Origin of the sequence: Anaerofustis sp. NSJ-163 (assembly GCF_024135845.1) — a bacterium.
GTDB classification, from domain to species: domain Bacteria; phylum Bacillota; class Clostridia; order Eubacteriales; family Anaerofustaceae; genus Anaerofustis; species Anaerofustis butyriciformans.
The window spans coordinates 402,515-460,185 of the sequence record NZ_JAMYJV010000001.1; the positions used below are offsets into that span (position 1 = coordinate 402,515).

Sequence of the window (57,671 nt, forward strand, 5' to 3'; positions counted from 1 at the left end):
TTATATTTATTTACAAAAATATCTAAATTATCGTTTATTTGTTTAGTAATTGATTCTTTGCAGTCACCATTTTCATATCCTGCACCTTTTTCACCACAAAATATACATCCGCCTTTAGATATACTCCCGTCTCTTACCGGACAGGTTGTGTCAATACTTATAGGAATTTTATAAACTTTTCCCGAGTACTTTTCTTTTAACTTAGTAGAAAATTTAGTATACAATGTTACGCTTCTTGATATTCATATTTTTTTAGTAAATTTAATTCATCTTCATCTCTTGCACCAAGAGTAAGAGTTATATCGCATTCATACTCTTTTGTAAGAGCTTCCAATTGATCTAAAAATGCAATTGCAGTTTCAAGATGTTTAGCATTTAAAATTTCTAAAATATCATCAATGTATATTTGGTTAATATCATAGTTTCCGGCTATTAAACCACATAAAAATCCGAAAAACATTTCAGGAGATGCTACATGAAATTCAGATGTGTTAATAAATCTGATTTGTGTCATTACTTCTCTTGAATGGTTAAGTGAAGAATCAATATAAACTTGAAGTCCTTTTGCTTCTTTGTTTTCACTGTTAGCTAATTCAATAAGTTTTTGTGTTTTTCCAGTGCCTTCAGCACCACCGATAATTCTAACCATTTTAATCACCTCGTACGTCATTTTTTATTTTAATTTATTATACAACATTTTAATCAAAATGTGAAGAGCATTTGTAACACAAATTAATTTACTGCCTTATATAAATAAGCAAATAAAAAGACTATTTATATTTATATTTTTCATAATTTTATTTTTAATTCACAAAAAAGAAACAATAAAAAAAGTGCATACGCACTTTTTTTATTTTAGTTTATTTAAACTTTCTCTTACTTCGTTAAGTAATGCTTCATATTTTTTATATTTTTCTTTTTCACCTTCAACTACTTTTGCAGGAGCTTTATCTACAAAGTTTTTATTTGAAAGTTTCTTATCAAGTCTTTCTATTTCACCAATAAGTTTCTTTTCTTCCTTTTGAAGTCTTTCAATTTCTTTGTCTTTATCTACAAGTTCTCCCATAGGTATATAGATTTTACCGCCGCTTGACACAACACTTAAGCTTTCTTCTTTGTCATATTCGCTGTCAACAAAACTTATATCTTTAAAGCCTGCAAGTTTACATAATATATCTTTACTTGATGCAAAAACATTTTCCATGTCTTTATCATTTGCAAAAATATAACCGTCAGCTTTCTTTGAAGGTGGTATGTTCATATTAGCTCTCGCATTTCTTACAGCTCTTAAAGCTTCAACAATAATGCTTATATCATTTTCTTCTTTTGAGAAATTATATTCTTCTCTATATTCAGGATATTTTTCTCCAATAAGCATTCCGTTCTTTCCTGGCATGAAAGAGTAAATATGTTCTGTAATGAAAGGCATATACGGATGTAACATTTTGATTATATCCATAAATACATGGTTTAGAGTATACTGTGTATTAAATCTGTCATTTTCGTTTTCAGAATTTAATCTTGGTTTTGCAAATTCGATGTATAAATCACAGAATTCATTCCAAATAAATGTATATAGTTTTTCTGCCGCAATACCAAATTCATATTTTTCAATATTTGCAGTAACTTCTTTAACAATTTGATTCTTTCTTGAAATTATCCATTTGTCTGTATCATGAAGTGTATCAAAATCAACTTCTTTTTCTACGTTAAAATCTTCAAGGTTCATAAGAATAAATCTTGCAGCATTGTTAATTTTATTTGCAAAGTTTCTGTTTGCTTCAACTTTACTTTCTTGCCATCTTGTATCATTTCCGGCTTTATTTCCTGTTACAAGAGAGAAACGAAGTACATCTGCACCATATTTATCTATTACTTCAAGTGGGTCAATACCGTTTCCAAGAGATTTACTCATTTTTCTGCCTTGTGAATCTCTAACCAAACCATGAATATATACATGATGGAAAGGTGGTTTACCCATTTGTTCTATTCCGGAAAATACCATTCTTGCTACCCAGAAGAAAATAATATCAAAACCTGTTACCAAAACATCATTTGGATAGAATTTTTCAAGGTCTTTGGTATTTTCAGGCCAGCCTAAAGTAGAAAATGGCCATAAAGCAGAAGAGAACCATGTATCAAGCGCATCTTCATCTTGTTTTAATTTAGAGCATCCACATTTTGGACATTTTTCAGGTGCATTTTTGCTTACTACCATTTCACCACATTCTTCACAGTAATATGCAGGAATTCTATGTCCCCACCATAACTGTCTTGAAATACACCAGTCTTTAATATTTTCCATCCAATTAAAGTATATCTTTTTAAATCTGTCAGGAACAAATTGTACTTCGGCATTTTTAACAACGTCAATAGCAGGTTTAGCAAGTGGTTCCATTTTTACAAACCATTGAAGTGAAGTTAAAGGCTCAACTGTTGTTCCACATCTGTAACATGTTCCAACATTATGCATATGATCTTCTATTTTTTCTAATAAACCGGCTTCTTTTAAATCTTCTACAATTTGTTTTCTTGCTTCCTTAGTTGTTAAACCTTGATATTTTCCCCCAAGTTCATTTATTGTTCCGTCATCATTAAATACTCTTATTTGTTCAAGATTATGTCTTAAGCCTACTTCAAAGTCGTTAGGGTCGTGACAAGGTGTAATTTTTACACAACCTGTACCAAATTCTTTATCTACATAATCATCAAATACAATAGGAATTTCTTTGTTTACAAGAGGTAAAATCAAAGTTTTACCTTTAAGGTGAGTATATCTTTCATCATCGGGATTAATCGCAACAGCACTATCCCCTAACATTGTTTCAGGTCTTGTTGTTGCAATTACAACATACTCATCACTATCTTTAATAGGATATTTTATATGCCATAAATGACCTTTTTGTTCTTCATATTCAACTTCTGCATCACTTAAAGCAGTTCTACAGCTTGGACACCAGTTTATTATTCTGTTTCCTCTATATATTAAGCCTTTTTCATAAAGTCTTACGAAAGTTTCTTTTACGGCTTCGCTTACACCTTCATCCATAGTAAATCTTTCTCTTGACCAATCACATGAAGCACCAAGTTTTCTTACTTGATTTGCTATTTCTTTTCTGTAAGTTTTAGCCCAATCCCAAGCTTCTTCTAGGAATGCTTCCCTGCCTAAATCTTGTTTTGTTTTTCCTGTCTCTTCCTTAATTTTATCAACAACCTTTACTTCTGTTGCAATACTTGCATGATCTTCACCAGGTAGCCATAACGCAGCAAAACCCTTCATTCTTTTATATCTTATAAGAATGTCTTGTAAAGTATCATCAAAAGCATGACCTATATGAAGCTTTCCGGTAATATTAGGAGGAGGCATAATAATGGTAAAAGGTTTTCCGTCTTTGTTTATTTCCGGTTTAAAATATCCGCCTTTTTCCCATTTTTCATATATTTCCCCTTCTATTTTTGAAGGGTTATATTGTTTTTCCAATGTTTTATCACTCATTTTACAACCTCGTTTTTTTATTTATTAAGCTCCAAAAACTTTTATAAATGTAGCCATTATTACCATTAGTCCCATAGGAATGGCAAATAAAGCCAATATTTTAAAATATCTTTCATCAGGGTCTACATGATCAAGACGTCTTACGAAAAAGGCGCCTAGACAAATCATCAAAACACCGACTAATCTAACTATCCATATTTTCATTTTGACACCTCTAAAAATTTACAAATTATAAAATTTATGATAACAAATATAGCTTTTTTTGTCAATGAATTAGCCCTATAGACCTTATAAACATTACACATTAAACAAAAATAAAATATAGAAAATAAATATGTAAAATATAATTAAATTTTATAAAAAAAAGACTTCAAACTTATGAAGTCTTCTCATTAATCGTCAAACTCTTTTGAATAATTGTAATCAACTTTTATTAATTTTCCACCAAGTCTTTTCTTGTTAAGTTTATCCTTAACATACAAATACGTTCCAAAGGCTCCAATAATCATTACAGAACCAACTACAGATGCTAAAATAATTTTTCCAGTATTGTTCTTTTCCATTGTTCGATCCTCTCTTAAATTTTATATTATAATTATACATCACGACAGATAAAAATTCAAATATTTAATCTAATTCTAATACTAATTTAAGAGTAGTTATCCCCAAAAAAGTAGCTATATCATCTATATTTTTAATTCTTTTCACTTTAATTTCCATTGGTTCATATTCTTTTAAAAATACAGATGAAAAACTTCTTTGTACACATACAATAGGCTTATCATTTTCCATTTCGTCAATACTGGAAACATTAACTGTAGATTTTTCATCAAGACCATATGATATTGTTTTTATATTAAAATGCCTTATATTTATATTACTGGCAGAATTAACTATTAATATATCAGACAAGTTTAAAGCTTTGCACAAATTTAGTATTTTATCCTTTTTTGATATTTTATCTACCAACGCTATTCTATATTTTACATTCATACCGTCATTACGAAAACATTGATTTTTTAATATATTTTTTAACGATATTTTTTTATCCATAAAAGAATAAATTTTTATTCTTTCCCCATTAAGTTCAATACATAATTCTTCCAAATCAACTCTCCTGATTTTAATAATATTATCTTTTCAATTATGTATATTTATTATTCAAAAAAAATAAAAAAACCATATCAGTTGATATGGTAAATGGACAAAAAAATGGTGACCCATCGGAGATTCGAACTCCGGACACCTTGATTAAAAGTCAAGTGCTCTGCCAACTGAGCTAATGGGTCACTTAATATTTGACAGCTTAATTAGTATACTAAAACATTATAAATTTGTCAATACTAAATTTTAAATTTATTTATATAATTTTCAATCACTTTTGACAAAAAAATGGTGACCCATCGGAGATTCGAACTCCGGACACCTTGATTAAAAGTCAAGTGCTCTGCCAACTGAGCTAATGGGTCACTTAATTAATCTGACAGCTTAATTAGTATACTAAAACATACAAATATTGTCAATACTTTTTTATTTTTTTTATAAAATTTTTATTTATATATATTATTTTACTAAAATGTCGAGTTTTATTCATATATTTATTATCTTTTAAGAATCCCTGTTATTTTGTACATTTAATCATTATATGACTTCTCTCATTAAAACATTTTATTTATTATTAATTTATAAAAAAGTTTATAAACCTATGGAAATCAAAATAAAAATTATTATAATTTATATAAATAAAAGGAGAAAGATATGAATTATTTAAAATATAGAGAACATAAGGGAAAAGAATATTTTGATTTTCCAAATGACTACTGCGTAATCGATATTGAAACCACAGGGCTTGACTCTGAATATAATGAAATAATAGAAATAGGTGCACTTAAAATAAGAGCAACTAAGATAAGTGATGAATTTTCAATTTTGGTAAAACCTCAAAAAGAAACTATTTCTGAACAAATACAAAAACTAACAGGTATTGATAATGAAATGGTTAAAGATGCCACCAATATAAAAGATGCAATACTTAAGTTTAATGATTTCGTTGGAAAAGATATTTTAGTCGGACAAAACGTTAATTTTGATATAAATTTCTTATATGATAATTATGAAAGAAATACAACTTTATATCTCATTAACGATTATGTGGACTTACTTAAAATATCAAGAAAAATAAGTCCTGAATTTGAAAATCATAAACTTGAAACAATACTAAAAAAATTAAATATACAAAGAGACCAAAAGCATAGAGCCTTATCTGACTGTATAGACACATATCACTGTTTTGAAAAATACAGAAATATTATTTTAGAACAATATGGTGATATAAATATGTATAAAATGATTTTTAACTTATAAAAAAGAACATACATATGTATGTTCTTTTATTTATAAATTTACTTTTTAAAAATAATCGTTAATATTATTGTTTACATCATTCATATCGCTCATCGCATCGGAAAATAATTCATCCATAGCAGAATTCATATTATCTATATTCCAAACACCATCTTCTTTACTCATAATAAAAGTAACAGTTTTTTCAACAGAAGTGTCTTTTTGTGCAGCATCGTTTATTTCATTTGTAAAATTATCCATTATTTTATTTGTTATATCACTTGTTGAAGCCGATAAATTATTTTTAAACCATGAAATGGTGTCTTTAACTGCTTGCTCATAGCTGTTTCCAAAATCAACCATATAGAATGTAACTTTTCCTGTAGCCGTATCTCCGTTTTCTTCAACACTTACTACTTCATAATCAAGATTTTTATAAAGAGCCAACATAAATTCATCTAAACCACTTGATTTAAAATATTGGAAATCATCTCCTAAAAATTCTTTATAATCTTCATCAACTTCTTCCCCGTTTATATATTTTTCCAATACCTTATCTTCATCCTTACAGCACATAACATCCAAGTACGATGTTAAAGACTCCTCTGCACTTGGTCCTCCACAACCTGTAAATCCGAACATAATAAAAATCGCCATAATTAGTGCCATTATCTTTTTCATAATTTCCACCTTCTTTCTTATACTTTGATTGTAAATATTATAACACAATAAATTTAAACGTTACCAAATTATATTATTTTTTTACAAATATTTATAATATTTTATATTTTTATAAAGTTTTTTCCTTTTTATGTTACAATTATAAAAACGTCTACAGGGGTATAAAAATGATAAATAATGTAATAAAAGTTATAGAAGATTATTTAAATAAAAAAACAGAAAAAAATATTTTCAAAAATAAAATACACAAACTAATAGACAAAAATCAAGAAACATTATACAAAGAAGATGAAGAAATTGCGGATTTAATGACATACGAACTTATAGAAATATGCGACAAAGACATTGAAGACGATGATAAATTCAAAGAAGAAATAAATGCAATATTCGAAGAAATAAAAATTATAATAGAATTATAAAAAGAGAATGCAATAACATTCTCTTTTTTACTCATACAAACTTCCACCGATAAATTCTTTTAACAATGATACCCCGGGAATAAACTCTTCAGATTGTATCTCTTTAAACAAAGATAAAAAATCAATAAGATGTTTTGCTTCGTAATAATATTTATTATTTTGTTTTATCTGTGATAAAAGAGGAAGAGCATATTTTTTAAGTACAGGAATTTCATAAATTAAAGTTGAATTAATTATATAATCAGCCTCTTCTCTATAAGGAACAATGTTTATCTTTTCTCCTTCCCTTACATCTTCCCACATGCTTATAGTATCACAAGCACTGTTACCTCTAAAATGTGCATCTCTTACAATTCTTCTTAACATTCTTATTTTTGATGTTGTAATCCTATTATATTGGTCTATTCCCATAACTGTTAACGGTGCAATATATATTTTAAATTTTTTGCTTTCTACAATATCTAAGGTAAGACGTTCATTAAGTCCATGAATACCTTCAATAATAATTGGATTATGCTCGTCAACTTTTATTTTTCTTCCAATTTTTCTTCTTTTCCCGCTTTTAAAATCAAATACAGGTATACTAACCTCTTCTCCCCTTATAAGTCTTATTAAATGTTCATTAAATAAAGGGATATCAATTGCTTCTATTGATTCATAAAGAGGTTTACCCTCTTCATCTCTTGGTGTAAGTTCTCTATCTAAAAAATAATCATCAAGTCCTATTGTAACAGGACTTAAGCCTCTTGCCATAAGATGCGTTTTAAGCCTTTTTGAGGTGGTTGTTTTACCTGAAGAAGATGGTCCTGCTATTAATATAATTCTTTTTTCATTTTTTGAAGTAATAATTTTATCGGCAGCTTTAGCAATTAAATATTCGTGTCTTGCCTCACTTGCCAAAATAAGTTCTTCGCATTCTCCGTCTTCTATCTTTTTATTTAAAGATGCAATATTTATTACATTGACATCTTTTAACCATTTATCAAATGCTTCATACTCCTTAAATAATTTAGGATTATCATAAAATTTATGAAGCTTATTAGGATGAAGTTTATCGCATCCAAGCAAAACTGCCCCATGATTGTATTTTATTATATCAAAAACCTTCAAATATCCCGTAGATGGTAATAAATCACCATAGAAATACCCATAACAATCACCTAACTCATACAAGGTCAAAAGACTTTTATCATCCAAATAGTCAACGACTTCTTTATTTGTTAAAAAAATATTTTTATTTATTGATTCTTTCATTTCCTCTTTTGTAGTTTTTAATTTCACAATAGGAAGATTTAAATCTATAAATTCTCTCATTTTTTCTTTTAGCTTTAAAATATCATCTTCAGATAAATCACTTTCATCTTTATATTCAAAAAAAATACCGCCTCCAATAGAATATCCTATGGAAACCTCTCTACTTTTAAAAACTTTTTTTGAGCTTACAGCAAGTAAAAACAGTAAAGTTTTTTCATAAATTTTTTTACCTAAAAACGTGTTAAGATAAACAAAACTAAAATCACAATCTTCTTTAAAATGATAATTTAAACTTTCAACTTCATTATTAACAAGACCTCCTACTATTATGTCTTTTTTATCACTTAGACTAGCAAGGTCTTTAATAGTTGTATCTTCTTTTATATTTAATATTTTCTTATTATCAAATTTTATCCTTATCATGTTACTTCTCCTTTAACTGCAAATATTTGCTTACTCCTTCAAGATAATGAATAGGATATTTATGATTCAAATACACCTTCAATTCTTTATTAAAAGCATCATAAGGTATAGATTTTCTTCCACCATTCATTGCATTATTATAATACTTTATTAAGGTTTTTATGTCTAAAATAAAATATTCATCAAAAATTTTAAAATGGACAAGTAAGAATGCAATACCGCCTTGCATATCAAACTTATCCATAAATTTCACTTGATGTTCATGTATATTTGCAATGGGAAGACTTTTCCCAGATATTTCTTTTGCATCGAAGCAAACAGGTATACCTTGAATATTACCTATATAATCAACTGTACTTTTTTCATCAAAATAAGCAAGAGATATTACGCCTCGTTCATTATCAAGCCTAACAGGCTTTATTGCCGTAGGAATCTTTTGAACGACAGCCAAATCATCATCAAAATATATCTTATTGGTTCTGTTTATTAAATCCTCGAATTCGCTTCCTCGAAGACCTCTGCTTTCCCAGTACCCCATTTTCTCTCCTTGTTAATTATAATTTTTCGTTATTTCTTCTTTTTACTCTTATATTCTTTCTTTCTTTTTTTCTCTTCTTATATTTTTTCTGCTTATAAATATATACCCCTAAAGACACAAAAACAGCTAAAATTAGTATCCCGCCAATAAAATATGAAAATACAATTGCAGTATTATTCGTACTATCCTCTTGATTTTGTACTTGTGTATTTTCAGTATTTTGTGTATTTGAAGTTGTAGTTTTTTCTTCTTGTTTAGTTATAGTTGTAAGTTCTGTTTGTGTTGGAATATATACATCAGTTATCTCATAAGACTCAATTATTTTATTTATTGTAGATTTATTTTCTGACATATCAGCCATATATGAATCTATTTGTAGAATATAAAGCCCCCCATTATTAACAGTAAGATAATATTCACCTTCACTTTTTACGCTTTTGCCTTCATAAGAGCATTTCCATGCAGGTATCCCGCTAATGGTAGTTTTACTTATCTTATAATTATAACTGCTTTTAGCATCGTCTAATATATCTTTAAAATAATTATTTATATAATCTTCACTATTCCAAGTATCTTTTACAAAATCACTTTCTATATAAACTTGTTTTCTAAGTAACTCTTTATTAGATAATTTATTACTTTTTAAAACCTCCTCATATACATCACCATATGAAATTCTAACCGTTAAATTAAAATTTACAGGAAATTCTCTTGCATTTTCACTTATTTTTTCCATATCACTTTTTGCAGAAGAAGGAATTTTAAAACTCATATGTAAATCTTCATTTGAATAGGAAACAAATTTTTCTGCACCTAAAATATATGGTGTTACTATACTTAATATCATAAAAAAAACTAACAAGCCTACAATTATTCTTGCAATTAATTGTCTGGTTTTAGATTTCATATTACCCTCCTAATAGATACTATTGATAATGATATCATATTTATTTTTTTTTATCAATAATATCAATATTGATTAATATATAGAATAAATCATATAATAAAAAGCAATAATTTTAAATATAAACAATATATTTTTTTTAAATTTCAGTTTAAATTCAATTTTTGTTTTAGATAATTTTAAATTTAGTTTTCCCTAAACAAATTTCTAACAAATCAATCTTTCCCAATAAAACAAAAAAGCTACAATCCTTTAAATAAAAGGACTGTAGCTATGTAAAAAGAAATTATGGATTTTATTCCCAAGGTTTCAAAACAACTTTAATAGCTTCACCTGTTTTAACTAAGTCGATACCTTTTTTGATATCTCTTAAAGGAATAACGTGTGTGATAAATTTAGTAGCATCAATTTTACCTGTTGTGATAAGTTCGATAGCTTTTCTAAATACTGATGGAGCATAAGCATATCCACCGTATAATACTAATTCTTGGTAGTGAATTAAGTTAGAGTCAAAAGCTACGTGGCAGTTATCTTTTGGTAGACCACCGAATAAAATAACTTTTCCTCTTGGTTTTAATAAATGAGTAGCTTCAACTTGAACAGAACCTACTGGGCAAGCTGTAATAACAACGTCTGCACCGATACCATCTGTTTCTTGCATAACGAAATCATGTAAATCACCTGCAACTGGGTTTACGAAATCATCAGTTGTTGAGAATCTTGTTGCCATATCAAGTCTATGTTCGCTTGGTTCTGAAATAATAACTTTTTTAGCTCCTCTTGCTTTTGCAACTGCACTATGTAAGTTTCCTAAAGGACCGGCACCGATAACAACAACAACATCGCCTTCTTTAACATTAGCAAAATCTTGTGTAGAGTAAACACTTGATAATGTTTCAGCTAAAGGAATTAAGTCTAAGTTAAATCCTTCTGGAACTTCTACGATACCATCATCTGTACAACAATCAGCTGGGATTGGAACGTATTGAGCATATCCACCAGGCATTTCTGAACCTAAAAGTTTTTTGTTGATACAATGGTTTTGTAAACCATTTTTACAGAAATAACATTCACCGCAAAGTTTGATAAGTGGATTTAGAACTACTCTTTCTCCTGCTGGATATTTTTCATTATCACTTTTTTCAATAACACCTGCAACTTCATGACCTAAAATATGAGGAGGTGTAACATCTTTATGACCAGAACCAAATGTTCTAATATCTGATCCACAAAGACCTACTGCTTCAACCTTTACTAAAATACCACCTTCTGGACATTCAGGTGTTTCAACGTTTTCTAAACCAAAATCATTTGGTCCTCTAAATACGACTGCTTCCATTATAATATTCTCCTTAAAATTAATTTTTTTATTTGTTTTATTTTTTTTGTTGAATTGATTATAACACAAAGTCAAGCAGAATAAAATATATAAATTAAAACTTTTGTAACTTGATAAGGTTTACATTTTAATTTTTTAATTTTAGCATGTTACAAATGTCACATTTTGCATTTTTTAAGGAGGTAAATAAAATAAATGTTAAAAAAAATCTGGTATTTCCTTATTCTATTTTCGGTAATATTTGGAATTTTTACAGGTAAAACAGAAAATATCGCAAATGCATTTTCAAGTGCAGGACAAGATTGCGTAAAAATATGTTTTTCTCTAATTGGAACAATGTGTTTTTGGAGTGGAATGATGGAAATAATAACAAAAAGCAAATTAACAGATAAAATAAATACTGTTTTCAATCCACTTATCAATCTATTATTTAATGACATAAAGAAAGATAAAGAAGCTTCAAATGCCGTTATTTTAAACCTTTCCGCAAATTTTTTAGGTCTTGGCAATGCTGCCACACCTCTTGGAATAGATGCAATACACAAAATGAATAAACTTAATACAAAAAAAGATACCCTAAGCGATGATATGATTATGTTCTTGATTTTAAACACAACATGCCTACAACTTCTCCCAACCTCTATATTTGCTTATAGAATTTCATTTGGCTCAAAAAATCCAACCATAGTATTTCTTCCTATTTTGATTTCAACACTATTTACAACTATTATCGGTATTGTTCTTGCGAAATTATTTAAAAGAGGCAGAAAATGTTAAATTTCATATCTTCTTTTGTAATTATTTCAATAATTTTAGGTGTTTTAACCTATGGAATGGTAAAAAATATTGATATTTATGCGACATTTGTAACAGGTGCAAAAAAGGGGCTAAAAACCACTTTAAACATTTTTCCGTTCCTTTTGACATTCATAATAAGCGTAAATATTTTTAAAGAAAGCGGGCTAAGCGATTTTTTAATTTCTATTCTTTCCCCTATTTGCAATATATTCCATTTTAAAAGTGAGTTACTACCTTTGATGATATTTAGACCAATTTCAGGCTCAGGAGCCAGTGCAATTCTTTGCGATATATTTAAAGTATACACTCCCGATTCTTTTATCGGACTTACCGCAAGTATAATGATGGGTTCTACTGAAACAACTTTATATGTTTTAAATGTATATTTGTCAAATGAAAAAATAATAAATCTAAGATATGCACTTAAAGCATGTCTTCTTGCGGATTTTTTTGGATTTTTAATGGCTTATATTATATCTTTATTGTTTTTTACATAAATATTTTTTTAGTTTTTTTAAAGAAAATTAACAACATATTAACAAAAATTAACATTCTCTTAAGTTCCGTTTTTAAGGCTTTTTTTATGATATATTATGCTTAAAGAAATTAAAAAATAAATTACATATCATATAAAAAGAGAGGGAAAAAATGAATACATTAATTTTAACAGCTCGCTTCGGAATGGGACATATATCCGCAGCAAAGGCAATAGAGGAAGAACTTAAATTAAAAAATAATAATTCCAATGTTTACATTGTTGATGTAGTAGATTATCTTTTCCCATCATGGGCAAATTTAATTTACTCAGGATTCAATCATCTTACAAGCAAGTTTTCAACAGTATATAACTTTTTTAATAAAACAGCGGGAAATTATAATGAAACAATACCATTAAAAAAAGCGCTTGTTAAAAAATTAGATAGATTAATAGAAGAATATAATGCAGATGTAATTATCTCAACAATACCAATTGCATCAAAATATATATCTTTATATAAAGAAACAAAAAATATAAATATACCTTTATATACATATATAACAGATATATCAGCACATAACGAATGGTTAGGCAAAGGAACAAATTTATATTTTGTGGGAAGTAAAGAAACTAAAATCGAATTAATTGGAAAAGGTGTTGAAGAAGAAAAAATACTAATTTCCGGTATACCTGTAAAACAATCATTCAAAAACCTAAAAATAATTAAAGGAAAAAAACAAAAAGAATTATTAATTATGGGTGGCGGACTTGGATTAATACCTGGAATAGAAGATATTTTAAAAACTTTTAACGAAAACGACTCTATCAATGTCACATTAATATGCGGAAAAAATAAAGAAATGTTTAATAAGATGAAAGAAAAATTTCCTAATATTAATGTAGTGGGATTTACAAATGATGTTCATAAATATATGAATAAAGCTGACCTAATAATAACAAAATCAGGTGGAATAACAACATTTGAAGCAATTCATGCACTTTGTCCTTTATATATAATACATCCTTTCTTAATGCAAGAAGTTGGAAATGCTTTATATATAGAAAAAAATAATATTGGAATGATCAAATGGAAGAAAAAAGAAAACATATCAAAAGATGTAATAGAGTTAATCAATGATGAAAAAAGATTAAATCAAATGAAAGAAAACATGAGAAGAATAAAAAATGAAACTCAAAACGATTATTTAGAAACTATTATATCTGCTTAAAGGTGAAAGACATATGAAAATTTTATTTTATATTATATTAATATTTATATCATTAATTATTTTATACGGAATAATTCCAACTTATGTTTATAAGATAAAACATAAAATAGAAAAAAAGAATATAACAAATAATGGTAAAAACATATACCTTACATTCGATGACGGCCCAGATCCAAAATATACTTTGGAACTTCTTGATATATTAAAAGAAAATGACATCAAAGCATCCTTTTTTGTGGTAGGTGAATTTGCAAAAAATAATCCTGACATAATAAAAAGAATGCAAGAAGAAGGGCATAAAATAGGACTTCATTGGTATGAACATAAAAGCGCACTCATACAACATCCTCTAAAAACCAAAACGAACTTTCAAAAAGGAATAAATACCTTAAATAATCTAGGCGTAAAAGACCCAAGTTTCAGACCTCCCTGGGGACAATTCAACTGGGTAATGATATACCTTATGAAGTCCTATAATTTAAAACCTTTCCTTTGGGATGTCATGGCAGAAGATTGGCAAAAAAACACGACAAGTGAAATAATAAAAAACAAACTTGAAAAAAGAGTAAAAAACAATGATATTATATGCCTCCATGACGGACGCGGCAGAGATGATGCTCCAAAAAGAACAATTGAAGCATTAAAAGAAATTCTTCCAAAATGGAAAAATGAAGGATACATTTTTAAAACAACCGGAGAATAAAATGAAGGATAATAAAATAAAAAATATTTTTAAATCTACAATATTTTTTGTAGTAATGCTTATTCTTACGTCTTATATGTTGTTTAAAGATTCAAATTTAACATCAATAATTGAGACTATTGAAGACGTAAATACAAACTATATACTACTTGCCATTATAGCAATGTGTGTATTTATAAGCTGTGAAGGAATAAACATACTTAGAAATTTAAATATACTGGGATATAATGTAGGACTTATAAAAGGAATAAAATATGCCCTTGTAGGATTTTTCTTTAGTGCAATTACCCCATCAGCATCAGGTGGACAACCTATGCAGGTTTATTTTATGAAAAAAGATAACATAGAAATATCACACAGTATAGTAGCTTTACTTATAGAACTTGCAAGTTTTCAAATCAATACTGTAATTATTTCTCTTCTTGGTTTTTTTCTTAATATGAATTTCTTTATGGAAAAAATAGGAAGCATAAAATATCTTTTATTTATAGGAATAACAATAAATATAATTGCATTTTTGTTTATTATATGTGCACTTTTTAATAGAAGATTAATGGAGAAATTATTAAATTTTGCAACAAAAATTTTAACAAAACTAAAATACAAAAATATTGAAGGATTTAAAGAAAAATCAAAAGAACAACTTGAAGAATACGCAAGCGGTGCAAAATACATAAAAAACAACAAAAAAGCACTTATAAAAACTTTAATGATTACATTTATACAACTAACAGCAATGTATTCTGTAACATTCTTTGTATATAAATCTTTTGGACTTTCACAGTTTAATTTTATACAAATAATATCAATACAAGCTGTACTTTATTCATCTGTTATGGCTCTTCCATTACCAGGTGGAGTGGGTGCAAGTGAAGGAGGATTTTTATCACTATTCAAATACATTTTCCCTCTTACACTTACAAGCCCTGCAATGTTACTTTCAAGAGGAATAAACTTCTATTTATTCGTTCTTGTTTCAGGACTGGCAATAATGTTTTTTCAACTTATTTATATTAAAAACTCCAACATGATCAAGGAAACCGCATAAGGGTTTCCTTGATTTATTCTATTCTTTCCCAAATATAAACAGCTTTATAAGCAGGTATAATATTAAAAGCCTTTCCACTTCCTACATTAGCACTTGTCGCTGTATGCTTATGAGTATATGACCAATTTACTGTCTTCCAAGAGTTTACAGGCGTTGTATCGCTTATTTGATAATTTCTTTTTGTTCCAACAGTTCTTGTAAAAGGACCTGATGTTCCACCTGTTGTCCCAGAAGAAAATATATACCCTACACTACCGCTTGATGACGCATTATTTATGGTAACGGAATGTGAATGAACAGGTAATTCTTCGGTTTTTAAGGTATGACTTAACTCTCCTCCTTGACTATTTAACTTATACGTTTGATCATCTGCACCAAAAATAAACCTACCTTTTATTCTTTCCCAATTTCCTCCCCATTCTATATTAGGATCAAAAGAACTATTATTAATATATATAATTGAACCAACAGGATGAATATAATCTAATAAACCAATACCTTTTACACCTTTATGAAAAACGGCTGGAATATTTACTTCAAATGCATCGTCTTCACAAAATTTTCCAATTGCAATCCCCTTTCCTCCTTTTCTAAAATCCAAAGTTACAAATTCAGTTTGTAATAATGCATATTCTTCTAAACTCATATAAAAATCATTATATTTAATTTTTATATCAAAAGTACTTTCATTAGGAAAAGTAGCCATATCTAAAGGAATTAGAATATTAAATTTTTCAGAAACCTTATCTTCATTGGTTACAACAGTAGATACATATTTCCCATCAACAAATTTTCCATTTTCTACTGCATCACCTACAACAATAATTCCTTTAAAAAATTCCTCATATTTTTCTGCACCAAATAATTTTCTATATAATACATATTCGAAATAATTCTTCTTCCCAACCGATGCAAAATCAGCATTAAAACTTACAATAAGAGAATTACCACTACTCTCTTCAGCTCTTTTTACATTAAAATTGGAAATATTTAAATTGCTGTAAGGATATACAGTTATTGTTGAATTTAAAGCTGTACTTTCATAACCTCTGCTGTCTACTACGCTGGTTACAATATTTATTTCATCCCCACTGCTTGGAAGTGTAATTCCTTTTATATGTGAAGAAGTTGAAGAATAAGCTTTTCCTCCAACATTAACTTTATATGTATTTATCGTAGCATTATTTTTTCCATCAGCCGTTATTAGAGAATCAATAGTACTTACATTTTGAACCAAAAGACCTTCAAGAGTATTATTACCGGTTATTTCATTACCTGAGACAGTAGGCTTAAATGTATCAGTATTTGGAACTTTTACAGTTAAATTAACATACTTACTTCCTATATTTGTACTGCCACTATATGTAGTACATGTTATTTTCATTATTGCCGAAGTAGCCGAAGTAATATAATCTGCCAAAGAATTATCTAAACTTAAAGATGTGCTGCTTCCAACATTACTTATAGTCTTTGAATAACTTCCCAATGTACAGACTATTTTATGCTTAAAAGATTCGCTCTTTGGATTTGTATAAATCGTAATATTACTTCCTAAATTTGCCGATGATGCACTAAGCGTAGGAGTAGAAGCTCTTGGGATAGTCGCAAGTTTATAACTTCCCGACAAACTTCCTGTTCCAAGACTTATACCCGTTGGATGAGATGCACTAACCGATACGGTCTTTGTTCCATCTGCGTTATGTGCTATCGTTTTTGTTACAGAAAATAATTTATTATAAGTTCCTGTTCCCTTACTTCTAAAATCAAATTTTACGGATTTTGTATATTTAACTCCGTTAATTTTATAAGTAAATGTTTGAGAGTTTAAATTGTAACTTTGAGAGTTAGCGCTTGCTTTATACATTCCAAAAGTAAAAGTAACACTTGAACTGTTGTTTGTAACACTTTGAGAGTTTGTAGAACAAGTTACATATAAATCATAACTACTTGAATCATAATTTCCTTTTATTGTTGCCATTATTCTTCTCCTCCTTGTAAATATGTTATTGTAAGATTTCCTTCGCTTCCGTCAAACATAAAATCTCCTATTCTTAAATTTTTATTTATATTTGCCATTGAAGTTTCAAGCCCCATTGTATTTATCTTAGTTGAAACATTTTCTCCAACCTTAAAATCAATATTTCCGTTTGCTAAATATATACTCGCTCCTGTTTGAGTTTCTTCTAAAGAATCAGTATTTTCACCATCTAAGTTAGTTTCTGTTAAAGAGAAACTTTGAACAACAGGATTATTTTCTTTTACTTCATCGCTTGATTCAACATTTATCCATTTTGCATTTATCCCAACGGTACTTATGTAATTTGCAATAAACGAACCTTCATCACTTAAACCAAAGGACCAAATCGGCTCTTCATCGTTGTAATTATTTGTCCACCTAAAACCATTCCCCGAAAGTTCATATACAATATTACTTTCTTTTAATGTTTCTTTATTGTGATAATAATAAACAACGCTGCCGTCATCATATCGTTTAGATGTAGAATAAAGCCCAAGCATTGCCCCTGGTATTTTATTTAAAGCAAGTATGTCTTTTTCTCTTTTTGAAAGCTCCTTTTTAAGTTCTTCCTTAACATTGCTTATTATGTTAGATTCATGCTTTGTAAGAGGATTTGCTGAAGCATAACTAGCTTTTTGCTCTGTTGTCCCCTTTGCTTCAATTTCAGAAGAACCATTCAAATTAAAAGTATGGTGTGTAACAATACTTTCAAACCCATTGCCCATATTATCTGTAAAAACTATTTTTGCAAGAGGCCATAAAAACGGAAGTGATATCGTTGTAGCTTTAAAAGGTAGATAGTTTATTACTTTCATATTAGAAAGACCATTTATAACCTTGTTTACATATGTTTCATCATATGATATTACCTCTTCTTCATCATCTGCAAAATCTAATGAGCCATCTTCAACACCAGAAACATCACCCTTTTCTGGTGTATCTTCTTTGTTTTCAACTATTTCAGGTGATGTAATAAGCTCATTTCCCTCAATAGTATAAGAAAGAATAGTATTAATACTTTCATCTCCTTGGTTTTCTTCACCTTCAATCTCACTTGTATCAGATGGTAAAGTATATTCATTTATAAGCTTAACTTCTTTTGTTACATTACCGTCTTTACTGTTTACAACAAGTTTATTTAATGTAAGAGATGTGTTTGAGTATTCTGATGAATATCTGATATTTGGCGTAATATTAAAAACTTCCGTTGTATTTGGCACAAAGAAATAATCATAAAATTCTAATTTCAAATTTCCTTCACTGTCCATATATGCACAGCTTCCTGTTATCTCACAAATCCATTGTAAAATCTGTCTACAGGTTATTTCTTCTCCCTCCGGATAAGAACTTGGAACATAATCAAGATTAGGTAAATCAAGATTTATAAAATATTCATCAGGCGAAATATCATTTACGCATTTTGAAAAAATAGCATAAAGTATCTGCCTAATATTCATACCTTTAGGATATATGGAAAAATCAAATACTTTATCAAAAGCCACCAAACCATCAAGAGCAGTAAGTTCTACGGTTGTTTGATTTTTAACCTGTTCATCTACCATAAATACGCCCATTGGAATATATGAAATAAGCCCGTCATCTGTTTTAACTTTTAATCTTACATAAAGTTTTGCACCGTTAAAATCAACATCATCAAAATTTCCTTTGTGGTTATCCAAAGTCATTTTTAATTCTGCCGCTATGGCACTGCCAATTTCTATGTTATCCCCACTTGCAACATATCTATCAATAGAAAAAGAACCCGCAATAATATTTTTTTCTGTTATATTCATTGAAGTTTTTTCATTTTTTACAGTTTCTTCAGTAAGTAATTCTGTATTACCATTTTTGGGAGTTTCTATCGGTGGTAAATTAACTGCCGATGAAAAAAAGACAGAGATGTCAACTCCCTGTCTTGTATTTTCCATTACTTTATCAAATGTTTTCCTATCAATTTTATATGACATATTTAAACCTCCTCACTTGGAACTTCCCCATTATCATCTTTTTTAACCTCTTCAAAATCTGTATTGGCTTTTCTTTGAGATAGTGTAAGAGAAAAGCCATCCCAAAATCCAAGTGCACCATTATAAAGAGGCACGCTTGTTTCACCAAGATAAAATTCATCTACTAAATATGCGTTTTTCTTTGGATCAAAATAACATATTGTTACATATTCATCCGAAAAATTATTAAGAACAATGCTTAAGTCGTTACTGCCCATTGCCCTGTATGAAACCGATAATTCAACATATTCACCAAGCTTCATTTTATTATAAGTAGTATCTTCCGTTCTTCCGCTGTCAGAAGATAAAAGCTCTTTTAATGCACAACTGTAAGATGAAGGGCAAACCTGTAAATCAATGTATTTTATCATTTTAACGCCTTCTTTATCGTACGTATCAACTATTAAAAAAGGAAGGGGATTTTTTATCTTTTCAAGCCCTTCCTTTATATAATTATTAAATTCTTCATATGTTTTTTCAATTATAACTTTTTCCATTTTTATACCCCCAATGCAATAATAGTTTTACCGTCTCTTCTGTTTCTTCTTTCAATAGCTGTAATAATATCTTGAGATTTCACTCTGCCGTTATTATCAACTATTTGAATTGTCCAATCTCCTCCGACCATATTTGAGCCAAGAGCAGCGCTTACCGCAGAATATACACCTTTTGAAACAGATGCAACAATTTGGTCATTGTTCATAACAGCTGTTTTTCCGTTAAATGAACCTACAAGTTCAGGCCCTGCCTCTCTTGCAATAAACATTTGTCCCGCATCAACAATACCGCCTTTTGCAAGTCTTGGTAAAGAAACTTTTGCTATTACAGGAATTTCTACTCCCGGTATTTTATTTATTAATCTGATTGCTCCATTTATGGCACCGATAAATCCATTAATAATACGGCTTGCAAAACTTATAACTGCATTAACCACAGACTTAAAAGCTCCTGATATTCCATTACCTATTGCAGTACCAATTTTACTGAACATGCTTTTTATATTGCTCCAGATATTGCTAAAAAACTTCACACATCCGGAAAATGCGTTTTTAATTCCATTCCAAGCACTTTTAAATATGCTTCCAAACCATGAGCCGACTTTTGCAAATACATTCTTTATTCCACTCCATACGTTCGAGAAAAACTCACCAACAAAGGAAAATGCATTTTTAATTGCTTCCCAGCCTGCTGAGAATACATTTCCAAAGAATTCAGCCACAACAGAGAAAATACCGCAGATAACTTCCCATGCCATGGAGAAGATTGAACCTACAAACTCAAGACCAGCAGAGAATATACCGCATATACCTTCCCATAATAAACCTAAGCCTTCTTTGATTAATTCTCCGTTACCTGTAAATAACCCAACAATAATATCTAAAACACCTTTTACAATTTCAACGGCTCCTGAAATTAATTCTGAAATAAAATCAAAAAATCCTGTTACATATTCTGTTATCATTGGTCCATATTCTTCCCATAATTCAATTAAAACATCAAAAAGTCCAACAATAATTTCAGATATTAATCCAACTGCTTCTGTAATAGACTCTATTAGCCCTTCAATTCCGGAACAAACCCCCTCTACAAATGGAGTCATTTCGTCTCCTTCTCCACCAAATATAGCTTCTTTAAACTCCGTAAAGGCTAATATTGCAGGCTCAAAAGCAGCTGCAACTGTTTCCCAGGCTGTTGAAATTCTTTTCCCGAACTCTTCATTAGACTTCATAAGCTCTTTAAATATAGCAATAAGAGAAACAACAGTTACAACAATCAAAGCAATAGCAGCAACTATTCCACCTGATAAAAGAGAACCTGCCATGGAACCAATCTTACTTGCATTTGTTGTAAGTGCATTTCCTGCTGCATTCATTTTATTCGAAACTAAATTCGGAATATCCTTTATTCCGTCTTTAATGCTTTTAAAACTAACATTAGATATTGATTTTTTAAATTTTGAGAAAGTACTCGAAGCTTTCTCTCCTAATTTTGAAATATCATCTTTAAATTTCAAAATATTGTCTTTTCCTTTACTTACAAAATCTGAAAAAGATATTTTACTGTTATTTAATTCGCCTTTAAAATCTTTTAAATATTTTCCGGCTTTAATTGTTCCATCTGATACTGCATTTGAAAAAGATTTAATAGCCTCACTCTTATTTACACTTGAATATAAATCTTTTATTGTATTTTTTATACTTTTAACCGCATTAATACCTTCTGATACAGAAGTTACAATGTCTCCCATACCTCCAACAAAAGAGCCAAAACTTACCAAACAATTATCCACGGCTCCCGTTAATACTCCCACATTATTTTGAAGCTGTGTTATATTATCTGCCAATGTTGTAATATTTTTTGTCATATTTCCAATATTTTTATTTGCCATTTTTTTCTCCTTTCTATTTTTCATTTTGGCTAAAAAAATAATTATTTAATTTATTCTTTCAATTCAACCACCCCCTTTCAAAAGTTCGTAATAAAAAACACCAAACTTTCGTTTGATGTTTTTAGCTGATTTTATATTTTATAATCCTAACTCTTCAAAACTGTATTTTGAAAATGTTTCTATCTTACTTTCTATTATAGGTTCTCTATCATATAAGAACATAAATGCTGCCCTTTCTTCCCCTTCATTTGCCTTTACCATATCATAAATGGCTATATATGGTTCTTTTTCCATTTCTCTTACCATTTTATCTATCATTATACTTGATATATTTCCAAGCAAACCTTTTAAATTTTCTTTTGCCTTTTGAGAATCATCTTTTAATTCTTCTACAATTTCAGCTCCTTTTCTTTCATAATAAAGCTTTTCTTCCATTGCTTTTGAAGTCTCTTCTTTTGACAAGATAAATTCTATATACCTTCTTGTCATTGCTTTGGATTTTTCTTCAAGCTCCTCTCCTTTTATGTCGCCTTCTATATTTTTTACTATTTGAGGAAATACATCTTTATAATAGTTATCTACCCATACTTTCGCCTGAGTCAACTCTCCAAAGTCTCCTATCTTTTCTCCTACTTCTATTAACTTTTCCCCTGTCTCTTCTATCTTATCCAAGATTCCCAATGCAAACTTATGTTTTTCTTTGAAATATTCGTTATATTCCCTTGAACATTCAAGTCCTGTTGCTATTATTTCTTGTTCTTCTTTTGTAAAATATTTATCTTTTGTATTTTCATAATCTCTTGTATACTGCCAGTATTCATTATAGAAACTTCTTAGACTTTTATCTTCCAACGCCATTATATATGTTCCTATAAATTCATACGCTCTAAACAAATCATTTTTTACTTTTACTTTTATATCATCATTTGGATCAAATGTCATTTTCTGTTTTAGCTTCTTTACCTTATCCATTCTAAATATTATTTTGTCTACTATTTCTCTCATTTTTATACTATCAAAACTATTCCCACATGGGAAAAGCTTATTTAACAAAAGTTTATCTTCTTCATCTAAATTTGATATTATATTATTTACATCTCCTCCCAAACCAACGTAATCTGACATACTTCTTTTTATCAATCTATGATATGATTCTATCCTATTATTAAGTTTTAATATTTTTTTTTCATTACTCTCAGTAGATAGTTTTTCTTTACAAATTCTCATATTTTTAAAATTTAAAAGAATACTTTCCTTTAACTTTTCTATCTTTTTTTCTTCCTTTGTTTTACCCATAATTCCCTCCTTAAATTTCGTTCTTTTATATAATTTAATTTTACCATTTTATTTTCTTTATTCAATAACATTTTTGTAAGATTTGATATTACTTATTTTATTCAAAATATATGTAGAAAATTGTTATATTTATGATTTATAATATTTATTAAATTTCTTATTCTTTTAAAAATTGTATAAAATTTACACCTATATTTTCAAACCTTATATCAATAATAAACAAAGCTTTTTATTTTTTATCTCCTTTTCTATGTTTTATTATGATATAATTTAAAAAAATTATTAGAGGTGATTAACATGCAACGTATAAGTGTTTCTGTATTTGGCTTTAAAATTATTTTAGTATGCATTTTAATAATAATCATTATATGTTCCATCACTAAATGGAGGTTTTCCCATTTCAGATTTTTAACTTATTTTTTCATAACACGCAAACTAAAATCAAAACACATATTAAATATTGAGTATTATGAAGGTCTTGAACCGGCATATGTAGATTTTGATTGTATATTTTTTGCTGCAAATGATAAAGGCTTAACCTTTAAATCTGAAACACCATTTTCAAAAAAAGTCTTTATACCATATGATGATATAAATAAAATTTGTTATAATGTCACTACATTCCATCAACATCAATTTAATATCAATGATAATTTTGAATTTATTGATAAAATATATATGAATATTTATTACAAAAATTCAAATTCTGACAATATAAAAATTATTATCGCAGCAAAAAATTTTGAAGATTTTAGAATGTTTAACACATATGCATATAATAAAGCTAATATTTTAAAGAAACTTCAAGAAGCCATACCAAATAGAATCTTTATAGACGACTCTATTTTTTAACATATAATCACCTAAACCTTTAACCTTTCAACTTAACCACCCCCTTTCAAAATTCGTAATAAAAAAACACCAAACTTTCGTTTGATGTTTTTAGCTGATTTTATATTTTATAATCCTAATTCTTCAAAACTGTATTTTGAAAATGTTTCTATCTTACTTTCTATTATAGGTTCTCTATCATATAAGAACATAAATGCTGCCCTCTCTTCCCCTTCATTTGCCTTTACCATATCATAAATGGCTATATATGGTTCTTTTTCCATTTCTCTTACCATTTTATCTATCATTATACTTGATATGTTTCCAAGCAAACCTTTTAAATTTTCTTTTGCCTTTTGAGAATCCTCTTTTAATTCTTCTACAATTTCAGCTCCTTTTCTTTCATAATAAAGCTTTTCTTCCATTGCTTTTGAAGTCTCTTCTTTTGACAAGATAAATTCTATATATCTTCTTGTCATTGCTTTGGATTTTTCTTCAAGCTCCTCTCCTTTTATGTCGCCTTCTATATTCTTTACTATCTGAGGAAACACATCTTTATAATAGTTATCTACCCATACTTTCGCCTGAGTCAACTCTCCAAAGTCTCCTATCTTTTCTCCTACTTCTATTAACTTTTCCCCTGTCTCTTCTATCTTATCCAAAATTCCCAATGCAAACTTATGTTTTTCTTTGAAATATTCTTTATATTCCCTTGAACATTCAAGCCCTATTGCAATTATTTCTTGTTCTTCTTTTGTAAAATATTTATCTTTTGTATTTTCATAATCTCTTGTATACTGCCAGTATTCATTATAAAAACTTCTTAGACGTTTATCTTCCAACGCCATTATATATGTTCCTATAAATTCATACGCTCTAAATAAATCATTTTTTACTTTTATTTTTATGTCATCATTTGGATCAAATGTCATTTTCTGTTTTAGCTTCTTTACCTTATCCATCCTTCTTATTATTTTGTCTACTATTTCTCTCATTTTTATACTATCAACACTATTCCCACATGGGAAAAGTTTATTTAACAAAAGTTTATCTTCTTCATCTAAATCTGATATTATATTATTTATATCTCCTCCCAAATCAACATATTCTGTGACATCCGTTTTAATAAATCTATAATATGATTCTATTTTTTTATTAAATTTAGATATCTTTTTTTCATTACTTTCCATGGATAGTTTTTCTTTATATGTTTTCATATTTTTAAACCACAAAAGAATACTTTCCTTTAACTTTTCTATCTTTTTTTCTTCCTTTGTTTTACCCATAATTCCCTCCTTAAATTTCGTTCTTTTATATAATTTAATTTTATCATTTTATTTTCTTTATTCAATAACATTTTTGTAAGATTTGATATTACTTATTTTATTCAAAATTTATATAGAAAATTGTTATATTTATGATTTATAATATTTATTAATCCTTTTATTAATTCAAAATAAAATATAAAAGAATTTTATTATAAATAAAAAATTCTTCATTATGAAGAAAAATTTTTAATAATCTATATACATTTATAAATTTTTATTTTAATATATAAATATATCATTATTCTTTAAAATACCTTTATTAATACAAAAAATATATCATTTAAAATTAAATAATTATTATTGACAAAAAATTGACTTTTTTTTGTCGAGTATTTAAACAAAACGCATATAACACTTTATTTTTAATTTCGGTTAATTATAATTTTATTATAAGAATCTTTCTTTTAAGAGGTAATTCAAATGAAAACAAAAGAAGTTAATTCGTCATATGAAATAATAAGTTTAATTACTAAATTCAAATCTCAAAGATTACTTAAATTAATCTATGAATTTAAGACCGGTTCAAAATGCACCTGTACCGGATACTATATTATTGCAACAGATATGGGTCTTATTTTATCTGCTGAATATAATACTAACATTACATGTTTTATTACATATCAAAATATAGAAAATATTTATATAATATTATCTAAAGACAAAATTAAAATAAATAATAATGAAGATTTTATCAAGTCTTTAAAATTTATTGATATTGTATTTAATGACAATAATAAAAAATATAGCTTTACACTAAAAAACTCTTTTGAAAATATAAATACAAATATCAAACTATTAGATTATGCCTCTATTTTTGAATACCTAAATATTAAGCTAAACAAAAATCAAATAAAATACATCAAAAGATATAATAACTAAAAAAGAAAGCTATATTATTTAGCTTTCTTTTCAAATTCATTATTAAACATAGTAACATAAGCACTGAAAATCTCTTAATTATTTTTAACTTCTTCTTCTTTGTTTTCATTAAATAACTCAAAAGGCTTACCTGGATATTTGTTATTATCTCCTAAAACACTTGCAATAGCATGAGATATATAAATACCATTTATCCATGAACTAAAATTGATTTTTTCAATTTCATTTTTTTTCTTTGTTTCATATGCTTTAACAAAAAATGTAACTTCCTTAGGAGTAAGTTTCCAAAATAAATTATAATCAATTCCAATGGCAAGTGCATTAACGAGATATTCTTCCTCAATATAATCCTTTAAAGATTTTATATTAGATTTTTCTTCTTTTCTTTTTATACCTGTTAAGCTTCCTTCTTCGCTGTCTTGTTGAGAGCTTGAAAAAAACCGCTTTGTTCTACTGCATTATTAATCTCTTGTAGTATTTCATCAAGAGAACCTCCATTTTCAAGATGTGCTTCCAATTCGCTTCCCGCTTTTTCAAAATCACCATTCATACATAGTGCTAAAAAACCTCTTACAGTAGATAAAATCATTTTATCCATATTGGTTAAAGCAATCCCCATATCTTCCAATTTACAAATTGCATTAAAATTCAAATCAGGTATTGTATATGTTTTATTGTTAATAATCATTTTGTTTTTTCCTTTCAAAATATTTTATAAAATACTTTTTTATAGAGGAGTTTCCCCCTCTATATTTATTATCTACGCAATGCTTTTTGAAATTTTTGAACTTGGTAAAACAACAACTTTCATATCTACTGCAACATTTAAACCAGCACCTACGATTAATGCGTTATGTTTACCTGTGAAAGAATATTCTGTTTCACCAAAGTTAATTTTATATGTTAATTCTTCACCTTCTGCGCCAACTAATTGTTCAAAAACATTTGCATCATAATTTGCAACAAATTCCATAGCAGCCATACCTTTAATACCAGGGATGAATTTTTGTGAATCATCTGATAAGCAAGTTACTTCAATTGCTGCCGGTGCAGCTCCTAAATCAGGGAATGATTTAATCGCTACAACAATATTGATAGGTTCTTCTCCTTTTGTTCCTGTAATATTTAATTTTGTTCCTTGTGTACTAATTGCCATTTTTTAAATCTCCTTTTCTTTTTCTTTTGTTTGTTTTATTAAGTCAACTATTGCTTTTGCCAAATCTGGCTTTTCATTTTCTTTGCAGGTCATTTTTGGAATTATTGTTTCATATTGTTTTTTTAATATTCCACCTTCCACAAATGTCTCCTTTACCTGTAAGTTAATCAGAGCTTTTTCATAGGATTGTTTAATATTTTTTATATCATTTAGTAAAAGATTTTTTTCATTCTCTTTTTTCTTTAATTCTTCTTTCAAAAGTAAAATATCTTTTTTATTTTGCTTATATTTTTCATTTACTTCATCAAACCTGAATTTTGGAATCATAAGAACTTTTCTTTGAATAGGATTTTCTTTTACTGTCACAATCGTTTCTTCAAACATAAACAAATCATCTCCTTTCTGTTGTTTTCGCTGACATTCAGCGTAATTCATTTCCTTAAAATATCTAAGAAAAAGTTTTATATAAAAAGTATGAAATAAATAACATTAAAAACTATTTCTATATATAACTGCCTTTATTTTTTATTTATTCATACTTTTAAACTAATTAATTACTTTTTTTAGATAAGCCGTAGTCTCTTTTCTTTCTCCGCCACTGCTATGATACAAATTTGTTGTAATATCTATTATTTCAAATCCTTCATTCATAGCCTCTTCAAGCTTTGACTCCATATAAAATGGATCGCCTGAAATACATTTAATCTCAACCATAACTATCCTCCTTTTCTGACAATACAAGCAATCGTTTAATTTAAAAATTTGCAACATATAAAATCTACTTTGAAATATACGATTATTTAATTGTCAAATATTTCTCTTTCATATCTTTAAGGAAATTTTTATATATTTAAGTACCTTGTTTGATAAAAATTTCTAAGTTTTTTTATAATATTATTTTTTCGTTTATTTATTGCCTTTTGAGACAAATTAAAAAGAAGACTTATTTCCTTTTCTGTCTTATTTTCAAAATAATACAGATAAACAAGTCTTCTTTCATCTTTGCTTAAATCTTTAAGTATTAAATTCAATTTTTTAATTTCTAATTTTTTTATTATTTCGTCTTCACACTGAATATACATACCCTGATTATATTCAAACTGTATCCCATTTTCCTTCATATTTTCATATGAATACTCTTTGTCTTTCGCTTTTTTATAAAGATATCGTTCATGTTCTCTTTCTTTGTAGTAAGCTTTATAAACTTCGTCGCTTACATCAATGCGCTTTTTATTAACTAGTAAAGTTTTATTTTTCATCCCTTCTCCTTCCCAACAAAAAAGAGCCAAAGTAAATTAACTTTGACTCTTTTATTTGAATGATTAATATGTAACAGCTGCTATTTATAATTTTTTACGATATCATTATACCATGTTTTCCCAAAAATTTTGCCCCAACTTTTTACAAGATTTTTAAACTATATTTAAAATAAAACATAAAAATAAATAAAATAAAAAAAACAGTTGACAAAAGCAAAATAATTTAGTATATTATATAGGCGGTGCTGATGTGGCTCAATCGGTAGAGCAGCTGATTTGTAATCAGCAGGTTGTAGGTTCAAGTCCTATCATCAGCTCCATTTTTATGCCTTTTAACTCTGAGTATTCAGAGTTTTTTTTATTTACTTTTTATATAATAATTGTTATCTTTTTGTCTCTATTGCAAATATTTAATACCAATTAATAACTTTAATAGTATTTTAAAAATAAATATTAAAAAACTTACATATAGTAAAATAATATTAATAATTGTATCTAAAAATTTTTAATTAATTATAAAAATATATTGAAGTTTAAGAATAAAATAGTTGACAAAACATAAATAATTTAGTATATTATATGAGCGGTGCTGATGTGGCTCAATCGGTAGAGCAGCTGATTTGTAATCAGCAGGTTGTAGGTTCAAGTCCTATCATCAGCTCCATTTTTATGCCTTTTAACTCTGAGTATTCAGAGTTTTTTTTATACAAAAAAAGCAGGTATGAACCTGCTTTTTAAACAATCACCTTAAATATTTGTCTTGCTGTATTTTTTAAGTTTTTATAGGCTGTATCTTTTTCGATTAGCTCATCCAGTTCCATTGGTTTATGAATTATTGAAAAATATCCATCAATAAACTCACTGTCAAGCTTATCTTCACTTTCGACACTACCTGCAAGCAGTATTGTTTTCACATTATATTCCTTTGCCATTATACAAAGACTAACCGCAGCTTTACCCATAAAAGATTGTCTATCAAATTTACCTTCCCCTGTTATAACATAATCACAATCTTTTATCTCTTCTTTTATCTTTGAATAATCTAAAACAGCATCTACTCCGGAAATAATTTTACCCCCAAGAAATGCCATAAAAGCAAACCCGATTCCTCCGGCAGCACCGGCACCTTCTTTATTGCTGTAATCTATTCCCCATTTATCATATGTTTCCTTTGCAAGTCTTTTAAGGCTGTAATCTAAATCAAATGCCATTTTTTCATCAGCACCTTTTTGAATAGAATAAACCATACTTGCACCCTCTTCTCCACAAAGTGGATTTTTAACATCAGAAGCCACAACGAATTTACATTCTTTTAATTCTTCCATAGCTCTGCTTTCATCAATATAATGAAGTCTATTTAGTTTACCACCACCGGCAGGAATTAAATTATTAAATTCATCATAAAATCTATATCCTAAGGCTTTTAACATGCCACATCCGCCGTCATTTGTAGCACTTCCACCAATAAATACTACAAAATTTCTAATACCTCTGCGAATAGCATCTCTAATCATTTCCCCAACCCCGAAAGACGAAGTAATCATAGGGTCTCTTTCGCTTTCAGGTATCAAATCAAGTCCAGAACATTTTGCCATTTCAATAAAAGCAGTATCATCCATAATCTCATAATAACTATCAATTATTTCTCCCAAAGGATTATGGACTTTTAAATCAATCCTTTCTCCGTTAATATCCTCCATAACAGACTCTATACTGCCTTCGCCTCCGTCAGCAAAAGACTTAACAACAACATCTATATTTTCATCAACACTAAGTATCCCCTCTTTTACGGCATTCCCTGCTTCAAGAGAAGATAGACTTTCCTTAAAGGAATCCATTGCAACCAATATTTTCATAATTAATTCTCCGTCTAATAAATTTATTTTATGTTATTTAATTTATGCTTATTAAGTTCTTTTATTATTTTTTTTCTTTGTAAACCTCTTAGTATACATGAAATAATAAATACTACAAGAGAAGGTAATATCAAAAGCATTCCCGTAATACCTATACTATCAGGTAAATTATATTCAAGTGCGGCATACATTAAAAAGAATGACGCTGCCAAAACACAACCTGAAACAAATCGTACAATTCCGCTTCTAACATATTTATTGTTAAGAACAATTAAAACAGGATCTTTTTCAAGTAAATCTAAGTTTTCTTCTCTTAAGTTAAATCCACATTCACTACAGAAAACACTATCATTACTATTTTCAAAACCACATCTTGGACAAATCATTTTTATTACCTCTCTAATAAAACTTTATACTCTCTATTTATAATATGATTACAAATATGACATATAAACTATATATTTTATATAATTATAAATCAAAATAAAAAACTTTTCCATAATATTAGAAATAAAAAAGACAACATCACGTTGTCTTTTATTTTATTTCATCAAGTATTTTTTCTATGTATTTTTTAACTATATCTTCTTTCGGAGATGCTGTCATATTCTTTTTGTTTATTCCCGTTGTAACATGAAGTACTTCGTAAATATCATCTTCAAAAAGCTCATTTTGTTCTCTAAATTCATCTAAGGTTAAATCTTGAAGGAATTTATTTTCTCTTACACATTTTCCAACTAAATTACCAACCACAAAATGCGCATCTCTAAATGGACATCCTTTTTTAACTAAATATTCCGCAACATCTGTTGCATTCATAAAGCTGTTTACACAAGCTTCTTTTAATACATCTTTATTTACAGTTATTGTATCAATCATTCCAGTAAATATGCTTAAACATTGTTTTACTGTATCTACACTGTCAAAAGTTGATTCTTTATCTTCTTGCATATCTTTGTTATAAGCAAGAGGAAGACCTTTCATAACTGTTAACATCGCCATTAAATTACCATAAACCCTACCTGTTTTACCTCTTATAAGCTCTGCAACATCAGGGTTTTTCTTTTGAGGCATCATTGATGAACCTGTAGAATATTTATCTGAAACAGTAATAAACTTAAATTCATCACTAGCCCAGTAAATAATCTCTTCACTAAAACGTGATAAATGCATCATTATTATAGCCAAATCATCTAAAAGCTCAATTACATAATCTCTGTCAGATACAGTATCAAGAGAATTTAAAGTAATGCTGTCAAAATCAAGTAAACTTGCAACATAATCCCTGTCGATATCAAATGTAGAACAAGCAAGTGCACCTGCTCCAAGAGGCATAACGTTTGTTCTTTTGTATGTATCTTTAAGTCTGTCCATATCTCTTCTAAACATTTCTACATAAGCACAAAGATGATGTGCAAACGTAACTGTTTGAGCTCTTTGCATATGTGTATATCCGGGCATTATTGTTTTTGTATTGTCTTTTGCAATTTCAAGTAATGTAAAAATAAGATTTTTCACAAGCCCCATAACTTCCATTATTTCAGCTTTAACATACATCTTCATATCAAGAGCCACTTGATCGTTACGACTTCTGCAAGTGTGAATTCTCTTTGCACTATCCCCTATTCTGTCAGTTAAGATACTTTCAACAGCCATGTGAATATCTTCATATTCTTCATTAAAAGTAACTTTTCCATCGTCTATGTCTTTCATTAAATTTTCTAAAGCTTCAACAAGCTTAATTTCATCTTCTTTTGTAATTATACCTTGTTTGCTAAGCATTTTTACATGAGCTATACTTCCTTTAATATCATATTTATATAGCACTTTATCAAAATGAAGAGAGTTATTAAATATATCAACTTCTTTTGCATTTTGCTCAGCAAATCTTCCTGACCACATTTTCATAACAATTACTCCTAAACATAACTTTTCAAATTTTCACTATTTATTACAATAACATATTATTTAATATATGACAATATCAATATTATACATCATTACAAAATTTCCGTAACTCCTAAGAAAATCAAAGCTTCACTTTTACCGTTATTAAAATATTTGCAGGCAACAAGAGAATCTTTCTTTAAATTCTCATCATAAACAGAGTCTTTCAATAAAGATAAAATATAAATATTTTCTTTTTTTATATAATCAAAAGATCTTGCCCAAATTTTTTCAACATAACCTTCTTTATAAGGTATAACTATATTTATATCATCTGGAAAAATTCTGCTTCTAAGATTATCTATTTCTTTCCTATTTCTCACTTTATAAATGGTTTTGTTATTTTCATCAAATTTTAAATGATTTTTTGCTTCCTCTTCCTTTATATGTTCTATTTCATTTAAAATATCTATATCTAAATCTTCAATCAAATCATAATTGGCAAGTTTTATCTTTTCTTCTATATATTTCCTATTTGACTTATCAACTATATCACCAAGAATTCTAAGCATTATTCCTCTTTTTTCATCTGTATAAACATATCCGATAAAACTTTTCTTAATATCATGAATTCCCATTTTTAAAAGAAATTTATCGGCATTATTTACCGATACAAATTTTCCGTCAATATCTCTGTAACTATAATCTCTAATTTTCATTAAAAAATAACCTCAAATAATTTTATATATACATGATAATATTTTTTTTAATAATTTTAAATATAAAACTTAACTTTGACTACAAAAAACCTCTCTCTTATTTAAGAGAGAGGTCTATAGGATGAAAGATAAAAACTAAATGTAAAATAAACTATTTATCTTCGTTTTTCTTTTTCATAAAAGCTCTGATTTTTAATGGAAGTCCATAAAGTTTAATAAATCCTGCTGCATCATTATGGTCATATAATTCACCTGTTTCAAATGAAGCAATTTCTTCATTGTATAATGAATATGGACTTTCAATACCTTTTGTAATCATATTACCTTTATATAATCTTAGAGAAACTTTACCTGTAACAGTTTCTTGTGTTTTATCAACAAAAGCATCTAATGCTTCTCTAAGTGGAGAGAACCACATTCCTGAATATACTAAATCAGCATATTTAACTGCTACTGTTCTCTTATATGCTTGAGTTTCTCTATCTAAAGCAAGTTGTTCAAGTTCATTGTGAGCATAATATAAAATTGTTCCGCCCGGAGTTTCATATATACCTCTTGACTTCATACCTACAACCCTGTTTTCAACCATATCTACAACACCAATACCATGTTTTCCGCCAAGTTCGTTTAATTTTGCAAGAAGGCTTACACCATCCATTTTTTCTCCGTTTAATTTAACAGGAATACCTTTTTCAAATTCAATTTCAATTTCTTCTGCTTCATCCGGAGCATCTTCTACATATGTTGTTTTTTGAAGAAGGTTTCTGTAATCAGGCATGTTTGCAGGATCTTCAAGTTCCAATCCTTCATGAGATAAATGCCAGATATTCATATCTCTTGAATAACTTTCTTCTGCTGACATATTAAGCTTAATATCATGTTTAATACAGTAATCAAGTGCATCTTGTCTTGATTTAATACTCCAAAGTCTCCAAGGAGCAATGATTTTAATATCAGGAGCTAAAGCCATAATTGTAAGTTCAAAACGAACTTGATCGTTTCCTTTACCTGTAGCACCATGACAAATACAATTTGCACCAAGTTCTCTTGCTTTATCAACCAAAATCTTAGAAATTAATGGTCTTGCAATAGATGTACCAAGTAAATATTTGTTTTCATAAACTCCGCCTGATTTTAACATTGGGAAAATATAATCATTTACAAGCTCTTCAGTTGCGTCAATTATATCAATACTATCTGCACCATATTCAATGGCTCTTTTTGCTAAATCTTCTTTTTCATTTGGATCTACTTGTCCAACATCAACACATACTGCATGAACTTCACAATCATAATTATTTTTAAGCCAAGGAACTATTGTTGAAGTATCTAGTCCACCTGAATAAGCTAATACTATTTTATCTTTCATTATATATATACCTCCAAAATAAATCACTAATTTAAAATACTGACTAATTATACATAAAAATGTATAATTAGTCAACAATAAAAGGAAAATTTTTTATATTTTTTTATTTTTATACATTTTTATTAAAAATTTTGCATATTATATTCACTCGGTTTCCAAATTTTGATATACACAAAATATCTTTTAGGTTGATATTTTTATAATTTAATCATATAATATATATGACCTTAAAATTATGCTATTATTTTGAACCTACACTTTTACACAGGGATATCGGGTCTTTAAGTAGATGTCAAGCCTCTATAAGTGGACGGCAGAAGCGGTAAGCAGATAACCCACCTATCATTTTTGATAGGATCAAAATCTTGGCAATTTTAGGGTCTTTTTTATTTTAAGGGGTACAAAATATGGATTTAATGGAAATATTAAAAAATAAACAAGGTTATAATTCAAACCATTCAAATGAACTTGCAAAAATTCAACAAAAAGCTAAAATGTTATGTTTTGAATATAATAATACTTCTCCAATAGAAGAAGACAAAAGAAAAGAAATTCTAAAAAATTTACTTGGAACATATAATCCTCTTGTTTTTATAGAGCCTTCTTTTCACTGTGATTATGGATTCAATATACATATGCATGGGCTAGCTGTAATAAACTATAACTGTGTAATACTTGATACCTCTCCTGTAAATATTGGTAAAAATGCATTTATTGCTCCGGGTGTATGTATTGCATGTTCAGGTCATGCAATAGATAAAACCCAAAGAGCAAAAGGAGTTGGAACATCCAAACCTATAACAATAGAAGATGATGTATGGATAGGTGCAAATTCTACAATTTGTGCAGGTGTAACTATAGGACAAGGAAGTGTAATTGCTGCGGGAAGTGTAGTAAATAAAAATATACCAAAAGGTGTTGTTGTCGGAGGAGTGCCTTGCAAGGTAATCAGAGAAATAACAAAAGATGATGTAATAGAAAATATTATTTTTTAAATAAAACACTTGACTTTTGAAATTAGAATGATTATAATTTAGCTACAAACAAAAAAAGGAGATAAGAACAATGTTAGATAAAAAAGTTGCTGAATTATTAAACAATCAAATAAATAAAGAATTATACTCTGCTTATATCTATTTAGATATGGCAAACTTCTATGCTGATTACGGTTTAGATGGATTTGAAAACTGGTTTTATATCCAAGCTCAAGAAGAAAGAGATCATGCAATGATGATCAGAGAATATTTAAAAGATAACGGACATAAAATCACAAGTGAAGCTATTGAAAAACCTGAATATACATATGAAAAACCAATGGATCCACTTGTAAAAACATTACAACATGAAAAAATCGTAACAGGTTTAATAAATAATATATATGATGCTGCATACGAAATCAAAGATTACAGAACAATGAAGTTCTTAGATTGGTTTGTATCAGAACAAATGGAAGAAGAAAAAAACGCTGAAGATAATATAAGAAAATTTGAATTATTTGGTCATGATGCTAAAGGGTTATACTCTCTTGACCAAGAATTTCTAGGTAGAACATATTCAGCTCCAACAACTGCTGAATAATAAAAGAAGCACCATAAGGTGCTTTTTTTATATGTATTTATATATGTAACGCTAAATCTAAATATCTTTTCTTTATTTTAAGCTGCTTCGCTCTAAATTTAAAATATCTTTTATACATATTTACTAATCTGTCATTGACAACTTGATTTTCATTCTTTTTAAGTTCAACCCTTATATTTAAATACATATTATCCCCTATTCTTTCAAACATTTTTACCATATAAAACATAACAAATAATTTCATCTTTTTCATTTCTTCTACCTCTTTTCTTTTTTCTTGACATTATTATATATTTTCTAAACATCAAAATTTGTCGAAAAATACAAGTATAAAGGTTAATTTTATAAAAAATAGTATATTTTTAAATAATGGTAAATTAATTGTATAACATTGTATTTATAGTATAAATTTTGTATAATACTATCATAACAACCAAAAGTATTAATTTAATTATATATGTTAAATAGCACTAATAATTACATAAAGGATTTTAAAATGAAACTAAATTATACACATATTGGACAAACAATAAAAAGTTATAGAAAAAATAAACATATTACACAAAAAGAATTATCTAAATTAATAAATAAATCCGTTACTCATATAAGTAAAATAGAACAAGGTCAAAGCAAAGCATCTCTTCAAACTATAGTTGACATTGCAAATACACTTGAAATAACCGTAGATGAAATTTTAAAAGGAAGTATAATAAAAACGGCACAAAATGAAATGATAAAAGAATATGAAGAAATATTTAAAAACTGCACATTTGCAGAACAAAAATTTTTAATAGAAAATTTAAAATTTGCCAAATATCAATTAAAAGAATTAAACAATACAAAATAAAAAAGACTTAATATATTAAGTCTTTTTTATTCACTTCTTAAAGTTATTAAATTCATTTCAAAAGGGTTAAATATTCTAAAATTAACCGTATCATTTCCGAGTCCGGCACTTACAATCATATTTGTATCATTAATTGTATATAATCCATGGTAATATTTTGGAAACCATTCTTGATCAGGAGATAAAAGTCCACCTTTAAAAGGTATCCTTATTATTCCCCCATGAACATGCCCTGCTAAAATCAAATCGACACCGCTTTTTTCATATACTTCAAAGTAAATAGGATTATGAGTTAATAAAATATTATATTTATTATTTTCGAATGTTTCTTTATTTATAGTCTTTGAAAAATTATCTTCAGTATATTCTATATTTGATTCTTTTAACGCTGACTTTGTAGAATAATATACTAAATCTACATTAAGCCCGTACATATTTATATATGATGAACCTTTTTGAAGTTTTATCTTGGTATTTTTTACAACTTTAACATCAAGGTCTTTCAGTGAAGATATAAATTCATTATAAACACCAACATTATTATATTCAACAAGCTGTTCATGATTTCCATCTATATAATAAACAGGATAATCTTTTGATATTTTTTTTACCAAATTTATAAAAACATGACCATCATCCTCTGTGGAATTCATCATATCTCCCGTACAAACTATAATATCAGGATCGATTTTATAAATTTTATTTATAAGTTTTATATTATTTTCTCCAAATTCTCTCGAATGTAGGTCAGAAAGCTGAAGAATTTTATATCCATCAAAATTACTGTCTATCTTATTTGAAACAATTTCATTCTTTTGAACTATAAATAAAGAGGTATTTTCAAAATATAAATATACAAAAAGTATAAGAACAATCAATAGAGTAACTATTTTAAATTTTCTCAAAATAAAACCTCCATATATAGTGTATTGTTTATTATATCACAATATGTTTTTTAACCAAAAGGAAAATAGTGTTTTTAATAAATAAATTTATATGATATAATTAGCATACATAATTTACGTACATAATTTTTATAGAGGTGCATATGAAAAAAGAAGATTTAAAAGATATAAAACTTTTCGTTATGGATATGGACGGAACAATCTACTTAAGTTCAACTCTTATAGAAGGTTCTCTTGACTTTATTGAACATTTAAGAAAGAACAATAAAGGTGTTTTATTTTTCACAAACAATTCTTCAAGAACCGGAGAAACTTATGTAGAAAGACTTAACAATATGGGATTTAATGTTACAGATAAAGATGTAATGACATCAGGAGATGTAACAATAAAATATCTAAATACAAAATATAAAGATAAAAAAGTATACTTAGTTGCTACACCTAAAGTAACAAAGAGTTTTAAAGATGCAGGAATCAATCTTGTTGAAGAAGATCCTGACATAGTTGTCATGACTTTCGATACTACTTTAACTTATGAGAAACTAGATAAAGCATGCCATTATATAAGAAACGGAGCTTTATTCCTTGCAACACATCTTGACATAAACTGTCCTACAATAAACGGTTTTATGCCTGACTGCGGTGCTATGTGCGAGCTTATAACAAAATCTACAGAGAAAAAACCTAAATATCTTGGCAAGCCATTTAAAGAAACTGTAGATATGATAGTTGAAAGTACCGGTTATAATAGAGAAGAAATTGCATTTATAGGTGACAGAATTTATACTGACGTTGCAACCGGAGTAAATAACGGTGCAAAAGGTATTCTTGTTTTAAGTGGAGAAACAAAAGAAGAAGATATACCTAAGTTTGATACTACTCCGGACTTAATTTTTGATAAAGCATACGACATGATTCCGTATATAAAATAAAAAACCGTTTGATATCATTTTATATTATGATATCAAACGGTTTTTATTCTTCTATGGCATTTAAAAACATTTCATGAAATTCCGCAGAAACCTTTTTTAAATTTATAATTTTATTATTCATTAAAAAACAGTGTTTACTGCTTCCCGTATTAATAATCTCCCCTGTTTTTTTATTTTTTACAGTATATTCAAGCTCAAGCCTTATTCCGTTGTATTTCTTTATTTTAACATTTACCAAAACCACATCATCAAAATAAACCATATTCTTATATTCACTGCTTACACTAAGAACAGGAGAAATTATCCCCTTTTCTTCCATTTTTTTATAACTTATTCCAAGTTCGTTCATGAAATATATCCTTGCACTTTCATACCATCTTATATAATTTGAATGATGAATAATACCCATTTGATCTGTTTCATAATATTCAGCTTTATGTTCGTAAACTTTCATTTTTACCTCTTTGTTTATAAAATAAATTACATTTATATTCTATCATAAAACATTAAATAAAGGATTATTTTTTAATTTTAGAAGAATAAATTTATATAAATAAAAATATGAAAAAAATTTCATAAAAAATGAAAAAAAAGCTTGCATTTAACAACTTTTCATGTATAATATAAAAGGACTGTTAATAAGGCCCCTTGGTCAAGCGGTTAAGACGTCGCCCTTTCACGGCGAAAACAGGAGTTCGATTCTCCTAGGGGTCACCAAAGTCTTTTTAATTTTACGGCTCGGTAGTTCAGCTGGTTAGAATGCTAGCCTGTCACGCTAGAGGTCGAGGGTTCGAGTCCCTTCCGAGTCGCCATTTTACATGGGGGAGTGCCCGAGTGGCTAAAGGGGGCGGACTGTAAATCCGTTGGCTCAGCCTACAATGGTTCGAATCCATTCTCCCCCACCATCCTCATAATTGATAATTAAAAGTGTACGATGTACACTTTTTTTTTAATTTTAAAATTTTCATAAAAACAGATGTATAATTTTAAAATATTATTAATATGTTTTTTTATTAAATTATTATCTAATTGATCAAATAATGATAACCTCAAAATTAAAATGTCTCATAACCTTATACATAATATATTTTTCTAATAATAAGAAATATTGTTGCAATTAGAATAAATATTAACTATAGTGTTTAATCTAAAGAATTATTTTTTATATGCAAATAAAAACAAAAGATTTCATCATTAAAATTTCAGTTATAAATTATTTTTATTAAACCCAATATTTTTTATTATATATAATATGAAAATAAATCATTGCTATAAAAAAATTTTTAATATATAATATACAAGTTTATTGAATATAAAAATTATTTATAGGCAGGTAAAATATGACAACAGAGCAAATTATTTCAATAGTAATCTTTTTAATTACAATGACAGCAATTATGACAGAAAGAGTACATCGAACCGTTGCAGCAATTACAGGTGCAATACTTCTTATTGTCACACACATCTTAACAATTGAAACCAGTATATCATATGTAGATATGAATACCATTGGAGTTTTGGTAGGTATGATGCTTTTTGTCGCAGTGGTAAAAAATTCAGGTATATTTGAATACATAGCAATAAAATCAGCGAAAATTGCAAAAGGAAAACCGGTTAATATAATGATTATATTCATTTTAATAACTACTATTTTGTCAGCATTTTTAGACAACGTAACTACCGTTCTTTTAATTGGTCCAATGACAATAGCAATAACAAGAATATTAAAAATCAATCCGGTACCATTCCTTATTACTCAGATTATGGCATCTAACATAGGCGGTACAGCAACACTAATCGGGGACCCTCCAAACATAATGATTGGAAGTGCCGCAAATTTAGGTTTTACAGATTTTATATTAAATACAGGTATTCCTGTAATATTCATTATTATTACAGCAATAATATATTTTCTTATACTTTATAAAAAACAACTCGCTGTTGATGAAGAAAATATACTTAAGGTAATGGAAATGGATGAAAACAAGGCCATAAAGGATAAATCTTTAATGATAAAAAGTATTATTCTTATTGTTCTTGTTGTAATTGGATTTGTTTTCCATTCCAATCTTCAAATGGAGTCTTGTGTAATTGCACTTCTTGCTGCTATAATTATGTTACTTATAGGAAAACAAGATGCGGAAGAAATAATCCTTGGAGTAGAATGGTCAACAATACTTTTCTTTATTGGGCTTTTTATAGTAGTAGGAGGTCTTGAAGAAACCGGAGTAATCGATAAATTAGCTAATTTATTGGTGTCTGCCACAAGCGGTAATATGATACTTACAATGATTATAATACTTTGGGCATCTGCAATTATTTCTTCATTCCTTGATAATATACCTTTTGTTGCAACTTTAATACCATTAATTCTAACAATGCAGCAAACAGGAAATATTGACGTAACACCACTATGGTGGGCATTGTCTTTAGGTGCTTGTCTTGGAGGAAACGGAACATTAATCGGAGCTTCCGCAAACGTTGTATTATCTAGCATAAGCAATAAAAACGGTTATCCTATAACATTTAAACATTATTTTAAAATAGGATTCCCTTTAATGATCATATCAATAATAATATCATCAATATATTTATTAATAAGATTCTAATAAACAGAAAGGAGATATAATATGAATAGGAATTCGGTAAGCGGAGATATAATAGACTTTAGTCTAAAACAGCTTGGAGCAAAAATAAGCAAGTTCAACAGTCAAATGCATTTGGTCGAATTTGATATAAATGAAAAATGCATAGTTTCCTATATCTTTACTATTACAAAAGAAGATAAATTTTATCTACAAAGACTAAAACCATATCCATTATGGGAAGAAAAATATGCGAACGTTGATGAAATAGTTAAATTTATAGAAAGAGATATCGCAAAATTTAAAAATGCAGCAAACAGCAATAATTTCGATAAATTTATAGAAATTGCACAAAGCAGCGTTTTTATTTCACAGTATTTGGAAAACTTATTTTTAAACTATAATATAGATAGAGAAATGCTTGATAATATTGAAGTAGGCATTAAAGAGATAATGGAAGTAATTCAAATGCATAATTCTGAAGAAGCTTATGAAAAAATAGAAGTAAAACTTAAATAGAAATAAAAAAGACAGTATATACTGTCTTTTTTAATATATAGAAATACCCATAAAAAATCTAAAAAAGGCAAGTAAAGTCAAATGAATAGGATAAAACAAATAAAAAAGATATTTTATATTTAATTTTCCTTTTAATCCATTATACATATTAATAATAAAAAGAGAAAAAACACTTATGCAAAAAAAGTTTTTTGAACTATAAATAAGTAAAACTCCTGACAATAAAAACATCATTGATTTATCATTTCTAAATAAATAAAATATTGCTATTAATAAAATACCGATATAATCATAATCCAGACAAAGATAGTAACTAAAAATACAAAAAACAAGTACTATTATCCCCTGTTTGAACATTTCTCCGCTGTTTTTACTTAAAGCTCCAAGCATCAATACCGCAAGAGCAAATTCAAACAAAACATTTTGATATCCTAAATAAAAAAATGAATTATGAAATGCTAAATCAAAAGGAATTTCAGAAATAAAAGCAAATATTAATATTCTTATAAAGTATCTCTTTATGCTCTTTGTATGTAAAAACCCTTCAACAATAAAATAACAAAACAAAGGGAAAGATATTCTTCCTATAAATCTTAAAGCATAATCAATATTAAACCAAAATAGAGCATCTCTTCCCCAAAATACACTAAAATTTAATATGCCATTTTCTATTAAAACCCCTCCAATATGATCTATAAGCATTAATATTAAAGCAATAATTTTAATCTGATTTGAATTCAAGCAATCTTTCATTGTTATCACCTTAATAAATAATACCACAAAAATAAAGATATCAATAAAAAAAAGCACTACAGAGTAGTGCTTTATCTGCTTTTGACTATTAACTTAATTCCCGTTCTGTCACTGCCGTTGATTTCAACTTCCGTAAATGCGGGAATACAAACAAGATCATGTCCCCCCGGAGCAACATATCCTCTGGCAATGGCTATGGCTTTTATCGCTTGGTTTAATGCTCCTGCTCCAATTGCCTGAACCTCTGCCTGATCACTTTCTCTAATTACTCCTGCAAGCGCCCCCGCAACAGAATTAGGGTTTGAGCCGGATGATACTTTCAATACTTCCATAATGTTTCCTCCTATAATATAAGTTATAAATAAGTTAATTTCTTCATTAATTAATATGTAATAAAACTTGTATTATTCCCATAATTAATGAACTTTATAATGACTTTCTTTAAATGTTTCTATGAAAATCTAAAATCATAATATCATAACTATTTATAGAACTTTTGTGCTTTTTGTCGAATGAATTAATATAAAATTTAATAAATTTCAATAATTTTCTAAATATTTTTATTATTCTGGAAATTATTGTTTGTAATTTTCAGAAAATTCTGATATAATATGCGGGTATACTTTAATTTACTATATATAAAGGAGATAAAATATGAATAACTGTGTAGAAATAAGATGGCACGGAAGAGGCGGTCAAGGAGCAAAAACTGCAGCTTTGTTACTTGCCGATGTTGCCTTCCAAACAGGAAAATATGTACAAGGTTTCCCTGAATACGGACCAGAACGTATGGGAGCACCAATAACTGCATATAACCGTATAAGCGATACTCCTGTAAGAGTGCATTCAAATATATATACACCACAATTCGTGGTAGTTGTAGACGAAAGTTTACTTGATAGCGTTGATGTAACAAAAGGACTTAAAGAAGACGGTGCTATAGTAATAAATACAACAAAAGATAAAGAAGAAATAAAACACCTTCTAAATGATTATAAAGGCGGTATCTATACAATAGACGCAAAAAAAGTTTCAATGGCTTGTCTTGGAAAATACTTTCCAAACTCTCCAATGCTTGCAGCAATAGTTAAAGTATCAAAAATAATGGATGAAGATTTATTTTTAAAAGAAATGAAAGCATCTTTTGAACATAAATTCGCAAACAAACATGAAGTTGTAAGCGGAAACATGAAAGCTCTTAAAATGGCATTAAGGGAGGTAAGATAATATGGCTGATATAAAAAAATTAAGTAAAAAACCCGCATGGCACGAACTTACAACAGCAATGACAATAGATGAAGGCGGTACTTCTAAATTATTTAATACAGGAGAATGGACAAGTGTAAAACCTAAGGTAATCGAAGAAGAATGTAGACAATGTCTTTTATGTGCACAAGCTTGTCCCGACAGTGCAATACCAATTGCCCATAATCACAGAGTAGCAGTTGATATAAATCACTGTAAAGGTTGTGGAATATGCGTAAAAATTTGCCCATTTGGTGCAATAAAAATGGAAGGAGTAAAATAATGACAAAAAAAGACAGATTATCAGGAAATGAAGCGGCTGCATATGCCCTAAAACAAATTAATCCGGATGTATTCCCTGCATTCCCAATTACTCCATCTACAGAAATACCTCAATATTTTGCATCATTTGTAGCTAATGGAAAAGTTAATACAGAATTTATAACAGTTGAAAGTGAACATTCTTCTATGAGTGCAGCAGTAGGAGCGGAAGCTGCCGGAGCAAGAAGCGTTACGGCAACATCATCTTGCGGACTTGCTTATATGTGGGAAGAGTTATATGTTGCAGCATCAGACAGACTTCCTATTTTACTTACACTTGTAAACAGAGCCTTATCAGGACCTATAAACATAAACTGTGACCACTCAGACAGTATGGGAGCAAGAGATTCAGGCTGGATTCAAATATATTCTGAAAATAATCAAGAAGCATACGACAATATAATTCAAGCCTACCCTATTGCAGAAAATAAAGATGTATTACTTCCTATAATGATTTGTCAAGACGGATTTATAACATCACACGCAGTTGAAAATATAGAACTTTTAGACGATAAAGACGTTAAAGATTTTGTAGGTGAATATGAACCTGAAAATTATCTTTTAAATCCAAAAAAATCCTTTGCAATTGGAGCTTATTCAGTAACTGATTATTATATGGAAGCAAAAGTTGCACAAGCAAATGCAATGAAAAATGCAAAACAAGTTATACTTGACATTGCAGAAAAGTTTGAAAAAATTTCAGGAAGGAAATACGGACTTTTTGAAGAATACAAATTAGACGATGCTGATTATGCAGTAGTAATCATTGGTTCTGCAGCAGGAACAACAAAAGATACAATAGATAAAATGAGAAAAGAAGGCAAAAAAGTGGGACTTTTAAAAGTAAGAGTATTCAGACCTTTCCCTGGAGAAGAAATTGCACAGGCTCTTAAAGACGTAAAAGCCGTTGCAATAATGGATAGAGCTGAAAGCTTTAGTTCTCAAGGAGGTCCTCTTGGAAGCGAAGTTATGTCTTCTCTTTATAAAGCAAATAATAATTGCAAAGCAGTAAACTATATTTATGGTCTTGGAGGAAGAGACGTTACTGTAGACGATATGGAAAATGTATTTAACGAACTTGAAAATATACATAAATCTGACGAAAAATACGACACATACAGATTTATGGGTGTAAGAGAATAGAGGTGGCAGTATGAGTTATAATTTTAAAGAAATAATGAGCAGACCTGAACGTTTAGCACCGGGACACAGAATGTGTGCAGGATGTGGAGGAACAATTACAGTAAGAAACGTACTAAGAGGGTTAAAACCTGAAGATAAAGCCGTAATAGGAAATGCCACCAGCTGTATGGAAGTATCAACATTTATATATCCTTATACATCTTGGGAAGACAGTTATATACATAACGCTTTTGAAAACGCAGCTGCAACTATAAGCGGTGTTGAAGGTGCATATAAGGCATTAAAAAGAAAAGGGAAACTTAAAAAAGATCCAAATTTTAAATTTATTGTATTCGGTGGAGACGGAGGTACATACGATATAGGACTTCAATCTCTATCAGGAGCAGTTGAACGTAACCATGACTTTACTTACGTTTGCTATGATAACGGTGCTTATATGAACACAGGTATCCAACGTTCTTCAGCTACTCCAATGTACGCCGATACAACAACAACACCTGTTGGCAAAAAAAGTAACGGGAAACTTCAAAACAGAAAAGACCTTACTGAAATAATGGTTGCACATAATGCTCCATATGTTGCACAAACAACATTTATACAAAACTTTAGAGATTTACATTTAAAAGCCGAAAAAGCAATATATACAAAAGGTGCAACATTCCTAAATGTAATGTCTCCTTGTCCAAGAGGTTGGAGATATAATACTTCTGATATTATTGAAATATGCAACTTAGCAGTAGAAACATGTTACTGGCCACTATTTGAAGTAATAAACGGAGAATGGATACTTAACTATGAACCAAAGAAAAAACTTCCTATTGAAGATTTTTTAAGACCACAAGGAAGATTTAAACATCTATTCAAAAAAGGAAACGAAGATTTAATTGAACAATTCCAAAAAGAAGTAGATAAACGCTGGGAAAATCTTTTGAAAAAATGTAAATAGGTAGCCATAATATAAAAGTACGGACTGTATAATACAGTCTGTATTTTTTATAAAGAAAAACGGCAAAACTGCCGTTTTAATCATATATCCTATAAATTCTTTCTACATTTGTGCATTTAAAAGTCGTATCATCAAAAGTAAACACAGCTCCATTTATCTGTCTTCTTCCCATTGCAAGAGCATATTTACCCGTTGGTCTTTGTGCTCTAAATTTCTTTACAATAAATTCTCTGTCTACGCCTATAACCCCATCAACACTTCCGCACATTCCAACATCTGTTATATAACCTGTTCCATTTTCCAAAACCATGTTGTCTGCAGTTTGAACATGAGTATGAGTTCCATATACACCGGAAAATCTTCCATCAACAAAATATCCCATTGCAATTTTTTCACTTGTTGCTTCTGCATGAAAATCTAACATAATAATATCGCATATATTTTTTATTTCTTCATATATTTTATCTGCAACATCAAAAGGATTATCAAGAGGATTTAAGTAAGTAGTTCCAGATAAATTTACAACCCCTACCCTTACTTTTCCAACTCTATACACTTCATATCCTCTTCCAGGACAAGGAGAAGGATAATTTGCAGGTCTTATCATTCTATCTTCTTCTTGAATAAAATTATATACATCTTTATTATCCCAAATGTGATTTCCCGATGTTATAACATCAATACCACAATTTCTAAGTTCGTTATATACTTTTCTTGTTATTCCTTTTCCGTTAGCCGAATTTTCTCCGTTTGCAATTACAAAATCCGCTTTATATTCTGCTTTAATATCAGAAAGCTCATCAACGATGAGCTTTCTTCCATATTTAGCGAATATATCACCAAATACTAAAATCTTCAATTTTTACCTCTTTAACTATTTTGCATATTCTGTTGCTCTTGTTTCTCTTATTATGCTTACTTTGATATGACCTGGATATTCAAGATCATTTTCAACCATATTTGCTATTTCTTTTGCAACATGAACCATTTGTAAATCATCTACTTGTTCTGGTTTAACCATAACTCTGATTTCTCTTCCGGCTTGGATTGCATAAGATTTATCAACGCCTTCAAAAGAATTTGCAATTTGTTCTAATTTTTCAAGACGTTTTGTATAGCTTTCAAGTGTTTCTCTTCTTGCTCCCGGTCTAGCGGCAGAAATAGCATCAGCAGCTTGAACCAATACAGCTTCAACAGTTGCAGGTTCAACATCACCATGGTGAGCTTCAACAGCATGAATAACTTCTTTGTTTTCTTTATATTTCTTTAATAAATCAACACCTATAGAAACATGGCTTCCTTCAACTTCATGGTCAATTGCTTTACCTATATCATGAAGCATACCGGCTCTTCTTGCAAGTTTTGCATTTGCACCAAGTTCATCTGCCATAATTCCCGCTAAGTTTGCAACTTCAATAGAATGTTTTAATACATTTTGTCCGTAACTTGTACGATAATGAAGTCTACCTATAAGTTTTGTTAAATCAGGATGAAGTTTCATAACGTTTGTATCAAATAACGCTTGTTCACCCATTTCTCTGATTTTTGTATCAATTTCTTTTTCTGCTTTTTTAATTGTTTCTTCAATTCTTGCAGGATGAATTCTTCCGTCAACAATAAGTCTTTCAAGAGAAATTCTTGCAATTTCCCTTCTTACAGGGTCAAATCCTGAAAGAATTACAGCTTCAGGAGTATCATCAATAATTAAATCAATACCCGTTAAAGTTTCAATTGTTCTTATATTTCTTCCTTCTCTACCGATTATTCTACCTTTCATTTCATCGTTAGGTAAGTTTACGACAGAAACAGTAGTTTCTGCAACATGATCGGCAGCACATCTTTGAATTGCATAAGATACAATTTCCATAGCTTTTTTATCAGCTTGTTCCTTTGCTTCTAATTCCTTATTTTTAATAAGTAATGCAGTCTCTCTGGAAATTTGCTTTTCAACATCAGAAAGAAGTAATTGTCTAGCTTCTTCAAATGTTAGTTTTGAAATCTTTTCAAGCTCTTTAATTTGTTCTTGATGAGTTTTTTCAAGTTTATCTTCTTTTTTTAGAAGCTCTTCATTTTTCTTTATCAAAGAAGCTTCTTTATGATCTAAAGCATCGCTTCTTTTATCTGCCATTTCTTCTCTTTGAAGAACTCTTTTTTCAACAAGTTGAAGTTCTTCTCTTCTGGCTCTTGCTTCTTTGTCAAATTCAGTTTTTAAATTAAGCACTTCGTCTTTTGCTTCAATAAGCTTTTCTTTTTTTATTCTTTCGCCTTCTTTTAAAGCATCTTCGACCATCTTATTGGCAGTTTGTTCGGCATTTCTAAGTTTGCCTTCGCCAGATGTCTGCTTATAATATCCACCGATGAAAAAGCAAATTATCCCAATAACAGCCGCTATAATTAGCACTACTGGAAGTGATAATTCCATTTTCTCCTCCTTATTTTAAATTAATTAATAAAATATTTAATTTTAAGTATGTAACGAAAATGAACCAAACAAAACAATACTATGTTTCTGGTATTAGAGTTAAAAATATATAAAAATATAAAATTTTAAATATATATAAATACTAAAAAAGTTTAGTTTATTATCGTAATTTAAACATACTACCTACTAATTTTAATGTTTTTTCACTATTAAGTCAACAAAAAAATAAAAAGGTTTTTATAAAATTCATAATATTTTTTACAATTTTTTACTATTAAAATATTATTATGATTTTATGTTTTAATAAAACACAAAATGCGGTATAATGTTTAGCACAAAAAGGAGGTAATTTTATGAAACAATTCCTTAATGAATTTAAAGAATTTGCTTTAAGAGGGAATGTAATGGATTTAGCAGTCGGTGTTATAATCGGGGGTGCTTTTCAAGCAATAATAAACTCTCTTGTAAAAGATATAATCTCTCCTATTATAGGATTATTTGCCAGAACAGATTTTTCTGACATGGTTATAACAGTACTTGATGTTCAAATTAGATATGGTTCTTTTATAACTGCCGTAATAAACTTTTTAATAATGGCATTTATTATCTTTATTATGGTAAAAATGCTAAATAAATTAGCATCCATCGGGAAAAAACAAAAAGAAGATGAAGCACCAAAAACAAAAAAATGCCCTTATTGCTTAAGTGAAATCCCGATAGAAGCCACAAAATGCGCACATTGTACTTCTGATTTAACAGAATAAATTTTATAAAATAACCCTAAAAAATTTATTAAATTTAAAACTAAGGAGTTAAAATGAAATTAAAAAAAAATAAATACAAATAATTGGGATAGAAAAGAATATTTTGAACACTATTTTTCTAATATTCCTTGTATATATAGTATGACTATAAAATTAGATATTACAAAATAAAATCAAAAAATATAAAATTATATCCAACAATGCTTTACTATATAACAAATATTGTAAATAAACATGATGAATTTAAAACAGCATTTAATGAAAATGGTGAGCTTGGCATTTATGACGAAATAATACCTTGCTATACAATATTTCATAAAGATACAAAAACTTTTTCAAATATTTGGACAAGGTATACACCAAATATTAATAATTTTTATGATGAATATGAAAATGATTTAAAACAATACGGAAACAAAAAAGAATTAAATGCAAAACCCAATACTCCAAGTAACATATTTAATGTATCAATGATACCTTGGACAACTTTTGAAAGTTTTAATTTAAACCTTCAAAAAGGTTATACATATTTATACCCTATTTTTACATTAGGGAAATACTACAAAAAAATGATAAATTCTTAATGCCATTATCTATACAAGTTCACCATGCAGTATGTGACGGATTTCATTTATGTCAATTTTTAAATGAATTACAGGATTTAATTAACAACTAAAAAATATACATTCATTTAAACAATAAAAAAAGAGCTAAATGCTCTTTTTTTATTATTCAGTTTGAGTCTCAGGTGCATATATTTCTCTTGTTTGTATATCTTCTTTATTTAATTCAAATTCGGTTTTATCTTTTTGTATAACACCAATATAACTTTTCCCTTCATATACAGGAAGTTCATTTCCTTCAAGAGTAGTAATCTTTAAATCACCCTCTTCACTGTCTTTTGACCATTTAATTTCCTGAACTCTTCCGTTTGAAAGATAATATCCGCTTCCGCCTTTCCAGTCGACTTGTTTTAACTCGCCTATCCCAAGCATTCCTATATCTGTTTCCAACACAAATACGTTTGTAAAAGCAAGCTGTTCATTAGTCTTTCCATCAACTTGGTCTTTTCCGCTGTGTTGTTTTTTATAAGTTTTACTTTCACTGTCAAATGTAAAAGTAGAATAATATTCATCAGAGAAATTTAATGTAGCTTTGTTGCAGCCAGTAAGTTTAGTTGTTTCAATAACTTCTTTAGATTCTTCATCTTTTTTTCCTCCAAATAATTTTTCAAAAAATCCAGGTTCTTCTTCTACAACTTCTTCTTCTACAATTGGTTCAAAAGCAAATATAGGTTTATTTTTTTCTTCCTTTAAATCTATTCTAATATTTTCTTTTTTAATAACTTCAGGAAGATTTTCACCTTTTAAATATCCCGTATGCTCTAAAGCATAACCACTGTTTAATCTGTCTTGATCTCTGTCAAATAAATCAGTTCCATAAGTCATTCCGTCAAATCTATCTATACCTAAACTATTTAAGGTATTTGTAGCATAATCATTTCCACCCCAGTGAATATATATGCTGTCAAAACTATTAGCAAATATAGGGAAATAATATCTACAGCTTCTTATAGGACAAACACTTGGTACTTTAGTATAGTCACCATAAATTGCCATAAGTCTTGTTATATTTCCTTCTACAGGAATTTCAAAAATAATATCTGCATCCCCTATTCCATATTGCGGCAAAGCTTCCTTATGATTGTTTACCATTATGGCAATAGGTCGTTTTCCAACTGCTTCTTTTGATATGCCTTCAAGTCCTGTAAGTGGATTAACATCTACTTTAACTTCGGCAGTCTCTTCTTTTCCACATCCATAAAATGTTCCAAGAACTAAAAATATGCATGTTATAATTGCAATAAGTTTCTTATTCATAATATCCACCCCCTATATACAAAAAATTTTATCATAAAACTTCTTGTTATGCAAACTTTTACATATTTTATATACTTACTATATAATTCTTATTTATATAATTTACATTAAATAAGAAACTTATGTATTAACTTAAAAAAATTAGCTAAAAAAGCATTAATAAGAAACAGATAAAATAGCATTAAATAAAATAATTAAGAAATATTATATTTTTTGTAATACATAATTTAAACCCCAAAATAAATATATAAGTTAAATATTAAAAATATAAAAAACTGCCCTAAATGAGCAGTTTTTTATGAATGTCTCCTTTTATATATTTTCAAAGAAGCAAAATAACTTATTATCATTAATACAATACCTGCTATTAATCCTATTGAAAGAATCATATGAACATTATTCATTATATAAGATATATAATCAACTCTCCAAGAAGTTGCACCATAAAATCCTGCAATCATCATAATAAGAAGTATATATAAAACAACACCTTTCTTATTTCCAAGAAGTACAAATATAAAGAAACTTATAGCATTAAATATAAGTCCTACCCCAATGGAAAACAAGAATACACTTAAAGCAGAAGATAAGGAAATGCTTTTATAAATATCTACATATACATAACATACAATTAAATTTAAAATAAAGCATAAACCAAGCATTATAAATCCGGTCAAATACTTTGAAAAGATTATTTCTTTTTTGGTCATTGGATAAGTAAGCTGTATTTTATCAAAATCAGTTTTTTCATCTTCTTCAACAGTTACTTGAAACAAAGAAGAACCAAGCATAGGAAGTGTTATACCACAAAAAAGTAAAAAACCAAAATTTGATCTCATAAAAAGCATAAGCGCAACAATAAATAAAAAAGCAAATATAAAACTAATTAAATTCTTTTTTATTCCAAATCCTAAATAAAAATCTTTAAATATTATTCCTTTCATTGTACCTTTTCTCCTTTAATGTAAAATAACATAACATCTTCAACACTTGCATTTTCTATAATCAAATCCTTATAAATATTCATAAGCTCCATTCTGTTTTTAACCAAAACTTTATACGAAAAGGCTTCTTTTCTATAAAAAACAATATCATCAGGGCTTAAACTATCAAAGAAATCTTTTTTGCATGAAAGAACACCGTAATTATCATGTATGTCTTCATATTCCTTAATAAACTGTAATCTTCCTTCGTGTATAAAGGCTAGATAATCTGATATTTTATCAAGATCACTTGTAATATGAGAAGAAATTAATATGCTGTTTTCTTCATTTTCCGTATAACTTCTAAGTAACTCCAAAATTTCATCTCTAAATACAGGGTCAAGCCCACTTGTGGATTCATCAAGAATTAAAAATTTAGGATTATGAGAAAGTGCCAAAGCAAATTCAAGTTTCATTTTCATTCCTTTTGAGAATTTCTTTATTTTCTTATTAACAGGTAGATCAAAATTTTCAAGTAAAGAATAATATTTTTCATTATCCCAATTTTTATATATCTTTGAAAGCATCTTACCTATTAATTTAGCATTCATATATTCGCTATAATGACTTTTATCAAAAATTACCGCAATATCTTCTTTTATATCTTTTTCATGTTCATTAATATTTTTATTAAATATTTTCACTTCACCTTTTTCAGGTTCATTAATATTTAAAATCGAATTTATAAAAGTAGACTTCCCTGCACCGTTTTCCCCTATTAAACCAACAACACTCCCTTTAGGTATTTTTAGAGAAATATCATCAAGTTTAAAATCCTTATATTCTTTTGTAAGATTGTTTACCTCAAGTACATATTCCATAACTTAACCCTCCTTAAAAAACATATCAATAAGTTTTAAAAGCTGTTCTTTTTTAATATCATTTTCCTTTGATATATCTACAACTTCTTCAATCATGCTTTCAACTTTTCTTAAATTTTCTTCTCTGATAAAATCATTATTTTGAGCTGAAACAAACGTACCTCTCCCAACGCTTGATTCTATAAATCCATCTCTTTGCAAATCTTCATATACTCTTTGAGATGTTATTACACTTATATGAAGTTCTTTTGCAAGTTTTCTCATAGAAGGAAGAGAATCTCCCGGTTTTAACTCTCCTTTAATAATCATTGCTTTTATCTGAGATGTTATTTGTTCATATATTGGTTTATTACTATTATTACTTAAAATAATTTCCACAAAATCATCTCCTTTAAATTGTACTTATCTTATGAGTACATTATATATAATAATATATATATTGTCAATATATAATAAGTACAATTTTATTTTATTAATAACATTCTTGAAAAAAATATAAACATAATGTATTATTTAAGTCATAAAAATCCTGAAAGGCAGTAAACATGGAATTATTAAAAAATAGAATATTAAAAGATGCAACAGTTAAAGAAGGAAACGTACTAAAAGTAGACAGTTTCTTAAATCACCAAATGGACATAAATCTAATAAACGAAATAGGTAAAGAATTTAAAAGAAGATTTAAAGACAAAAAAATAACAAAAATACTTACAATAGAAGCATCAGGAATAGGTATTGCCTGTATAACCGCACAGTATTTTGGAGTAGATGTAGTATTTGCCAAAAAAGCTCAAAGTATTAATATAGACGGAGAAGTTTATCATTCAAAAGTAAAATCATTTACACACAATAAGATCTATGATGTTATACTTTCAAAGAAATTTTTATATAAAGATGACCATGTACTTATAATAGACGATTTTCTTGCAAATGGCTGCGCACTTCTTGGACTTATTCAAATTGTAAAAGAAGCAGGAGCGACAATAGAAGGTGCAGGAATAGTAATTGAAAAAGGAATGCAGGAAGGCGGAAAAATAATAAGAGAAAAAGGAATTGACCTTGAATCTCTTGCAATAATCGATTCTATGGGTAATGGTGAGATAGTATTTAGATAAAAACACGTAATAACGTGTTTTTTTATTATAAAAATTTTTATTAGGTGGGAAATATTTCCCTATCTTACCAAATAGCATAAAAAAATATTGTCATATTATACGATAAAATAAACAATATGATATACTAAATAAATAAAGATAAATGGGAGGAATAAAAGATGGGTATTAAATTGGGCTTAGATATCGGCACATCATCTGTGGGCGTTGCAGTTATTGATGATGATTATAATGTACTTGAAGCTGTATCTGATATTTTTACAGAAGCCGATGCAAGCAAGAATGTTGAAAGAAGAGGTTTTAGACAAACAAAAAGACTTATACGAAGAAGACAAAATAGAATAAGTGATTTTAAAGGATTATGGGAAAAATATAATCTTGAAATTCCAAAAGAAAAAATAAACAATCAACTTATTTTAAAAAATAAAGGATTAAACGAAAAACTAACACAAAATGAAATTTATTACGTTCTTTTAAATTCTTTAAAACACAGAGGTATTACTTATCTAGATGATGCTATAGATGAAACAAGTAAAAGTAAATCTGATTATCAAAAGGGTATTGAAATAAATCAAAATGAGCTAAAAAACAAATTCCCTTGTCAAATTCAATTAGAAAGATTAAATACTCTTGGTAAATATAGAGGAGAAACAATTGTAAAAGAAAATGATGAAACAATTACATTTAGCAATATCTTTACAAAATCATCTTATAGAAAAGAAAATAAAGAATTCCTAAATAAACAAAGTGAATTTCATGATTTTATTACAAAAGAATTTATTGATGATTATTTAGCAATATTTGACAGAAAAAGAGAATATTATGTAGGTCCTGGAAATGAAAAATCAAGAACGGATTACGGAAGATACACAACAAAAAAAGATGAAAATGGAAACTATATTACAGAAGAAAATATATTTGAAAAACTAATTGGAAAATGTAGTGTATATGAAAATGAAAGAAGAGCAGCAGGGGCATCTTATACAGCACAAGAATTTAACATATTAAATGACCTAAATAATATTACAATAGGAAATAGAAAATTAACAAAAGAAGAAAAAATCGAAATTATTAATACTGTTAAAACATCCAAAAGCGTGAATATGCTAAAAATAATAGCTAAAGTTACTAATGAAGATATTAAAACCATGTTTGGTTCAAGAGAAGATAAAAACGGTAAACCTGATTTTCATAAATTTGAACAATATAACAAATTAAGAAGAACACTTGAAGAGCATGATATAGATATTAATGATTTTTCTATTGAAACATTAGATAAATTAGCCGAAATTCTAACAATAAATACAGAAAAAGATGGAATTTTAAATGCAATAAAAAATTCTAATTTAAATTTTAGTGACGAATTAATAGAAATATTAATTGCTTTTAGAAAGAAAAACTCTTCTCTTTTCTCAAAATGGCAATCTTTATCTTTAAAAATCATGAAAGAATTAATTCCGCAAATGTACGAAGAACCTAAAAATCAAATGGAACTTCTTACTGAAATGGGATTTTTCAAAAAAAATAGTGAAAAATTTAAAGAATATAACAAAATACCTAAGGAAGAAATAACAAAAGAAATATATAATCCTGTAGTAAAAAAATCTATATCAATAACAATTGATGCTATAAATGCCGTAATAAAAAAATATGGATATCCTGACGAAATTGTCATTGAAATGCCAAGAGATAGAAACAGCGAGGAAGAAAAGAAAAATATTCAAAAAATGCAAAAAGCAAATGAAAATGAAATGAAGAAGATAAAGGAAAGATTATTTAAAGAGTATAATATTGATCTTCAAGACAAACATTTTCATAACCATAAAAACCTTGCATTAAAATTAAAGCTTTGGAATGAACAAGACGGAAGATGTATGTACAGCGGCGAATACATAAATATAGAAGACTTAATATATGATTATTCTAAATTTGAAATTGACCATATAATTCCAAAATCAATATCATTTGACGACAGCAGAAGCAATAAAGTATTGGTATACAGAAGAGAAAACCAACTAAAAGGAAACACTACACCTTATATGTATCTAAAAGATATAGACAGAAAATGGAATTTTGATGAATTCATGAGTTATGCTCTTGATTTAAAAGATAGAAATCTTATAAATAAGAATAAACTTAAAAATCTTTTATTTACAGAAGATATTACAAAAATTGAAGTTTTAAAAGGATTTATACAAAGAAACATCAATGATACAAGATATGCTTCAAGAGTAGTTCTAAATTCTTTACAAAACTATTTCAAATCAAAAAACAAAGACACAAAAATAAGTGTAATAAGAGGAAGCTTCACTCATCAAATGAGAGATAAGTTAAAACTTAAAAAAGACAGAGATGAGAGTTATTCTCATCATGCAGTGGATGCAATGCTTATTTGTTATTCAAAAATGGGATATAATGCATACCATAAATTCCAAGAAAACTTTATTGACTTTGAGCATAATGAAATAAAAGATAAAATGCAATGGATTGCCGGAATAAAAGATGAAAAATTAGACGATATAATGTATGAAAAGAAATGGAATATAATAAGAAATAACATCTTAAAAGCAGAAAAAGAAGTTAAATTCTGGCATAAAGTGGATAAAAAAGCAAACAGAGGTTTATGTAATCAAACAATAAGAGGAACAAGAAACTACGATGAAAAAACATATAAAATAAACAAAATCAATATCCTTACAGATGATGGATTTAAAACATTTAAAACGAAAATACAAAAAGGAAAAGAAAGTGATTTCTTAATGTACAGAAATGACAAAAAAACTTTTGATATTTTATTAAAAATATTTAACGAATATAAAGACTGTAAGAATCCTTTTGTTGAATATGAAAAAGAAACGGGAGATTATATAAGAAAATATTCAAAAAAAGGAAATGGAGCAAGAATACAAATTTTAAAATATCTTGATGGAGAAGTTGGTTCTTGTATTGATGTTTCCCATAAATACGGTCATAAAAAAGGAAGCAAAAAAGTTATCCTTGAAAGCTTAAATCCATACAGAACAGATGTTTATTATAACGAAGAAAAGAAAGAATATTATTTAATCGGAGTAAAATATGCCGATTGTAGATGTATAGACGGGAAATATTTTATAGATAAAGAAAAATACAATATTGCTTTAAGAAACGAAAAAATAATAAAAGAAAATCAAAGCATGGAAGATTTAAAAGCTCTTGGATGGAAATATAAATTTTCACTATATAAAAACGATTTTATCGAATACGAAAAAGATGGAGAAATCTTTACTGAAA

At 28.1% G+C, this 57,671-nt stretch carries 60 protein-coding genes, 7 tRNA genes, 1 other RNA gene and 1 pseudogene (2 of these 69 running past the window's edge); 29 read left to right on the forward strand and 40 right to left on the reverse strand.

The window, feature by feature from the left end; all coding sequences use genetic code 11:
* From M6G78_RS01890 to M6G78_RS01925, 8 genes are all read right to left on the reverse strand, one after another.
* Positions 1-224, reverse strand: partial view of a TIGR01212 family radical SAM protein gene (locus M6G78_RS01890; RefSeq protein ID WP_253229463.1) — the 5' end (the start) only. It extends 724 nt beyond the left edge of the window; only the first 224 of its 948 coding nucleotides appear in the window; the start codon lies at positions 222-224; the stop codon falls past the left edge of the window.
* 2 nt (positions 225-226) lie between these two features.
* On the reverse strand, positions 227-649 hold the full coding sequence (locus tag M6G78_RS01895) for a hypothetical protein (RefSeq protein ID WP_138268496.1): 423 nt from the start codon (positions 647-649) through the stop codon (positions 227-229).
* Between the two features lie 201 nt (positions 650-850).
* Complete coding sequence (locus tag M6G78_RS01900; RefSeq protein WP_253229464.1) at positions 851-3,496, reverse strand: valine--tRNA ligase; 2,646 nt, start codon at positions 3,494-3,496, stop codon at positions 851-853.
* 24 nt (positions 3,497-3,520) lie between these two features.
* Positions 3,521-3,700 (reverse strand): hypothetical protein, encoded by a 180-nt coding sequence (locus M6G78_RS01905; RefSeq protein ID WP_253229465.1) that lies wholly within the window; start codon positions 3,698-3,700, stop codon positions 3,521-3,523.
* Positions 3,701-3,888: 188 nt separating this feature from the next.
* The gene (locus tag M6G78_RS01910; RefSeq protein WP_253229466.1) at positions 3,889-4,059 is read right to left on the reverse strand and encodes a stress-responsive transcriptional regulator PspC; all 171 of its coding nucleotides are present in this window, start codon (positions 4,057-4,059) and stop codon (positions 3,889-3,891) included.
* Positions 4,060-4,123: 64 nt separating this feature from the next.
* On the reverse strand, positions 4,124-4,603 hold the full coding sequence (locus M6G78_RS01915; RefSeq protein ID WP_253229467.1) for a hypothetical protein: 480 nt from the start codon (positions 4,601-4,603) through the stop codon (positions 4,124-4,126).
* Positions 4,604-4,709: 106 nt separating this feature from the next.
* Positions 4,710-4,785, reverse strand: a tRNA-Lys gene (locus M6G78_RS01920).
* 104 nt (positions 4,786-4,889) lie between these two features.
* Positions 4,890-4,965 (reverse strand) — tRNA-Lys (locus M6G78_RS01925).
* Positions 4,966-5,254: 289 nt separating this feature from the next.
* Between M6G78_RS01925 and M6G78_RS01930 the strand changes: the two genes are divergently transcribed.
* On the forward strand, positions 5,255-5,860 hold the full coding sequence (locus tag M6G78_RS01930; RefSeq protein ID WP_253229468.1) for a PolC-type DNA polymerase III: 606 nt from the start codon (positions 5,255-5,257) through the stop codon (positions 5,858-5,860).
* 45 nt (positions 5,861-5,905) lie between these two features.
* Here M6G78_RS01930 and M6G78_RS01935 read toward each other — a convergent pair whose 3' ends face one another.
* On the reverse strand, positions 5,906-6,520 hold the full coding sequence (locus tag M6G78_RS01935) for a DUF5105 domain-containing protein (RefSeq protein WP_253229469.1): 615 nt from the start codon (positions 6,518-6,520) through the stop codon (positions 5,906-5,908).
* 167 nt (positions 6,521-6,687) lie between these two features.
* Here M6G78_RS01935 and M6G78_RS01940 point away from each other — a divergent pair, with 167 nt between their 5' ends.
* Positions 6,688-6,939, forward strand: coding sequence for a hypothetical protein (locus M6G78_RS01940; protein ID WP_253229470.1), 252 nt, complete (start codon positions 6,688-6,690; stop codon positions 6,937-6,939).
* 27 nt (positions 6,940-6,966) lie between these two features.
* Here the strand turns inward: M6G78_RS01940 and M6G78_RS01945 are convergent, their stop codons facing one another.
* The 4 genes from M6G78_RS01945 to M6G78_RS01960 all read right to left on the reverse strand — a co-directional run bounded on the left by M6G78_RS01945 (position 6,967) and on the right by M6G78_RS01960 (position 11,397).
* Positions 6,967-8,616, reverse strand: a complete 1,650-nt coding sequence (locus tag M6G78_RS01945; protein WP_253229471.1) for a nucleoside kinase — start codon at positions 8,614-8,616, stop codon at positions 6,967-6,969.
* A 1-nt stretch (position 8,617) separates the two neighbouring features.
* Complete coding sequence (locus M6G78_RS01950; RefSeq protein ID WP_253229472.1) at positions 8,618-9,154, reverse strand: Holliday junction resolvase RecU; 537 nt, start codon at positions 9,152-9,154, stop codon at positions 8,618-8,620.
* Positions 9,155-9,170: 16 nt separating this feature from the next.
* Positions 9,171-10,061, reverse strand: a complete 891-nt coding sequence (locus M6G78_RS01955; RefSeq protein ID WP_138268506.1) for a hypothetical protein — start codon at positions 10,059-10,061, stop codon at positions 9,171-9,173.
* A gap of 292 nt (positions 10,062-10,353) precedes the next feature.
* Positions 10,354-11,397: an alcohol dehydrogenase catalytic domain-containing protein gene (locus M6G78_RS01960; RefSeq protein ID WP_138268507.1), complete on the reverse strand. Its 1,044-nt coding sequence runs from the start codon at positions 11,395-11,397 to the stop codon at positions 10,354-10,356.
* Between the two features lie 195 nt (positions 11,398-11,592).
* On the opposite strand from M6G78_RS01960, the gene M6G78_RS01965 reads away from it, so the two are divergent.
* The 5 genes from M6G78_RS01965 to M6G78_RS01985 all read left to right on the forward strand — a co-directional run bounded on the left by M6G78_RS01965 (position 11,593) and on the right by M6G78_RS01985 (position 15,653).
* Entirely contained in the window at positions 11,593-12,174 is a 582-nt protein-coding gene (locus M6G78_RS01965; RefSeq protein WP_138268508.1) for a nucleoside recognition domain-containing protein, read from the forward strand.
* Positions 12,168-12,692 (forward strand): spore maturation protein, encoded by a 525-nt coding sequence (locus M6G78_RS01970; protein WP_253229473.1) that lies wholly within the window; start codon positions 12,168-12,170, stop codon positions 12,690-12,692. The genes M6G78_RS01965 and M6G78_RS01970 overlap by 7 nt, the downstream gene beginning before the upstream one ends.
* A 151-nt stretch (positions 12,693-12,843) precedes the next feature.
* Positions 12,844-13,902 (forward strand): glycosyltransferase, encoded by a 1,059-nt coding sequence (locus M6G78_RS01975; protein WP_243112212.1) that lies wholly within the window; start codon positions 12,844-12,846, stop codon positions 13,900-13,902.
* A 13-nt stretch (positions 13,903-13,915) separates the two neighbouring features.
* The gene (locus M6G78_RS01980) at positions 13,916-14,605 is read left to right on the forward strand and encodes a polysaccharide deacetylase family protein (protein WP_253229474.1); all 690 of its coding nucleotides are present in this window, start codon (positions 13,916-13,918) and stop codon (positions 14,603-14,605) included.
* 1 nt (position 14,606) lies between these two features.
* Positions 14,607-15,653, forward strand: a complete 1,047-nt coding sequence (locus M6G78_RS01985; protein WP_253229475.1) for a lysylphosphatidylglycerol synthase transmembrane domain-containing protein — start codon at positions 14,607-14,609, stop codon at positions 15,651-15,653.
* A 13-nt stretch (positions 15,654-15,666) separates the two neighbouring features.
* On the opposite strand, the gene M6G78_RS01990 is transcribed toward M6G78_RS01985, so the two are convergent.
* From M6G78_RS01990 to M6G78_RS02010, 5 genes are all read right to left on the reverse strand, one after another.
* A complete protein-coding gene (locus M6G78_RS01990; RefSeq protein WP_253229476.1) occupies positions 15,667-17,631 on the reverse strand; it encodes a DUF859 family phage minor structural protein in 1,965 nt (654 codons plus the stop codon).
* Complete coding sequence (locus M6G78_RS01995) at positions 17,631-19,637, reverse strand: hypothetical protein (RefSeq protein ID WP_253229477.1); 2,007 nt, start codon at positions 19,635-19,637, stop codon at positions 17,631-17,633. The genes M6G78_RS01990 and M6G78_RS01995 overlap by 1 nt, the downstream gene beginning before the upstream one ends.
* A 2-nt stretch (positions 19,638-19,639) precedes the next feature.
* Positions 19,640-20,173: a hypothetical protein gene (locus M6G78_RS02000; RefSeq protein ID WP_253229478.1), complete on the reverse strand. Its 534-nt coding sequence runs from the start codon at positions 20,171-20,173 to the stop codon at positions 19,640-19,642.
* Between the two features lie 2 nt (positions 20,174-20,175).
* The gene (locus M6G78_RS02005; RefSeq protein WP_253229479.1) at positions 20,176-22,065 is read right to left on the reverse strand and encodes a hypothetical protein; all 1,890 of its coding nucleotides are present in this window, start codon (positions 22,063-22,065) and stop codon (positions 20,176-20,178) included.
* 138 nt (positions 22,066-22,203) lie between these two features.
* Complete coding sequence (locus M6G78_RS02010; RefSeq protein ID WP_253229480.1) at positions 22,204-23,361, reverse strand: hypothetical protein; 1,158 nt, start codon at positions 23,359-23,361, stop codon at positions 22,204-22,206.
* A gap of 297 nt (positions 23,362-23,658) precedes the next feature.
* Here M6G78_RS02010 and M6G78_RS02015 point away from each other — a divergent pair, with 297 nt between their 5' ends.
* Entirely contained in the window at positions 23,659-24,213 is a 555-nt protein-coding gene (locus M6G78_RS02015; protein ID WP_138269762.1) for a hypothetical protein, read from the forward strand.
* A gap of 107 nt (positions 24,214-24,320) precedes the next feature.
* Here M6G78_RS02015 and M6G78_RS02020 read toward each other — a convergent pair whose 3' ends face one another.
* Complete coding sequence (locus M6G78_RS02020; RefSeq protein ID WP_253229481.1) at positions 24,321-25,478, reverse strand: hypothetical protein; 1,158 nt, start codon at positions 25,476-25,478, stop codon at positions 24,321-24,323.
* Positions 25,479-25,940: 462 nt separating this feature from the next.
* Here M6G78_RS02020 and M6G78_RS02025 point away from each other — a divergent pair, with 462 nt between their 5' ends.
* A complete protein-coding gene (locus tag M6G78_RS02025) occupies positions 25,941-26,399 on the forward strand; it encodes a hypothetical protein (protein WP_253229482.1) in 459 nt (152 codons plus the stop codon).
* A 397-nt stretch (positions 26,400-26,796) separates the two neighbouring features.
* Here M6G78_RS02025 and M6G78_RS02030 read toward each other — a convergent pair whose 3' ends face one another.
* The 5 genes from M6G78_RS02030 to M6G78_RS02050 form a co-directional block, all read right to left on the reverse strand.
* Positions 26,797-27,087, reverse strand: coding sequence for a hypothetical protein (locus tag M6G78_RS02030; RefSeq protein WP_138269701.1), 291 nt, complete (start codon positions 27,085-27,087; stop codon positions 26,797-26,799).
* Positions 27,088-27,159: 72 nt separating this feature from the next.
* Complete coding sequence (locus tag M6G78_RS02035; protein ID WP_253229483.1) at positions 27,160-27,555, reverse strand: phage tail protein; 396 nt, start codon at positions 27,553-27,555, stop codon at positions 27,160-27,162.
* A 3-nt stretch (positions 27,556-27,558) separates the two neighbouring features.
* Positions 27,559-27,939 carry a hypothetical protein gene (locus M6G78_RS02040; RefSeq protein WP_138269699.1) on the reverse strand — a complete coding sequence of 127 codons (381 nt, stop codon included), beginning with the start codon at positions 27,937-27,939 and terminating at the stop codon, positions 27,559-27,561.
* 162 nt (positions 27,940-28,101) lie between these two features.
* The gene (locus tag M6G78_RS02045) at positions 28,102-28,269 is read right to left on the reverse strand and encodes a hypothetical protein (RefSeq protein ID WP_171020680.1); all 168 of its coding nucleotides are present in this window, start codon (positions 28,267-28,269) and stop codon (positions 28,102-28,104) included.
* A 128-nt stretch (positions 28,270-28,397) separates the two neighbouring features.
* Positions 28,398-28,814 carry a sigma factor-like helix-turn-helix DNA-binding protein gene (locus tag M6G78_RS02050; protein WP_253229484.1) on the reverse strand — a complete coding sequence of 139 codons (417 nt, stop codon included), beginning with the start codon at positions 28,812-28,814 and terminating at the stop codon, positions 28,398-28,400.
* Between the two features lie 244 nt (positions 28,815-29,058).
* Here M6G78_RS02050 and M6G78_RS02055 point away from each other — a divergent pair.
* Together M6G78_RS02055 and M6G78_RS02060 are read left to right on the forward strand one after the other, a co-directional pair.
* Positions 29,059-29,134, forward strand: a tRNA-Thr gene (locus M6G78_RS02055).
* 268 nt (positions 29,135-29,402) lie between these two features.
* Positions 29,403-29,478 (forward strand) — tRNA-Thr (locus M6G78_RS02060).
* 70 nt (positions 29,479-29,548) lie between these two features.
* Here the strand turns inward: M6G78_RS02060 and M6G78_RS02065 are convergent.
* The 5 genes from M6G78_RS02065 to M6G78_RS02085 form a co-directional block, all read right to left on the reverse strand.
* On the reverse strand, positions 29,549-30,670 hold the full coding sequence (locus M6G78_RS02065) for a glycerate kinase (RefSeq protein WP_253229485.1): 1,122 nt from the start codon (positions 30,668-30,670) through the stop codon (positions 29,549-29,551).
* Between the two features lie 23 nt (positions 30,671-30,693).
* The gene (locus M6G78_RS02070) at positions 30,694-31,056 is read right to left on the reverse strand and encodes a zinc-ribbon domain-containing protein (RefSeq protein WP_253229486.1); all 363 of its coding nucleotides are present in this window, start codon (positions 31,054-31,056) and stop codon (positions 30,694-30,696) included.
* Between the two features lie 151 nt (positions 31,057-31,207).
* Positions 31,208-32,578, reverse strand: coding sequence for an argininosuccinate lyase (gene argH / locus M6G78_RS02075; RefSeq protein WP_253229487.1), 1,371 nt, complete (start codon positions 32,576-32,578; stop codon positions 31,208-31,210).
* A gap of 92 nt (positions 32,579-32,670) precedes the next feature.
* The gene (locus M6G78_RS02080; RefSeq protein ID WP_253229488.1) at positions 32,671-33,276 is read right to left on the reverse strand and encodes a hypothetical protein; all 606 of its coding nucleotides are present in this window, start codon (positions 33,274-33,276) and stop codon (positions 32,671-32,673) included.
* 151 nt (positions 33,277-33,427) lie between these two features.
* Positions 33,428-34,645, reverse strand: coding sequence for an argininosuccinate synthase (locus tag M6G78_RS02085; protein ID WP_253229489.1), 1,218 nt, complete (start codon positions 34,643-34,645; stop codon positions 33,428-33,430).
* A gap of 220 nt (positions 34,646-34,865) precedes the next feature.
* Between M6G78_RS02085 and ssrS the strand changes: the two genes are divergently transcribed.
* From ssrS to M6G78_RS02100, 3 genes are all read left to right on the forward strand, one after another.
* Positions 34,866-35,031: non-coding RNA, 6S RNA (gene ssrS / locus M6G78_RS02090), on the forward strand.
* Positions 35,032-35,052: 21 nt separating this feature from the next.
* Positions 35,053-35,640 carry a sugar O-acetyltransferase gene (locus tag M6G78_RS02095; RefSeq protein WP_253229490.1) on the forward strand — a complete coding sequence of 196 codons (588 nt, stop codon included), beginning with the start codon at positions 35,053-35,055 and terminating at the stop codon, positions 35,638-35,640.
* Between the two features lie 70 nt (positions 35,641-35,710).
* A complete protein-coding gene (locus M6G78_RS02100) occupies positions 35,711-36,223 on the forward strand; it encodes a ferritin (RefSeq protein ID WP_253229491.1) in 513 nt (170 codons plus the stop codon).
* 37 nt (positions 36,224-36,260) lie between these two features.
* On the opposite strand, the gene M6G78_RS02105 is transcribed toward M6G78_RS02100, so the two are convergent.
* Positions 36,261-36,476, reverse strand: coding sequence for a hypothetical protein (locus M6G78_RS02105; RefSeq protein WP_253229492.1), 216 nt, complete (start codon positions 36,474-36,476; stop codon positions 36,261-36,263).
* 243 nt (positions 36,477-36,719) lie between these two features.
* Between M6G78_RS02105 and M6G78_RS02110 the strand changes: the two genes are divergently transcribed.
* Positions 36,720-37,070 carry a helix-turn-helix domain-containing protein gene (locus M6G78_RS02110; protein WP_171020642.1) on the forward strand — a complete coding sequence of 117 codons (351 nt, stop codon included), beginning with the start codon at positions 36,720-36,722 and terminating at the stop codon, positions 37,068-37,070.
* Positions 37,071-37,096: 26 nt separating this feature from the next.
* On the opposite strand, the gene M6G78_RS02115 is transcribed toward M6G78_RS02110, so the two are convergent.
* The gene (locus M6G78_RS02115; protein ID WP_253229493.1) at positions 37,097-37,975 is read right to left on the reverse strand and encodes a metallophosphoesterase; all 879 of its coding nucleotides are present in this window, start codon (positions 37,973-37,975) and stop codon (positions 37,097-37,099) included.
* Positions 37,976-38,118: 143 nt separating this feature from the next.
* Between M6G78_RS02115 and M6G78_RS02120 the strand changes: the two genes are divergently transcribed.
* Entirely contained in the window at positions 38,119-38,907 is a 789-nt protein-coding gene (locus M6G78_RS02120; protein WP_253229494.1) for an HAD-IIA family hydrolase, read from the forward strand.
* Between the two features lie 43 nt (positions 38,908-38,950).
* Here M6G78_RS02120 and M6G78_RS02125 read toward each other — a convergent pair whose 3' ends face one another.
* On the reverse strand, positions 38,951-39,361 hold the full coding sequence (locus tag M6G78_RS02125) for a thioesterase family protein (RefSeq protein ID WP_253229495.1): 411 nt from the start codon (positions 39,359-39,361) through the stop codon (positions 38,951-38,953).
* 188 nt (positions 39,362-39,549) lie between these two features.
* Here M6G78_RS02125 and M6G78_RS02130 point away from each other — a divergent pair.
* From M6G78_RS02130 to M6G78_RS02150, 5 genes are all read left to right on the forward strand, one after another.
* A tRNA-Glu gene (locus M6G78_RS02130) sits at positions 39,550-39,624 on the forward strand.
* 18 nt (positions 39,625-39,642) lie between these two features.
* Positions 39,643-39,719 (forward strand) — tRNA-Asp (locus M6G78_RS02135).
* Between the two features lie 8 nt (positions 39,720-39,727).
* Positions 39,728-39,812 (forward strand) — tRNA-Tyr (locus tag M6G78_RS02140).
* Positions 39,813-40,247: 435 nt separating this feature from the next.
* Positions 40,248-41,516: an ArsB/NhaD family transporter gene (locus tag M6G78_RS02145; protein WP_253229496.1), complete on the forward strand. Its 1,269-nt coding sequence runs from the start codon at positions 40,248-40,250 to the stop codon at positions 41,514-41,516.
* Between the two features lie 21 nt (positions 41,517-41,537).
* On the forward strand, positions 41,538-42,011 hold the full coding sequence (locus M6G78_RS02150; RefSeq protein WP_138269328.1) for a hypothetical protein: 474 nt from the start codon (positions 41,538-41,540) through the stop codon (positions 42,009-42,011).
* Positions 42,012-42,041: 30 nt separating this feature from the next.
* Here the strand turns inward: M6G78_RS02150 and M6G78_RS02155 are convergent, their stop codons facing one another.
* On the reverse strand, positions 42,042-42,764 hold the full coding sequence (locus M6G78_RS02155; RefSeq protein ID WP_253229497.1) for a TraX family protein: 723 nt from the start codon (positions 42,762-42,764) through the stop codon (positions 42,042-42,044).
* Between the two features lie 71 nt (positions 42,765-42,835).
* Positions 42,836-43,096 carry a stage V sporulation protein S gene (locus M6G78_RS02160; protein ID WP_007049799.1) on the reverse strand — a complete coding sequence of 87 codons (261 nt, stop codon included), beginning with the start codon at positions 43,094-43,096 and terminating at the stop codon, positions 42,836-42,838.
* A gap of 322 nt (positions 43,097-43,418) precedes the next feature.
* Between M6G78_RS02160 and M6G78_RS02165 the strand changes: the two genes are divergently transcribed.
* From M6G78_RS02165 to M6G78_RS02180, 4 genes are read left to right on the forward strand one after another with little or no spacing between them, the layout of a single operon-like run.
* On the forward strand, positions 43,419-43,991 hold the full coding sequence (locus M6G78_RS02165) for a 2-oxoacid:acceptor oxidoreductase family protein (RefSeq protein ID WP_253229498.1): 573 nt from the start codon (positions 43,419-43,421) through the stop codon (positions 43,989-43,991).
* A gap of 1 nt (position 43,992) precedes the next feature.
* A complete protein-coding gene (locus tag M6G78_RS02170) occupies positions 43,993-44,292 on the forward strand; it encodes a 4Fe-4S dicluster domain-containing protein (RefSeq protein WP_253229499.1) in 300 nt (99 codons plus the stop codon).
* Complete coding sequence (gene porA, locus M6G78_RS02175) at positions 44,292-45,473, forward strand: pyruvate ferredoxin oxidoreductase (RefSeq protein WP_253229500.1); 1,182 nt, start codon at positions 44,292-44,294, stop codon at positions 45,471-45,473. Before M6G78_RS02170 ends, porA begins: the two co-directional genes overlap by 1 nt.
* Before the next feature lie 10 nt (positions 45,474-45,483).
* Positions 45,484-46,419, forward strand: a complete 936-nt coding sequence (locus tag M6G78_RS02180) for a thiamine pyrophosphate-dependent enzyme (RefSeq protein ID WP_253229501.1) — start codon at positions 45,484-45,486, stop codon at positions 46,417-46,419.
* Between the two features lie 76 nt (positions 46,420-46,495).
* Here the strand turns inward: M6G78_RS02180 and M6G78_RS02185 are convergent, their stop codons facing one another.
* Both M6G78_RS02185 and rny read right to left on the reverse strand, forming a co-directional pair.
* Positions 46,496-47,278: a TIGR00282 family metallophosphoesterase gene (locus tag M6G78_RS02185; protein WP_253229502.1), complete on the reverse strand. Its 783-nt coding sequence runs from the start codon at positions 47,276-47,278 to the stop codon at positions 46,496-46,498.
* 15 nt (positions 47,279-47,293) lie between these two features.
* The gene (gene rny, locus M6G78_RS02190) at positions 47,294-48,841 is read right to left on the reverse strand and encodes a ribonuclease Y (RefSeq protein ID WP_138269335.1); all 1,548 of its coding nucleotides are present in this window, start codon (positions 48,839-48,841) and stop codon (positions 47,294-47,296) included.
* A gap of 353 nt (positions 48,842-49,194) precedes the next feature.
* Here rny and mscL point away from each other — a divergent pair, with 353 nt between their 5' ends.
* Together mscL and M6G78_RS02200 are read left to right on the forward strand one after the other, a co-directional pair.
* Positions 49,195-49,605 carry a large conductance mechanosensitive channel protein MscL gene (gene mscL, locus M6G78_RS02195; protein ID WP_253229503.1) on the forward strand — a complete coding sequence of 137 codons (411 nt, stop codon included), beginning with the start codon at positions 49,195-49,197 and terminating at the stop codon, positions 49,603-49,605.
* 123 nt (positions 49,606-49,728) lie between these two features.
* Positions 49,729-50,281, forward strand: a pseudogene (locus M6G78_RS02200) (CatA-like O-acetyltransferase).
* 52 nt (positions 50,282-50,333) lie between these two features.
* Here M6G78_RS02200 and M6G78_RS02205 read toward each other — a convergent pair.
* The 4 genes from M6G78_RS02205 to M6G78_RS02220 form a co-directional block, all read right to left on the reverse strand.
* Positions 50,334-51,485 (reverse strand): DUF3048 domain-containing protein, encoded by a 1,152-nt coding sequence (locus M6G78_RS02205; RefSeq protein WP_253229504.1) that lies wholly within the window; start codon positions 51,483-51,485, stop codon positions 50,334-50,336.
* A 296-nt stretch (positions 51,486-51,781) separates the two neighbouring features.
* Positions 51,782-52,429: an ABC-2 transporter permease gene (locus M6G78_RS02210; protein ID WP_138269338.1), complete on the reverse strand. Its 648-nt coding sequence runs from the start codon at positions 52,427-52,429 to the stop codon at positions 51,782-51,784.
* Positions 52,426-53,289 (reverse strand): ABC transporter ATP-binding protein, encoded by an 864-nt coding sequence (locus M6G78_RS02215; RefSeq protein ID WP_253229505.1) that lies wholly within the window; start codon positions 53,287-53,289, stop codon positions 52,426-52,428. Before M6G78_RS02215 ends, M6G78_RS02210 begins: the two co-directional genes overlap by 4 nt.
* A 3-nt stretch (positions 53,290-53,292) precedes the next feature.
* Positions 53,293-53,667 (reverse strand): GntR family transcriptional regulator, encoded by a 375-nt coding sequence (locus M6G78_RS02220; RefSeq protein WP_138269340.1) that lies wholly within the window; start codon positions 53,665-53,667, stop codon positions 53,293-53,295.
* Between the two features lie 167 nt (positions 53,668-53,834).
* Here M6G78_RS02220 and M6G78_RS02225 point away from each other — a divergent pair, with 167 nt between their 5' ends.
* Together M6G78_RS02225 and cas9 are read left to right on the forward strand one after the other, a co-directional pair.
* Positions 53,835-54,404 carry a xanthine phosphoribosyltransferase gene (locus tag M6G78_RS02225; RefSeq protein ID WP_253229506.1) on the forward strand — a complete coding sequence of 190 codons (570 nt, stop codon included), beginning with the start codon at positions 53,835-53,837 and terminating at the stop codon, positions 54,402-54,404.
* A 158-nt stretch (positions 54,405-54,562) separates the two neighbouring features.
* Positions 54,563-57,671: the 5' portion of a type II CRISPR RNA-guided endonuclease Cas9 gene (gene cas9, locus M6G78_RS02230; RefSeq protein WP_253229507.1), read on the forward strand. Its footprint extends 197 nt past the window's final position; the window shows 3,109 of its 3,306 coding nt (coding positions 1-3,109); its start codon is at positions 54,563-54,565; the stop codon falls past the right edge of the window.

Coding starts and splice junctions, on each gene's coding strand:
- M6G78_RS01895 (WP_138268496.1), bottom strand. CDS start 649: ATGGTTAGAATTATCGGTGGTGCTGAAGGCACTGGAAAAACACAAAAA.
- M6G78_RS01900 (WP_253229464.1), bottom strand. CDS start 3,496: ATGAGTGATAAAACATTGGAAAAACAATATAACCCTTCAAAAATAGAA.
- M6G78_RS01905 (WP_253229465.1), bottom strand. CDS start 3,700: ATGAAAATATGGATAGTTAGATTAGTCGGTGTTTTGATGATTTGTCTA.
- M6G78_RS01910 (WP_253229466.1), bottom strand. CDS start 4,059: ATGGAAAAGAACAATACTGGAAAAATTATTTTAGCATCTGTAGTTGGT.
- M6G78_RS01930 (WP_253229468.1), top strand. CDS start 5,255: ATGAATTATTTAAAATATAGAGAACATAAGGGAAAAGAATATTTTGAT.
- M6G78_RS01935 (WP_253229469.1), bottom strand. CDS start 6,520: ATGAAAAAGATAATGGCACTAATTATGGCGATTTTTATTATGTTCGGA.
- M6G78_RS01940 (WP_253229470.1), top strand. CDS start 6,688: ATGATAAATAATGTAATAAAAGTTATAGAAGATTATTTAAATAAAAAA.
- M6G78_RS01945 (WP_253229471.1), bottom strand. CDS start 8,616: ATGATAAGGATAAAATTTGATAATAAGAAAATATTAAATATAAAAGAA.
- M6G78_RS01950 (WP_253229472.1), bottom strand. CDS start 9,154: ATGGGGTACTGGGAAAGCAGAGGTCTTCGAGGAAGCGAATTCGAGGAT.
- M6G78_RS01955 (WP_138268506.1), bottom strand. CDS start 10,061: ATGAAATCTAAAACCAGACAATTAATTGCAAGAATAATTGTAGGCTTG.
- M6G78_RS01960 (WP_138268507.1), bottom strand. CDS start 11,397: ATGGAAGCAGTCGTATTTAGAGGACCAAATGATTTTGGTTTAGAAAAC.
- M6G78_RS01965 (WP_138268508.1), top strand. CDS start 11,593: ATGTTAAAAAAAATCTGGTATTTCCTTATTCTATTTTCGGTAATATTT.
- M6G78_RS01970 (WP_253229473.1), top strand. CDS start 12,168: ATGTTAAATTTCATATCTTCTTTTGTAATTATTTCAATAATTTTAGGT.
- M6G78_RS01975 (WP_243112212.1), top strand. CDS start 12,844: ATGAATACATTAATTTTAACAGCTCGCTTCGGAATGGGACATATATCC.
- M6G78_RS01980 (WP_253229474.1), top strand. CDS start 13,916: ATGAAAATTTTATTTTATATTATATTAATATTTATATCATTAATTATT.
- M6G78_RS01985 (WP_253229475.1), top strand. CDS start 14,607: ATGAAGGATAATAAAATAAAAAATATTTTTAAATCTACAATATTTTTT.
- M6G78_RS01990 (WP_253229476.1), bottom strand. CDS start 17,631: ATGGCAACAATAAAAGGAAATTATGATTCAAGTAGTTATGATTTATAT.
- M6G78_RS01995 (WP_253229477.1), bottom strand. CDS start 19,637: ATGTCATATAAAATTGATAGGAAAACATTTGATAAAGTAATGGAAAAT.
- M6G78_RS02000 (WP_253229478.1), bottom strand. CDS start 20,173: ATGGAAAAAGTTATAATTGAAAAAACATATGAAGAATTTAATAATTAT.
- M6G78_RS02005 (WP_253229479.1), bottom strand. CDS start 22,065: ATGGCAAATAAAAATATTGGAAATATGACAAAAAATATTACAACATTG.
- M6G78_RS02010 (WP_253229480.1), bottom strand. CDS start 23,361: ATGGGTAAAACAAAGGAAGAAAAAAAGATAGAAAAGTTAAAGGAAAGT.
- M6G78_RS02015 (WP_138269762.1), top strand. CDS start 23,659: ATGCAACGTATAAGTGTTTCTGTATTTGGCTTTAAAATTATTTTAGTA.
- M6G78_RS02020 (WP_253229481.1), bottom strand. CDS start 25,478: ATGGGTAAAACAAAGGAAGAAAAAAAGATAGAAAAGTTAAAGGAAAGT.
- M6G78_RS02025 (WP_253229482.1), top strand. CDS start 25,941: ATGAAAACAAAAGAAGTTAATTCGTCATATGAAATAATAAGTTTAATT.
- M6G78_RS02030 (WP_138269701.1), bottom strand. CDS start 27,087: ATGATTATTAACAATAAAACATATACAATACCTGATTTGAATTTTAAT.
- M6G78_RS02035 (WP_253229483.1), bottom strand. CDS start 27,555: ATGGCAATTAGTACACAAGGAACAAAATTAAATATTACAGGAACAAAA.
- M6G78_RS02040 (WP_138269699.1), bottom strand. CDS start 27,939: ATGTTTGAAGAAACGATTGTGACAGTAAAAGAAAATCCTATTCAAAGA.
- M6G78_RS02045 (WP_171020680.1), bottom strand. CDS start 28,269: ATGGTTGAGATTAAATGTATTTCAGGCGATCCATTTTATATGGAGTCA.
- M6G78_RS02050 (WP_253229484.1), bottom strand. CDS start 28,814: ATGAAAAATAAAACTTTACTAGTTAATAAAAAGCGCATTGATGTAAGC.
- M6G78_RS02065 (WP_253229485.1), bottom strand. CDS start 30,670: ATGAAAATATTGGTTGCAATGGATTCCTTTAAGGAAAGTCTATCTTCT.
- M6G78_RS02070 (WP_253229486.1), bottom strand. CDS start 31,056: ATGATTTGTCCAAGATGTGGTTTTGAAAATAGTAATGATAGTGTTTTC.
- argH (WP_253229487.1), bottom strand. CDS start 32,578: ATGAAAATGTGGTCAGGAAGATTTGCTGAGCAAAATGCAAAAGAAGTT.
- M6G78_RS02080 (WP_253229488.1), bottom strand. CDS start 33,276: ATGAAAATTAGAGATTATAGTTACAGAGATATTGACGGAAAATTTGTA.
- M6G78_RS02085 (WP_253229489.1), bottom strand. CDS start 34,645: ATGAAAGATAAAATAGTATTAGCTTATTCAGGTGGACTAGATACTTCA.
- M6G78_RS02095 (WP_253229490.1), top strand. CDS start 35,053: ATGGATTTAATGGAAATATTAAAAAATAAACAAGGTTATAATTCAAAC.
- M6G78_RS02100 (WP_253229491.1), top strand. CDS start 35,711: ATGTTAGATAAAAAAGTTGCTGAATTATTAAACAATCAAATAAATAAA.
- M6G78_RS02105 (WP_253229492.1), bottom strand. CDS start 36,476: ATGAAAAAGATGAAATTATTTGTTATGTTTTATATGGTAAAAATGTTT.
- M6G78_RS02110 (WP_171020642.1), top strand. CDS start 36,720: ATGAAACTAAATTATACACATATTGGACAAACAATAAAAAGTTATAGA.
- M6G78_RS02120 (WP_253229494.1), top strand. CDS start 38,119: ATGAAAAAAGAAGATTTAAAAGATATAAAACTTTTCGTTATGGATATG.
- M6G78_RS02125 (WP_253229495.1), bottom strand. CDS start 39,361: ATGAAAGTTTACGAACATAAAGCTGAATATTATGAAACAGATCAAATG.
- M6G78_RS02145 (WP_253229496.1), top strand. CDS start 40,248: ATGACAACAGAGCAAATTATTTCAATAGTAATCTTTTTAATTACAATG.
- M6G78_RS02150 (WP_138269328.1), top strand. CDS start 41,538: ATGAATAGGAATTCGGTAAGCGGAGATATAATAGACTTTAGTCTAAAA.
- M6G78_RS02155 (WP_253229497.1), bottom strand. CDS start 42,764: ATGAAAGATTGCTTGAATTCAAATCAGATTAAAATTATTGCTTTAATA.
- M6G78_RS02160 (WP_007049799.1), bottom strand. CDS start 43,096: ATGGAAGTATTGAAAGTATCATCCGGCTCAAACCCTAATTCTGTTGCG.
- M6G78_RS02165 (WP_253229498.1), top strand. CDS start 43,419: ATGAATAACTGTGTAGAAATAAGATGGCACGGAAGAGGCGGTCAAGGA.
- M6G78_RS02170 (WP_253229499.1), top strand. CDS start 43,993: ATGGCTGATATAAAAAAATTAAGTAAAAAACCCGCATGGCACGAACTT.
- porA (WP_253229500.1), top strand. CDS start 44,292: ATGACAAAAAAAGACAGATTATCAGGAAATGAAGCGGCTGCATATGCC.
- M6G78_RS02180 (WP_253229501.1), top strand. CDS start 45,484: ATGAGTTATAATTTTAAAGAAATAATGAGCAGACCTGAACGTTTAGCA.
- rny (WP_138269335.1), bottom strand. CDS start 48,841: ATGGAATTATCACTTCCAGTAGTGCTAATTATAGCGGCTGTTATTGGG.
- mscL (WP_253229503.1), top strand. CDS start 49,195: ATGAAACAATTCCTTAATGAATTTAAAGAATTTGCTTTAAGAGGGAAT.
- M6G78_RS02205 (WP_253229504.1), bottom strand. CDS start 51,485: ATGAATAAGAAACTTATTGCAATTATAACATGCATATTTTTAGTTCTT.
- M6G78_RS02210 (WP_138269338.1), bottom strand. CDS start 52,429: ATGAAAGGAATAATATTTAAAGATTTTTATTTAGGATTTGGAATAAAA.
- M6G78_RS02215 (WP_253229505.1), bottom strand. CDS start 53,289: ATGGAATATGTACTTGAGGTAAACAATCTTACAAAAGAATATAAGGAT.
- M6G78_RS02225 (WP_253229506.1), top strand. CDS start 53,835: ATGGAATTATTAAAAAATAGAATATTAAAAGATGCAACAGTTAAAGAA.